This is a genomic window from Halomonas sp. EF61 (assembly GCF_040147045.1).
GTDB lineage: Bacteria > Pseudomonadota > Gammaproteobacteria > Pseudomonadales > Halomonadaceae > Halomonas > Halomonas litopenaei.
The window spans coordinates 690,978-746,562 of record NZ_JAMSHM010000001.1; the positions used below are offsets into that span (position 1 = coordinate 690,978).

The window sequence follows — 55,585 nt, forward strand, 5'->3', positions numbered from 1 at the left end:
CGCCATCATCCAGGCAGTAACCGAGGGTCGGCTTGCTGTGATTGAGCGGCACCGGGGTCACCGTCAGCCCGTCGAAGTCCAGCGACTTGAACGGCTTGAGCCCCGGCTGGAAGTCGAGGATGCCGCTGTTGCGATAGAGATCGGCGCAGCCGTTGGGATCCTTGGGGCCGTAGACCGGGATCGACGTGCCGGTCCCCCAGCGCAGGTGAAACAGCCCCTGCACGTGGTCGGCGTGATAGTGGGTGACGAAGAAGGCGGCGGGACGCTCCAGCTCGCAGCTATGGGCCAGGTCCATGCGCCCGGCGTCGAGCAGGTAGCGCCGGCCGTCCACGCTCAGCTCGGCGCAGCAGGGGCCACGCTGATGGCTGGTGAACACCCTGGCCCGAGTGCAGGCGCGGCAGTCGCAGCCGAAGCGAGGCACCTGGGCGCTGTCTCCGGTGCCGTTGAAGCGAAACTCCATGGAAGTCTCCGAGCTGAAGCAAGGGGCACAAGCCGCTTGCGCTGATGAGGTGGTACGCACTGCCGCTGTAGTCGGCGATCGACACAAGGCCGGCGCCGACAGGCTCGACGCCGGCTCCGTCAGTGGCGGGAGGCGATGATCGCCTCCAGCGCCCGGACGCTCTCGTCCAGGCTGCCACCGTTGTCGACGCGATCCAGCGCCGGATGGCAGCGCTCGAGTTCGGCCTCCACCTCGGCGTGGCGCGCAAGGCGCGCCTCGATCTGATCGTCGCTCTCGCGCCCGCGCCTGGCGAGCCGCTCACGCAGCACCTCGGGCGGGGCGGTCACCACCACCGGCGTGAGGCGCTCGCCGAAGCGCGCACGGGCGGCCGCCAGCTCGCGACGACTGCCGTTGAGCAGCACCGTGGCCCCCGCCGTGAGCCAGGCCTCCACCTCGATGCCGACGCCGTAGTGAAGCCCGTGGGCGACCCAGTGAAGGCAGAACAGGCCGCGTGCCCGCCGGGCCTCGAACTCGGCCGGCGACAGCGCCACCGAGTCCTCGCCGACGCCGCTTGGCCGGGTGATGTAGCGGTGCGCCACCAGCAGGTCCGGGCGCCGCTTTCGCACGGCGTCGAGCAGGCTGTCCTTGCCCACGCCGCTGGCGCCGATCAGGTAGACCAGCATCAGTGCACCTGCCTGCCCGCGCACCACACGCGCTGGACCAGCGGATGGCCATCGACCTCGCGCACCCGCACCAGATCGGCGCGCAGTCCCTGAGCGATGCGTCCGCGATCATCAAGGCCCACGGCCTCGGCCGGCCTACGCGAGGCCGTGGCCACCGCGCGGGGCAGGTCGTAGCCGTCCTCCATGGCGGCGATACGGAAGACCGCATCGAGCAGCGCCGCTGGATAGTAGTCGGAGGACAGGATGTCGAGCACGCCCAGGCGCACCAGCTCGGCCGCGGCGATATTGCCGGAGTGGGAGCCGCCGCGGACCACGTTGGGGGCGCCCATCATCACCGCCATGCCGTGACGATGGGAGGCCTCGGCGGCCTCCCGGGTGGTGGGGAACTCCGCTACCCGGGTGCCGTACTCGAGGCTTTCCGCCACATGGGCGACGGTGGCGTCGTCATGGCTGGCCAGGGCCAGGCCGCGCTCGCTGCACAGCTCGGCGATGGCGCGACGGTGGGCGCTGGAATAGGCGGCGCTGTTGGCCAGCTGCTTCTCGATAAAGGCCTCGAGGCTGGCATCGTCCAGGCCGTACTTGCCCTGGTAGTAGACCCGGTAGGCGTCAAGGCTGGCGAACTGGCGCTGGCCCGGCGAGTGATCCATCAGCGACACCAGCCCCAGCAGCGGCGAGTCCATGAAGCTCTTGAAACGCGCCAGAGTATCCGGGTGGCACACCTCGCAGCGCAGGTGCAGACGGTGGTCGACCCGGGCCATGCCGTTGTCGTTGATCGCAGCCAGGGACGAGACCATCTCGTCGAGGGCCCCGTGGCGCATGCTCTGCTCGTCGACGTCACCGATCGACACCGCGTCGAACACCGTGGTGATGCCGCTGGCGGCCATCTGGGCGTCGTGGGCCAGCGCCGCCTGGCGGCCCGGCCAGGACACCTTGGGCCTTGGCTGGAAGTACTTTTCCATATTGTCGGTGTGCAGCTCGATCATGCCGGGCATCAGGATATCGCCCTGGCAGTCGATCACCCCCGGCAGCGACACCGGGCCGCGTTCCAGCGCCTTGATCTCGCCGTCCTTGATCACCAGGCTGCCGTGCACCACCTCGTCGTCGAGCACCAGCCTGGCGTTGGTCAGAATCTGATCCTGGTTCATGAAAGGGACTCCCCGGAGTCGGTCTGACGGAATGAGGTCTGGTCGGAAGCGGTGCGGTCAGCGTCGGTGCCACCAAGCAGCATATGCCCTTCCAGCTCCAGCAGGCGATCGGCGACCCGCTCGCGCACCTCCTCGTCGTGGAAGATGCCGAGCATGGCGGTGCCACGGGCCTTGGCCTCCTCGATCAACTGCACCACCACCTCGCGGTTGGCGGCGTCCAGCGACGCCGTGGGCTCGTCGAGCAGCAACAGCGGGTGCTCGGCGATAAAGCCACGGGCGATATTGACCCGCTGCTGCTCACCGCCGGAGAAGGTGCCCGGCGCCAGCTCCCACAGTCGCTCGGGCAGGTTGAGCCGCGCCAGCAGGGCCTCGGCACGGGCGCGGGCCTCGGACACGTCGCAGCCCCGGGCCAGCAGCGGCTCCATCACCACCTCCCGGGCCGAGACCCGGGGCACCACCCGCAGAAACTGGCTGACGTAGCCGATCACGTCGCGCCGCAGCAGGTGCCAGGCGTGGGCCGGCAGCGCCGACAGCTCGAGTTCGCCATCCTCGAAGTGCAGCGTCAGCTGCCCGCCGCTGACCCGGTAGTTGCCGTTGACCATCTTCAACAGGGTGCTCTTGCCGATGCCGCTGCGCCCGGCCAGCACCAGGCACTCGCCCGGCGACAGGGACAGATCGAGACCGCGCATCACCGGCAGCGCCTGGCCGCCCTGGGCGTGCAGCACGAAGGTCTTGTCGAGCCGCCGGGCGGTAAGAAAGGGGGACGTCATCTTGGACTCCTGAGCAAGCGAATTCATGGCGTCAGCACCGAGGACACCAACAGCTGGGTGTAGGGATGCTGCGGATCATCGAGGATCTGATCGGTCAGCCCGGCCTCCACCACCCTGCCCCGGCGCATCACCATCAGGCGGTGGGCCAGCAGCCTGGCCACTGCCAGGTCGTGGGTGACCAGGATCACCGACAGGCCGAGCTCCCGGGTCAGGGTGCGCAGCATGTCCAGAAGCCGCGCCTGGACCGAGACGTCGAGGCCGCCGGTGGGCTCGTCCATGAACACCAGCCTGGGCTGGGTCACCAGGGTGCGGGCGATCTGCAGGCGCTGCTGCATGCCACCGGAAAAGGTCTGGGGGGCGTCGTCGATGCGCGCCGGGTCGAGCTCGACCCGGCCCATCCAGTCCTGGCCGGCGGCGCGCAGTTCGCCATAGTGACGCTGGCCCAGCGCCATCAGCCGCTCGCCGACGTTGGCCCCGGCGGAAACGCCCAGGCGCAGGCCATCCCGGGGGTTCTGGTGGACCAGGCCCCACTCCATGCGCAGCAGGGCGCGGCGGCGTGCCTCGCTGATGGCGTAGAGGTCGAGCGTTTCGTCCTTGCCGGGGCTGCCGCCGACCGAGCCGGCCTCCCCGGCGTGATAGACCACCTGACCGCGATCCGGCGCCTCGAGCCCGGAGAGCACCCGCAACAGGGTCGACTTGCCCGAGCCGGACTCGCCGACGATGCCCAGCACCTCGCCCTGGTGCAGGGTGAAGTCGATCTCCTCGCAGCCCTTGCCGGGGCCGTACAGGCGCTGGATGGCGCGGGCCTCGAGCAGGGCGGGACGTTCAAGCTGTGGGCGCTTCATGCCTTCTCCTCGCTGCGGGAGTTGCAGTAGTCGGTATCCGAGCACACGAACATGCGTGCGCCCTGATCATCGATGATGACCTCGTCCAGGTAGCTGTCGGTGGCCCCGCAGATGGCGCAGGGCTCGTCCCAGGCCTGGATCTCGAAGGGGTGGTCCTCGAAGTCGAGGCTCTCCACCCGGGTATGTGGCGGAATCGCGTAGAGGCGCTTCTCGCGGCCGGCGCCGAACAGCATCAGCGCCTCGCTCATGTGCAGCTTGGGGTTGTCGAACTTGGGAATCGGCGAGGGGTCCATCACGTAGCGCCCGTCGACCTTCACCGGGTAGGCGTAGGTGGTGGCGATATGGCCGTGGCGGGCGATGTCCTCGTAGAGCTTGACGTGCATCACCCCGTACTCCTCAAGCGCGTGCATGACCCGGGTCTCCTCCTCGCTGGGCTCGATAAAGCGCAGCGGCTCGGGGATCGGCACCTGGAAGATCAGGATCTGGTCGGCGCGCAGGGTCTTCTCGGGAATCCGGTGACGGGTCTGGATCACGCTGGCCTCTGCCGTGGCGGTGGTGGTCTCGACCCCGGCGACGCGCTCGAAGAAGGCGCGGATGCTGACCGCGTTGGTGGTGTCGTCGGCGCCCTGGTCGATCACCTTGAGGGTGTCGTCGGCGCCCAGCACGCTGGCGGTCAGCTGCATGCCCCCGGTGCCCCAGCCGTAGGGCATCGGCATCTCGCGCCCGCCGAAGGGCACCTGGTAGCCGGGGATCGCCACCGCCTTGAGCAGGGCGCGACGGATCATGCGCTTGGTCTGCTCGTCCAGGTAGGCGAAGTTGTAGCCGCTGTCGATGGCGGTGTTCATCGGACGTTCTCCTGGACGTTCTTGGCCTGGGCCTTTTCGGGATCGGCCTTGTCGCCATCGCCTGGTGCAGGACGTGCGCTGGCGGCTTGGGTGTCGGACACGGCCTCGGCCGTGGCGGCGGTACGCTCGGCGTGCTCACGACGCAGGCGGCGAATCAGCTCAAGCTCCGACTGGAAGTCGACGTAGTGCGGCAGCTTCAGGTGCGAGACAAAGCCCGAGGCCTCGACGCTGTCGGCGTGGGCCAGCACGAACTCGGCCTGCTGGGCCGGGCTCTGGATCGGCTCGCCAAGCTCCTCGGCGCGCAGGGCGCGGTCGACCAGCGCCATGGCCATGGTCTTGCGCTCGTTGCGGCCGAAGGCCAGGCCGTAGCCACGGGTGAACTGGGGGGCGGTGTCACCGCTGCCGGCGAACTGGTTGATCATCTGGCACTCGCTCATGGCGATCTCGCCGACGCACACCGGCCCATCGAAGCCCTCGACCTCGATCTCGACCTCCACCGCCCCCTGGCGAATCTCGCCGGCGAAGGGGTGGTTGCGCCCGTAGCCCCGCTGGGTCGAATAGCCCAGCGCCAGCAGGTAGCCCTCGTCGCCACGCGCCAGCATCTGCAGCCGGGTGGCGCGATCCACCGGAAAGTCGGGGGGATCGCGGGTGATGTCGTAGGGCTCGCTGCCGTCGTCCTCTTCCCGCTCGATCAGGCCTTCATGGTTGAGACAGTCGAGTATCTGGGGGCAGGCCTCGAGACCTTCCTCGGCCCCCTGCGGCCCCGGTGTAGCGTCCTCGGTCTCCACGCCGGCCAGCAGCATGAAGTCGAGCAGCCGGTGGGTGTAGTCGTAGGTCGGGCCCAGCACCTGGCCGCCGGGCACGTCCTTGAAGGTGGCGCTGATGCGACGCTCGATGCGCATCGCGCCGGTATCCACCGGCAGGGTCTCGGCCAGCCTCGGCAAGGTGGTGCGATAGGCGCGCAGCAGAAACACCGCCTCGACGGTGTCGCCGCTGGCCTGCTTGAGCGCCAGGGCGGCGAGCTCGGGATCGTACAGCGAGGCCTCGGCCATCACCCGGTCCACCGCCAGCCCCAGCTGCTGCTGGACCTGGGACACCTCGAGTTCGCGCTGGTCGCGCGCTCCACGACGACGATCGGCCATCCAGCGATGGGCGTTGGCGATGGCCTTCTCGCCTCCTTTCACGGCGACATACATCAGGCGGTCTCCTCTTGATGTTCGGCGTCATCGGTGGCGGCCAATCCAGGTCCGGCCAGGCGGGTGCTGCGGGCGATAGCAGTGAGTCGCATCCCGCTGCTGATAAAGGCGTCCAGTCCCCGGGGGAAGTGGGCACGATTGGCGGCGAGCACACGCATCAACGGCAGCGCGCGCTCGGCGTTACCCAGCGCAAGGCCGCGCTGACCGGGTACCCCGGGACCGGATAACCACCAGTCCTCGCCCTGGGCAAGCGCCTCGACCATCACGATCAGGGTGGTGCTGCGATCGGGCCAGGCGTCCGAGCCCAGCGCGAAGCCGTCTTCGCGGGACAGGGTGTCAGGGGTCACCAGGGCGAAGTCGGCCTGGGCCGGGTCGTCGGTCAGTCGCGCCCCGGTGTGGAAGGCCAGGGCGGCGGCGAGGTTGGCGCCAGCCAGCCCCTGGTCCACCCACACCCGGGTATCGAGGTCGCACAGCGCCAGCAGCGCGCCCCAGGCGGCGGGCGAGATCGCCGCGCCGGTCGGCAGCTCCGGCAAGACAAGCTCGGTCAGGGTGCCGGGCTCGGACATGGCGCCGAGCAGCTGACGAAACAGCCGCTGGCTGTCGTGAACGGGATCGGCGAGTCCCGGCCAGTCGTGGGGCCGGACGGCCTCGGAGGTCTGCTGGGTCATGTTCATTCGCCCCTTACCATGGTGAAGAAGTCGACGCGGGTGGCGGCGGCGGTCTGCGAGGCCTGGTTGCGCTGCTCATCGAGTGCCTGCTCGAGCGGTGCCATCAGTTCGCTGTCGATACGCCTGGCCCAGTGGTCGTGGTGGGCACAGGCGTCGACCAGGGCGATCAACTCGGCGTGGGCCTTGTCGCGACCACGCACCCAGCCATGGCCAAGGGTGCCGTCATCGAGGGCGACGCTTGCCCGGGTCAGGGTCATCTCGCCCAGGTTGAAGGCCGATCCACTGCCGCCCATGCGGCCACGGACCATCGCCATGCCGGTCTCGGGGCCACGCACGCAGCGGTGGCTCGCCTGGATGCCCAGGGACTGCCAGCCTTGCGCAAGACGGTCGAAAGGAGTCAACGCGAGCAGGCGATGACGTTGCGTCGGGGTCATGGTCGGGGTCATGAGAAGCCCTCGTCGTCGTGGGACTGCGGACGCTCGTCCGCGGGAAAGTCGAAGTGATAGGCCAGCCGATCGGCCCGTGCCCGACTGACGGAGATCTCCACCAGTCGACCATCGGCGTCGACGTTGTCACTGGTCAGCACCACCAGCGGCGCCAGGCGGGCGCACTGCAGCATGCGGCTGTCGTCGGCGTCGGCCTGGACCGCTTCCAGGCGCACCCGGGAGCGCCTCAGTCGCAGCCCGTAGTGCTGGTCCAGCAGCGCCCGGGTCGAACCACCGCGATAGCGATCTAGCCAGCCCGGCACCCGTTCGGGGTCGAACCAGTGGCGCAGCCGCAACAGCGGGGCCCGGTCGACGTGGCGCATGGTGTCGACACACAGAAGGCTCTCGCCCGGCCCACGCGCAAAGCGCTGGGCGATGGCCTCCGGCGGTACCGCCAGGCCCTGGGTCAGGCAGCAGGTCTCGGTGGCCAGGCCCAGTTCCGCCAGGTTGTGGGTGACCTTGCTGGCGGCGTTGACCGCATAGTCCAGGCGGCGGTCCACCACCTGGGTGCCACGGCCCTGGTGACGGGTCACCATGCCGGCGGCCACCAGTTCGTCCAGCGCCCGGCGTACGGTGTGGCGGTTGACACCGAAACGTCTGGACAGCGCCGCTTCGCTGGGCAGCAGCTCGCCGGGTGAGTACTGCGCCCGGACTTCGCGCGAGAGGACATCGGCCAACTGGCGATAGCGCGGCGGGCTGCCTGCCTCGGTCACTTGTCTAGACATCTTCGCTCCAAAAAAAGAAGGTATCGGGTGGTGGCCGAAGCCACCGGCAGACCAGCCGTCCCTGGCCTGCTGTGTCAGGTCTGCTGTCTCGGCTCTGCTGTGTCAGCCTAGATGAAGCGCTTGCGTACGAACTGCGAGGCCATGTCCAGCGCCGTCACGGCGATGATGATCACGAGCATGATGGTGGCCGTCTCGGCGTACTGGAATCCGCGCATGGTCTCCCACAACGCCACCCCGATACCGCCGCCACCGACCATGCCGAGCACCGTGGCCGAGCGGATATTGGACTCGAAGCGATACAGGCTCACCGAGATCCACAGCGGCAGCACCTGGGGAATCAGACCGAACACGATCTCCTCGATGCGCCCTGCTCCGGTGACCCGAATGCCTTCCATGGGCCCGGCCTCGGCGGCTTCCACCGCTTCGGAAAACAGCTTGGCCAGCACCCCGGTGGTGTGGATGAACAGCGCCAGGGTCCCGGCGAAGGGTCCAAGCCCCACCGCCACCACGAACAGCATGGCGAACACCAGCTCGTTGATGGCGCGGGTGGCGTCCATCAGTCGGCGCACCGGCTGGTAGACCCACCAGGGCACCAGATTCTCGGAACACAGAAGGCTCGCCGGAATGGCGACCAGGATGGCCAGCAGGGTGCCCCAGATGGCGATCTGGATGGTCACCAGCATCTGCTCGATGTAGTGGCCGAGGTTGCCGAAGGCCGGGGGAAAGAAGTCGCCGGCCAGGGTCGCCATATTGTCGGCGTTGGTCACCAGCAGGCTCGGGCGCATCTCGACGCCCTGCCAGGACCAGGCCAGCACCGCCAGGCCGACGCCCCACAGCGCCAGGGTGGTCCAGCTACGCTTGGGCGGCAGGCTGATGCCGGAAAGTTGTGTCTGGGTGGTCATGCGTTTTCCTGGGGAACTTGAGAAAGCGGTGACAGCGTGAGCGGTCCAGGCCGCGCCGGGCCTTCGTCCCGGCGCGGCCTAGCGTCACATCAGCCGGCGTTGGCGGCAGCGTCCTCGGGCATCGCCTCGGCGGCCTGCACTTCCTTCATGCGCGCGTCGAGATCGTCGAGCTGGCTGTCGATCTCGGCCAGTCGGGCCTCGCGATCGCCTTCACTCAGGCTTTCGTCCTTGGCCACCTCGGAGCGCTCCTTGAACAGCGCCAGCTGACGGATCGGCAACAGCTGGTCGTTGTCGGAGGCATCGAAGCCAGACCACTGCAGCGGCTCGAGAATCTGCTGCTCTTCGGCGTCATCGCCGTAGTTCAGGAAGAACTCACGCAGCTTTTCCTTGGTGGCGTCGTCTAGGTCGCCGCGCCACACCAGCGGGTCGGACGGGATCAGCGGCGACTTCCAGATCACCCGCAGCTGCTCGGCCTTGTCCGGCGCGGTCACTTCCAGACGCTCCATGCCTTCGGTATTGAAGGTGGCCACGTCGACCTGCTGATTGGCCACCGCCAGGGCGTTGGTCTCGTGGCTGGAGTTCAGGGTGCGCTTGAAGGCTGACGAGGCGTCGACACCGTTCTTGGCGAAGACGTAGTAGCCCGGCACCAGATAGCCGGAGGTGGAGTTGGGATCGCCGTTGCCGAACACCAGCTCGGAGGCGTTGGCCAGGACGTCATCGACGCTTTCGATGTCGCTGTCCTTGTGGGTGATCATCAGACTCCAGTAGCCCGGGGCTCCGTTGGCCGCCACGGTCTGGGCGAAGATCTCGCCGTCGGCACGATCGACGGCTTCCATGGCCGACTTGTTGCCGTACCAGGCCAGGTCGATCTGATCAAAGCGCATGGCCTGGATCACCGCGGCGTAGTCGGTGGCGAAGAAGGGCTCGACCTCCATGCCGATCTGCTCGGACATATCGGCCAGGAACGGGTCCCACAGCGGCGCCAGATTCTGGCTGGCCTCGGTGGAGATGATGCCGAACTTGAGGGTCTCGGTCTCGGCGGCGGCCAGCTGGGCACTGGCGGCAAGGCCAATACCGGCGATCAGCGGCAGCGACAGGCGACGAAAGGATGCGAGAGACATGGGATTCTCCTGAAGGTTATCGGTCGTTGTGGGAACAGGTGTCGCAGGATGTGGTGGCTCAGCTATGGACGACCTGCGCCGACACAGCCGTCTGGGCCTGGGTGTAGCTCGGCTCACGCAGCGGTGACGGCAGGTCGGGTTGACTGCCGGCACGCAGCTCGTCGAGGCCGGCGTTCTCGTACAGGGTCTTGAGGCGTGCGTCGGTCAGCTCGGAGGTCTTGCCGTCGAAGTACAGGCGCCCATCCTTGAGCGCGATGGCCCGGTGGCAGTAGCGCCGGGCGATATCGACCTGATGCAGGGTGATGACCACGGTGCGGCCATCCTCGGCGTGAATCCGCTCGAGGATCTCCATCACCTCCCGGGCGCTGCGCGGGTCCAGCGAGGCGATGGGCTCGTCGGCGAGGATGACGTCGGCGTCCTGCATCAGCACCCGGGCGATGGCCACCCGCTGCTGCTGACCGCCGGAAAGGGTGTTGGCACGCTGGTAGGCCATGCCCTCGAGGCCGACCCGGGCCAGGCACTGAAGGGCCCGTTGGCGTTCCTCGTCGCTGAAGCGACCGAGCAGCGCCCGCGCCCGCGGCATGCGCCCGAGCTGGCCGATCAGCACATTGGTCAGCACGCTGAGGCGATTGACCAGGTTGAACTGCTGAAAGATGTAGCCGACCCGGCAGCGCTGGCCACGGCTGGCCCGGCGAAGGCGACCGCTGGCCTGGATCTCGCGCCCCAGCAGGCTGACTCGGCCACCGCGATCACGGTTGCAGCAGGTCAGTCCGACCAGATGACGCATCAGGGTGGACTTGCCGGAGCCGGACGGGCCGATCAGCGCAACGATCTCCCCCGGGGTGATCTCGAAACTGACATCCTCGAGCACTCGGCTATGGCCGAAGTTCTTGTTGAGTCGCTCGACGATGATGGTGGGAATGGACATGACGCCTCTCCTCTAGGAATGGCGCCAGTCTGGACATCAAAGATGAAGGCCAGTTGTCTAGACAATGTCATTGAGATGACAAATTTCCCTGCACACGGAGCAAGCGCACCGGCATTACCTCGCCAGAGGTATAAAAAACAAGGAGTTGGGGGCGACTGTCATGCGGCGGTCACGTCATTGCCGCCGATTTGTCATACTCAGGCAGGGCGACCTATGGACGAAGACGTCGTCCACTTGGATGAAAAGGAAGATAGGCAAGACGCCCTGGAAAGGGCTGCAAGGAGGCACCTGCAAGCGGCCAATCGCCACGCCCATAGCGCCAGGCGATAAAGGCCATAAACAGGCTTGAAGGGAAAACCAGCGGCTTCGGCGCCAGACTGAATCCGACACATGATCCCACGGAGGCATGTCATGCAGCATCTCAGTCTGGAGCCAGGCGCCCTGGAGGTCAGCGACCTGGCGGGAATGCGTCAGTTCTTCGAGACGACACTGGGCCTTCGGGTGCTGGTCGCCAGCGACACTGGGGTGACCCTTGAATTGGGGGGCGGCGAGAACACCCAGGTGCTGATGTTGCTGGCGAGCCACACCCCGACGCCGCCGAGGACACTGAATCTCGAGGTCGACGCCGCCAGCTTTCCTGCGCTGCGTCGACGCCTGGAAGACTGCGGACACGAGTGCGGCTTTGTACAGAGCTGGGAGGGAGACAACAGCACCTCGCGTCAGTGCGCCTTTCGGGTGGTGCTGTGCCGGATGCCGGAGGGGCACTGGCTGAGGCTTACCGCCATCGATCCGGCCCGCTGCGCCTCATCGACCCGAGAGGTCCGGGCCTGACGCTGTTGGTCAATCGCGCCCCTCGCCTTCTCCTGCTTCTTCGTCGCCCTCGTCTTCTGACAAAAGCCGCTGGCGCCGTTCGTCACGGAACTTCTGCAGGCGGTTGTTGCGGTAACGACGGACTGATAGAGAGTGCTGACTACCAGCGTCAGTCTCGTCCCTCGTCACCCTCGTCATCGCCCTCATCATCACCCAACAGCCGCTGGCGCCGATCGTCACGGAACTTCTGCAGGCGGTTGTTGCGGTAACGACGGGCTATCGCTACTACCAACGCCACCACCAGCATCAGCCCCAGGGTGAGCCCCTGCCACGGGCGCGGGTGCTCCAGGGTGGTGCCGAGCACAAAGATCATCACGAAGCCGAGGGCCTGGCTGCCGATGGCCAGGGCGCGCAAGGGGTCGAAGGTCTTGGGTGGTGACATCACAGATCCTGATCAGAGAGATGGCTCGAAAACCGATGGCCCGGCAGGCGGCTCGGGATGACAGCGCGCATCGGGCGCAGTAGCCTTGCCGGATCGAGCCCACCAAGTGTACCTGCTCGCCTGCGCATTTTCGTGCTTTCGCGTTTCCCCAATGGAGTTCGCCCCATCCATGGATGCCATCGCCATCGGACCGGTGCTAGTGAGCCTGCCGCGTCTCTACGCCCTCGTCGTCACCCTGTTGCTGCTGGCCGCCAGCGCCTTCCTGCTGGGCCTGCCCCGCCGCCGCCACGGTCGCTGGTTCAACGGCCTGATGCTGGCCTGGCTGGTCGGCGCTCGGCTCGGGCACGTGCTGCCGCACTGGGCCGCCTATCAGGACAAATGGCTGGATATCATCAAGCTGTGGCTGCCCGGCTACAGCGGGGTCTGGGGGCTGGTCGCCGCCGCCCTGTGGACCCTGTGGTCACTGCGTGATCGCCTTGGCGCCCTGCTCGGTGCCCTGGGTCTGACGCTGGTCGCCTCGCTTGCCTGGCTGGCGCTGGTCAGCTGGGCGCCGCTGTCGGCAAGTCCGGCGCCGCAACGCGTGCCAGAGCTGACCCTGGAAGACGTCGATGGCGCCCCCATCGAACTGGCCTCGCTGGCAGGCGGCCCCACCGGCAAGCCGCTGATCATCAATCTATGGGCCACCTGGTGCCCGCCTTGCCGGCGCGAGATGCCGTTGCTGGCCGACATCGACCAACGCGACGACGTCACCGTGGTCGTGGCCAATCAGGGCGAGCCGCTGGTTCAGGTCGCGCGCTACCTGGACGAGGCCGGCCTGGACTTTCGCTACCCCCTGCTCGACCCGCGCCAGCAACTGCTGGCCGCGAGTCAATCTCCCGGGCTACCCACAACACTGCTGTTCGACGCCGAAGGGAAGCTGCTCGAGCGCCATGTGGGGGAGCTGACCCTGCCTCTGCTGGACGACTGGCTGGCGCGCTGAAACTTTGCCAACCTGAGCACATACTGCAGGTGAACCGCACCCGCAGTCTCAGGGCCGAGGGGGACACCCCGCCTCGGCCCGCCCAACCTGTCTTTTCCTGCACTGACGTAGCCTGAATCCGCCACCTCACGGCCAAGCTCATCGCTGGCCCGGGCACGGCGGCAAGCGCGGGGGCGTTTCGGGAACGCCTCGATGCGAAGGTTTCAGCCGCCATGCGACATCTGATCACGGGCATGACGATGGCGCTTAAGCCAGACTGAAGATTGCTGTAAGATACCGCGCCCTGTCGGCGGCGGGCCTGGCCCGCGACCACGAACCGTAACGACGCATCTCCCGAGGCATCATGAGCGACTTCTCTCCCGGCCAGCGCTGGATCAGCGACGGCGAGGCCGAACTCGGCCTGGGCACTATCCTGAACTGCGACGCGCGCAGCGTCACCGTGCTCTTCGGCGCCAGCCAGGAAACCCGCACCTACAGTACCCGTCTTGCCCCGTTGACCCGAGTCGCCTTCGGCAGTGGTGATCGCATCCAGTCCGCCGAGGGCTGGCAGATGACGGTGGACGACACCAAGGAAATCGATGGCCTGATCGTCTATATCGGCGAAGACGACAAGGGCGAGCTGTGCGAATTGCCGGAGGCCCGGCTGGCCGACAGCATGCAGTTCGACCAGGCCCGAGATCGTCTGCTGACCGGCCAGGTCGATCGCAACGACTGGTTCGACCTGCGCTTTCGCACCCTGCATCACTACCATCGCATCGAGCAGAACCCGGCGCTGGGTCTGGCCGGCCCACGCATCGATCTGATCCCCCATCAGCTGTACATCGCCGACGAGGTCTCCTCGCGTCAGGCGCCTCGCGTGCTGCTGGCCGATGAAGTCGGCCTCGGCAAGACCATCGAAGCCGGACTGATCCTGCATCGCCTGCTGCTGACCGGGCGGGTCGAGCGCGCGCTGATCCTGGTGCCGGCGAGCCTGACCCACCAGTGGCTGGTGGAATTGCTGCGACGCTTCTCGCTGTCGGTGACCCTGCTCGACGAACAGCAGAGCCAGGCCCACGGTGACACCAATCCCTTCGAGGCCGGCCAGCTGGTGCTGGCAAGCCAGGACTGGCTGTTCGCCAACACCCACCGCCAGCAGCAGGCCGAAGCCTGCGAGTGGGACCTGCTGATCGTCGACGAGGCCCACCACCTGGAGTGGAGCGAGGACGAGGTCGGCCCCGGTTACGCCTGCGTCGAGCGCCTGTCCGGCGCCACCGAGGGCGTGCTGCTGCTGACCGCGACGCCGGAACAGATGGGGCTGGCCAGCCACTTTGCCAGGCTGCGCCTGCTCGATCGCGATCGCTACTCGGACCTGGAGGCCTTCCGCGCCGAAGAGCAGGGCTATGTGGCGGTGGCCGAGGCCATCGACGCCCTGGGCGATGTCGACGGGCCGCTGGATGCCGGCGCCCGGGACACCATCGGCGCGGTCGCCGACGACGGCGACAGCCAGGCGCTGCTGGCGACCCTGTCCAACCCCGAATGCAGCCTGGAACAGCGCCAGCAGGCCAGCGCCCAGCTGCGAGACCAGCTGCTCGACCGCCACGGCACCGGCCGGGTGATGTTCCGCAACAGCCGTCGCCACGTCGGCGGCTTCCCTGAACGTCGCCTGCACGTCGACAAGCTGGAGCTGCCGTCGTCCTATCGCCGAGTGCTGCGTCGCCTGGCGCGGGACGAGGACTACCTCGACGAGCTGCTGATCGAGACCGGCCTCGACCACCCCGAGGTGATGGTCTATCTGGACGGCATGTACAGCGCCCTGACCGAGGATCCGCTCAACGCCGAACCCTGGTGGCAGTTCGACCCCCGGGTGACCTGGCTGCTCGAACGGCTGACCGAGATGGGCGACGACAAGGTCCTGGTGATCGCCCACGACCGCGAGACCGCCCAGGGGCTGTCCGACGGCCTGCGCGTGCTCGGCGGGGTACAGGCGCCGGTGTTCCACGAGGACCTGTCGCTGGTCGAGCGCGACCGTGCCGCCGCCGCCTTCGCCGATGACGAGGACGGCTGCCAGGTGCTGGTGTGTTCCGAGATCGGCTCCGAAGGCCGCAACTTCCAGTTCTGTCGTCATCTGGTGATGTTCGACCTGCCGCTCCACCCGGACCAGCTCGAGCAGCGCATCGGCCGTCTCGATCGCATCGGCCAGCGCCACGCCATCGAGATCCATGTGCCGGTGTTCGAAGGCAGCCCCGGCGAGAAACTGCTGCGCTGGTATCAGGAGGGGATGGACGCCTTCAGTGCGCCGCACGGTATCGGCAATGACCTGTTCGACGCCTTCGGCGACGACCTGGCCGAGAGCCTGCTCGACGACGAGGCCCTGGAAGAAGTCATCGGCGAGACCCGCGCGCTGTTCGACGCCAAGCTGGCGGAACGCGACGCCGGTCGCAATCGCCTGCTGGAGCTCAACGCCTGCCGTCCCGAGCGGGTCGAGTCGGTCAAGCAGGGGATCGTCGAACTCGACGAGGACCGCGCCCTGCCACGCTACCTCGACCAGGCGCTGGACATCTTCGGCGTCGACAGTCGCGAACTTGGCAACGACCTGACCCTGCTGTCACCGGGCTCGCACATGCTCGACGGCCTGCCAGGGCTGGTGAAGGGTGAGGAAGGCTTCACCGTGACCACCTCGCGCTCCCGCGCGCTGGCCCGGGACGACGTCCAGCGGCTGTCCTGGGAACACCCGTTGCTGCGCGAGATGATGGGCCGCATCCTCGACGGCAACATGGGCAACACCGCCCTTGCCCTGCTCAAGCATCCGGCGATCCCTGCCGGCCGGCTGATGGCGGAGCTGGTGTTCCGCACCCATTGTCCGGCACCGAAGCGCCTGCACCTCAATCGCTTCCTGCCGCCCACCGCGGTGCGGGTGCTGCTCGACGAGTCCGGCGCCAACCTCACCGACAAGGTGTCTTTCACCGGTCTGTCGAAGAACCTCAAGAAGGTCAAGAAGGCGGTGGCGCGGGACCTGATCAAGAGTCGTCACGACCAGCTGCGCGACCTGCTCGACAGCGCCGAGGCCGAGGCCCTGCGTGAGCTGCCGACGATTGTCGAGGCCGCCCAGGTGCGCATGCGCCAGACGCTGGACAACGAGCTGACCCGACTCGAGGCCCTGGCACAGCGCAACCCGTCGGTACGCGAGGACGAGATCACCGCCCTGCGCGACGAGCGCCAGGCGCTGGACCAGGCCATCGAAGGCACCCGCCTGCGCCTGGACGCCGTTCGCGTGATCGTGACCATCGACGACGACAGCCGCTAAGGGCGGCCCCGCGCTGCGACCGACAGCGCGGGGCTCCTGCTGTTTGCGAGATGTATCCGGTGCAAGGCCTTGGCGTGAGGTGAGTCGCCTGGGGTATCGACCGGCAGTAGCGAGCGCCGGTGTCGAACAGCGGAACTCGCGCCGTCTTAAAGAATGTCGTCCAGCGCCTTGTCCAGGGTCGGGTAGCGAAAGCTGAAGCCCTCCTCCTCGAAGCGCTGCGGCACCATGCGCGCGCCGGTCAGCAGCAACCGCGACATCTCGCCGAAGGCGGTCTCCAGCACCATCGCCGGCACCGGAAAGGGCGTCGGGCGCTTCAGGTGACGCCCGATCGCTTCGGTGAACTCGCGGTTGGTGACGGGCTCCGGGGCACTGCCGTTGAAGGGCCCGCTCAGGTGCTCCTTCTCGATCAACCACAGGATCATTTCCACCAGATCCTCGCGATGGATCCAGGGCATATACTGATCGCCCTTGCCGAGCCGCCCCCCCAGCCCCAGCTTGAACGGTGGCAGCAGCTTCTTGAGCATGCCGCCGCCTTCATCCAGCACCAGGCCGGTGCGCAGGATCGCCAGGCGCACGCCGAAGTCCTTCACTCCAGCGGCGGCCTGTTCCCAGCGCTTGCACAGGCGGTGGGCAAATTCATCATGGGGCGCTGTCTGCTCGGTTACCGGCGGCGCATCCTCGCCCCCGCCCTGATCGCCGTAGAAGCCCATGGCCGAACCACTGACCAGCACCCTGGGGGCCTTGGCGGTCTGCGACAGCTGTTCGCACAGCATCACCAGTTCCCTGGTGGCGTTGATGCGCGAATCGATAAGTCTTTCCTTCTGGGTGTCACTCCAGCGCTTGTCGGCGATGGGCTCGCCTGCCAGGTTGACCAGCACCCCGGGCGGCGCGTCGACGAAGTCCAGCGCGCTGACCCGTACATCCGCCCCCTCGGGCAGCACCTTCGCCGCCTGCGCCGGTGAGCGGGAGACCACCTGTACGCGGTGACCGGCGTCCACCAGGCGTCGACACAGACGCTGGCCCACAAAGCCACTGCCACCGGTGATCAGTACTCGCATAGCTTGTCCTCTCGCAATACACAACGATCCCTGGCCCCGACCACATACCGTCGACCCTCTCTGACGGCAGCGACCACCGCAACGTGCGACCAGCCTGATTTCAGCCTAGTCGGTTGTGCGCTGGCCGGTCTACGGCTTGTCTGAAAAGTGCCTGCGCTCGGTAATACGGCGTTAAAAATCGGATCAAAATGCTCATTTACACCCCGTAAACTGCGCTTTCTCACCGATTTTTGCCTTGTCTAACCTTCGCTCGTCGACTTTTCGGACAGAGCCTAGGACTTCATTTGACTCAAGTTGTACATCACTTATACGCTACATCCAAGATATTGACACCACAGGCTCGAGGAGGGCTTCCGTCGATGCTGCAGGTCGCCATCATTGGAGCGGGGTTCAGCGGCCTGGCTTGCGCCGGCCAGCTCCGCCGACACGGTCACCGTGCGGTGCTGTTCGACAAGGGCCGAGGACCCGGTGGGCGCGCCAGTTCTCGCCGAGAGGGAGACGAATCCCTCGACCTGGGTGCTCAATACTTCAGCGTGCGTGACGCTGCCTTCGCCGCCGAGGTCGACCGCTGGGAAGCCGCAGGGGTGGCCACGCCCTGGCCGCCCTCCAGCTATCGGGTCGACGCCTCGGGCGCCTGGCATGAGGAAGGCGACGATCAACATCGTTACTGCGGTACTCCGCGCATGAGCGCCATCACCCGCCACCTGGCCGCCCCCCATGAGCTGTTTGCGGCGACTCGCGTCACCCGCTTGACCGATCGCCTGGACGGCTGGTGGCTAGAGGACCCGCAGGGCGACAGCTACGGCCCCTTCGACCGGGTGGTGGTGACCGCGCCGGCGGCCCAGGCCGAACCCCTGCTGCGCCCCCACGACGAGGCGCTGGCGAAGGCCTGTCGTGAGATCCGCATGCTGCCCTGCTGGAGTGCCTGGGTGCGCTTCGACACAGCGCTGACGCTCGAGGGCATCGACGCCGACTGGCCAGTGGTACGCTTTGACCAGGGGCCGCTGCACCTGGCGGTTCGCCAGAATCGCAAGCCCGGACGCGAGCACCAGAGCGAGACGCTTTTGCTGCTGGCCCGGGACGAGTGGAGTCAGTGCCATCTAGAGGACGATGCCGAGGACGTGGCCAGCAGGCTGACGGCAGCCCTGCAGAAGGCCCTCGCAACCAGGTTGCCGACAGGTTCCTCTCTGCCCCAGATCACGGCCAGCGGTGCCCATCGCTGGCGCTACGCCACCGCGGACCTTACGCTGGCGGCGCCCGATCACCGTCTCGGCGAGGATGGCCTGGCACTGGCCGGTGACGGTCTGCGCGGCGGACGTATCGAGGATGCCTGGCTGTCGGGCGTGCACGTCGCCGAGGCCCTGCATCGTACTGCCACCGACGCCTGAAGCGGGCGCCAGTCGCAGGCTTACCCATTTTCAGGTCATCAGGAAACCGAACATGTCATACGCACTGGTACTACTCGCACACGGCTCCAGCGATCCCAACTGGCGGGCGCCCTTCGAGCACTTCCGCGACGCCCTGGCGCCACGCCTTGGCACGCCGATCCGGCTGTCCTACATGGAGCTGTGCGAGCCATCTCTGGAGTCCACCGTGGCCGAACTGAGCGCAGCCGGCGTTACCCGCATCGAGGTGCTGCCGCTGTTCTTCGCCGCCGGTCGTCATCTGCGCAAGGATGTGCCTGCCCAGATCGACACCCTGCGCAGCGAACACCCGGGGCTCGAACTGACGCTGCTGGCGCCGGTAGGAGAACACCCCGTGTTCGTCGAGGCGCTGGCAAGCGCAGTGGCCGACCAGGTCGGCGAGACGCTGTCACCGGCCCCCTGATCAGCCCCCTAGGGCTTGTCTGAAAAGTGCCTACGCTCGGTAATACGGCGTTAAAAATCGGATCAACATGCTCATTTACACCCCGTAAACTGCGCTGTCTCACCGATTTTTGCCTTGTCTAACCTTCGCTCGCCGACTTTTCGGACTAAGCCTAGACGTTCAATCAGCGTGAGCGAAAAGCGGTAAAACTGTTGTACACTTTGTAGCGTCTGTACAGCTACGGAAACGTCGAGTCACCTACGCCATCGACAACTTCCAGGGACAGGGCGCAGCTTGCGCCTTCACAATCGCACCAGGACACGCATCGAGGCCCTCATGAGTCATACGGCGCCCCCCACCGAATCTCCTCTCTACCCCATCCGCGAAGTGTCGCGGCTCACCGGGGTCAATTCGGTGACCCTGCGTGCCTGGGAGAGGCGTTACGGACTGATCGAGCCGCGCCGCACGCCCAAGGGGCATCGCCTCTACGCTCGGGAAGATATCGAGCGGGTCGAACGTATTCTGCAATGGCTCAACCGCGGTGTCCCGGTCAGTCAGGTCAAGGATCTGTTGACCCAGCCCGAGCCCGCCGAGACGGCACCGCCCGCCGCCGGCGACTGGACCTCGCAGCGCCGCCAGATGCTGGGCGCGGTGGATGCCCTCGACATGGATCATCTGGACGGCCTGTACCAGCAGTCCCTGGCCCTCTACCCGGTCGGCACCTGCATCAGTGAGCTGTGGCAGCCGGTGGTCCAAGAGCTCGAGGAGCGCTGGGAAGGGCAGCTTGGCGCGGCCTTGCAGCGACGCAGTCTGGAGAGCTTCCTGCGCACGCGCATCGGTATTCGCCTGTTTCACGCCAATCGCACCGCCCGTGGTTCCACCCTGCTGCTGGACACCCTGCCGGACGATGACGGTTCGCTGTGGACCCTGATGCTGGCGCTCGCCGCCAGTGAACGCGGCTACCGCATCGCCCTGATGGATGCGCCGCTGCCGTTCACCGATCTGCCGCTGGCGCTGGAGCGCCTGCGCCCCGGTGCGGTGGTGCTGTGCAGCGGCAAGGCCGAACGCTCCGACGTGGTCCGTCGACTGCTGCCTCGCCTGGCCGAACAGCTCGACACTCCGCTGGCGCTGTGCGGCCCGGTGGCACGCATCCGCGCCGCCGAACTGGCCGACAGCCAGATCGAGGTGCTCGGTGACGACATCCCCATGGCGCTGGACCGGCTGAGGCCGCTGATTCGCCAGCACTGAGCCACGACAAGACAGCCTGATCATCCCCGTCGCGGCGCGATGCCCACTCTAACCACGACACGATTCGCGGGAGCTCCCCATGCCTGTCACTCTGGTCTGGTTTCGCAGCGATCTGCGTATTCACGACAATACTGCGCTTTACCACGCCGCCCGGCGCGGCCCGGTTATCGGGGTCTTTCTGCACGCCGAACAGCAGTGGCGCGAACATGGCCACGGCGACAACAAGCTCGACTTTCTGTGTCGTGGCGTGGAGGCCCTGGGCGAAGCCCTGGCCGAGCGCAATATTCCGTTGATCCAGCGTCAGGTGCCACGCTTCGATGACGCCCCCCAGGCACTGATGGCGCTGGCCGAGGAACTCGGCGCCGACGCCCTCTATTTCAATCGCGAGTACCCCCTCGATGAGGTCAGGCGCGACCAGGCGGTGCTGGCGCAGGCCGAGCACAACGGCCTCGAGGCGCGTGCCCTGCGCGACGCCGTGGCCTTCAGTCCCGGCGAGCTGCTCACCGGCAAGGGCGACTACTATGGCGTCTTCACCCCCTTCGCCAAGGCCTGGCACAAAGCCATCAGCGCCGAGCGACTCGAGGTGCTGGACCCACCGGAGCGCCAGGCGCCGCTGGAGCTGTCCTCCAGCGCCAGCCAGCGCCCCGACTATCCGAACAAGAGCGTGGATGGTCGCCACTGGCCGGCCGGCGAGGAGGCCGCCAGTGACCGTCTGTCGCGCTTTCTGCGAGGTTTCCCTGACAGCCCGGCGAAGCGCTACAGGGAGCAGCGGGACTTCCCGGCCAGACGCGGCACCAGCGAGCTATCGCCCTATCTGGCGCTGGGCATGATCTCCTGGCGTCAGTGCATGCAGGCGGTGATGGCGATCAACGACGGTAGCTTGAGCGACGGCGACGCCGGCCTGACCGCCTGGGTCAGCGAACTGGTGTGGCGAGAGTTCTACCAGCACGTGGCCACAGGCTTCCCCAGGGTGTGCCGCTATCGGGCCTTTCAACGCCACACCGAGGCCCTGGACTGGCGCGATGCCCCCGAGGATCTTGCCGCCTGGTGCGAAGGACGCACCGGCTATCCGCTGGTCGACGCCGCCATGCGCCAGCTGGTCGCCACCGGCTGGATGCACAATCGCCTGCGCATGGTGACCGCCATGTTCCTGTCCAAGCATCTGTTGATCGACTGGCGACGTGGAGAGCGATTCTTCCTCGAGCACCTGGTCGACGGTGAATTCGCCGCCAACAACGGCGGCTGGCAGTGGGCGGCGTCCACCGGTACCGACGCCGCGCCCTACTTCCGCATCTTCAACCCCACCACCCAATCCGAACGCTTCGATCCCGAAGGCGAGTTCATCGCGCGCTGGGTGCCGGAGCTTGCGTCACTGGCGCCGAAGAAGCGACATGCCCCGACCCGGGATCTGCTCACCGACCTCGACTACCCCGCCCCCATCGTCGACCACCGCGCCGCCCGCGAGCGCGCACTCGACGCCTTCAAGAGCCTGTCGAAGGACGCGGGATAAGGACACGGGATAAGGACTCGGCATACTACTGTCTGGCTTGGGCTTTAGTGAGATAGCTCAGCCCAGGTCAGATTTACTGACACCCCCTTGCTGATCCGCACCAGCCCGAACCCTCTAAACCCTGACCACCTAAGCCCGAACCACCTAAGCCCTGACCACCTCAGACCGATCCACCTAAGCCCGATCCACCTCAGTCCGATCTGCCGACGACAACAACACCGACAAGGAGCCCCCATGATCCAGGACCCTGTGCTGGCGACCTTCTGCGACACCTTCAATAAACTAGACAATACCTGTACAGAAAAGCTATACAGTATATATTCTAGTGACATCGTCTTTATCGACCCATTGCATCGGGTGGAAGGCATTGAGGCACTGAAGCGCGACTTCGACGCCCTGTACGCCAACGTGATCGACTGCCGCTTCCGCTTTCACCATGGCCTGCGGGACGCCGACCGGGGCTTCGTGTGCTGGACCATGGCGCTGCGCCACAGGCGCCTTTGCAAAGGCCGCCAGATCGACGTGGAAGGCTGCTCGGTATTGCGCTTCGCCTCACCGGACGGCGGCAAGGTGGTCCACCACCAGGACCACTTCGACGCCGGTGCGCTGCTCTACGAGCGCCTGCCGTTGCTCGGCGCGGTGATACGCAGCATCAAGCGACACGCCGCCGGTTGAGGCTGACAGCGCCGGTCGATGCCCGCGCCTTCGGTAAATATACGCACCGTCGGCTGAAACCATGGACGGCGCCGATACGTAGCTGACAGCAGGCCCAGAATTCTGATCCGACCTTGTACAACAAGAGTGAGTCTCGACAAGCGTGAATCGCAGCGAGCTTGAATCGAGCCCACAGCAAGCTCAGACAGCAAGGCCGCACCGCAAAAGGAGCGACAGTAGATGGCACGCGACCCCAACCCTCAGCGCATCTGGCTGACCGGCGCCACCTCCGGCATCGGCGAGGCACTGGCACGACGCCTGCTCGACGATGGCCATCGCGTCGCCCTGACCTCGCGCGGCAAGGCTGGCCTGGAACGACTGGCCAAGGATCACGAGAATGCCATGCCGGTCCCCGCCGACATCACCGACCGCGCGTCGATGCAGGAGGCCGCCGCACGCATCGACGAGGCCTTCGACGGCCTCGACATGGTGATCTTCAACGCCGGGACCTGCGTCTACCTCGACGGCGGCCGCGTCGACACCACTCTGGTTCGCGACAACTTCGAACCCAACTTCTTCGGCACCATCCATGGCATCGAGGTGGCTCTGCCGCTGTTGCACAAGGCCCGACGCCAGGGTGCCCGCCCGCAGATCGTGGCGACGTCCAGTGCCTCGGCCTATCTGGCGCTTCCGCGTGCCGAAGCCTACGGCGCGTCCAAGGCGGCACTGAGCTACTTTCTCGAGTCGCTGCGACTCGACCTGGCCCATCAAGGCATCGACGTCAGCGTCATCCACCCCGGCTTCGTCAAGACGCCGTTGACCGAACGCAACGACTTCCCCATGCCCATGGCGGTCACGCCGGAACAGGCGGCCAAGGCGATCTTCGAAGGACTGTCGGCACGCCGACGGGACATCCACTTCCCGCGGCGCTTCACCTACCTGCTCAAGCTCATGGGCATCCTGCCCCTGCGGCTGAGGATCGCCCTGGGCAAGCGCCTGGTCAGGCGCGAAGACGATGACGATTCCACCCCCCACAAGGAACGCAACCAATGACTCGCCTTCAACCGCCGCTCGAGGCCCAGCGCATCGCGGTGATCGGTGGGGGTATCAGCGGCCTGGCCGCCGCCCGCTACTTGAGCGCGCGTCACCAGGTGACGCTGTTCGAGGCCGCCGACCGGCTGGGGGGACACACCGCTACCGTGGATGTCAGCCTGGACGGACGGGACTACGCCATCGACACCGGCTTCATCGTCTTCAACGACCGCACCTATCCGCACTTCCAGCGCCTGCTGGCACACCTCGGGGTGAACGCTCAGGCCACCGAGATGAGCTTCTCGGTGCATCGCACCGACCGCGACTTCGAGTACAACGGCCACACCCTGACCTCGCTGTTTGCCCAGCGTCGCAACCTGCTGCGCCCTGCGTTCTACCGCCTGCTGGGCGAGATCCTGCGCTTCAACCGACTGGCCATCGCCGATCTGGCGCGACCGGGCCAGGATACGTCCAGCGATGCCCTGCTGATGCCCCTTGGCGACTATCTCGATGGCCATGGCTTCAGCGACGACTTTCAGCGCCACTACCTGCTGCCCATGGGGGGCGCCATCTGGTCGGCCAGCCTGGCCGATATCCGCGCCTTTCCCACACGTTTTTTCCTGCGCTTCTTCCACCACCATGGGCTGCTGTCGGTCAACGACAGGCCCCAGTGGTACACCGTGGAAGGGGGATCGCGCGGCTATATCGATGCCATGGTGGCGCCCTACGCCGACGCCATCCGCCTGGCGACGCCGGTGCGCGGTATTCGTCGGGAACACGACGGCGTGGTGCTGCGCACCGATGCCGGCGAGGAACGCTTCGACCAACTGGTGCTGGCCTGCCACGCCGATCAGGCGCTCGGGCTGCTCGACGACCCCAGCCACGCCGAACGCGAGGTGCTGTCGGCGTTGCCCTACGCCGACAACGAGGTGGTACTGCATACCGATACCCGCCTGCTGCCGCGCCGTCGGCGCGCCTGGGCCAGCTGGAACTATCGCCTCGACGGCCGCGGCGACGCTGACCGGGTCTCGGTCACCTACGACATGAATATCCTCCAGCGCCTGAGCGCACCGCACACCTTCTGCGTGACCCTGAACGACGCCGACAGCATCGACCCGGCCAAGGTGCTCGGGCGCTTTCGCTACGCCCATCCCCAGTTCACGGCCCAGGGTAGCCTGGCCCAGGCGCGTCATGCCGAGATCTCCTCTGCGGCGCTGCGTACTCACTTCTGTGGCGCCTACTGGCGCAACGGCTTTCACGAGGATGGCGTATGGAGCGCGCTGCGGGTGGCAAAGGCGCTGGGCTGCGAGGAAAGCGACCATGAGCGGCTGGAGGCGGTGGCACCATGATCGCCAAGCCGCGTTCGCGGATCTACCGCGGCACCCTGCGCCATCGGCGCTTTCTGCCGCGACCCCACGAGTTTGCCTATCGCGTATGGATGGCCTGGCTCGACCTGGAGGAGCTGCCCGAACTGTTCGACCGGGTGCCCGGCTTCAGTGCCCGCAGGCCGGCGCTGGCCCGCTTCAGGCGCGAGGATTACCTGCCGGCACGGGGCAGCGAGATAGCCCTGGCCGACGCCGCCCGGGCCGAGGTCCGCGAGCGCCTGGGCCAGGCGCCCCAGGGCCGCGTCTGCCTGCTGACCCAGCTTGGCTCTCCCTGGGTGTCGTTCAATCCCATCTCGCTCTACTACCTCTACCACGAACCCGACGCCGAGGGACGCGAGCGTCTGGGCGCGATACTCGGTGAAGTCACCAATACCCCCTGGCGCGAGCGCACCCGTTACGCTGCCGCGGTAGACCCCGAGCGTCACAGCCACCGCGCTGAGTTCGACAAGGACCTGCACGTATCGCCCTTTCTGCCCATGGGCATGACCTACCACTGGCGCTTCAACAGCCCGGGGCGTGAGCTAGCCATGCACATGGAGACCTGGCGGGATGGCCAGCGCCACTTCGATGCCACCCTGACCCTGGCAGGCCGGCCGGCTACCCGACCGGCGCTGCTCGCCGGCCTTGCGCGGCAACCCTGGATGGCCACCAAGACCCTGGCGGCCATCCACTGGGAGGCAATCAGGCTGTGGCTCAAGGGCGTCCCGCTGCACGATCACCCACCGCCGGCCGAAGGCCTCTCATCCAGATCCGAGGAGACTCCGTCTTGACCACACTCAGGAGCGAACAAGGCGTCACCATCAGCCGACGCGGCGACAGGCTCAGCCACTGGCTCAAGCCTCGGGTGCTGGCGCAATTGGGCCAACTACGCCACGGCAGCATCACCCTTGTCGACGGCCATGAGCGCCATCAGCTTGGGGAACAGGGGGAACTGAGCGTAACCCTGGTGGTACGCCGCAGTCGGGTGTGGAAGCGCATGGCGCTGGGCGGCACCCTGGGGGCGGCAGAAGCCTACATGGACGGTGACTGGGACGTGGACGATCTGGTCGGACTGGTGCGTCTGTTTGCGCGCAACATCGACCGGGTCAATGACGATGTGGAAGGCGGCCTGGCCGGCCTGGGACGCGCCCTGCTGTCCACGCTGCTGCGTCTGCAGCGCAATACCCGCAAGGGCTCCCGGCGCCATATTGCGGCCCACTACGACATCGGCAATGACCTGTTCGCGACCTTTCTGGACCGTGAACACTGGATGTACTCCAGTGCCATCTTCCCCTCCCCGGAGGCTACCCTCGAGCAGGCCTCGACCCACAAGCTCGATGTCATGCTCGACAAGCTGGACGTCAGGCCTCACCACCACCTGCTGGAGATCGGCACCGGCTGGGGCGGACTCGCGATCCATGCCGCCCGTACCCGCGGCTGCAGGGTGACCACCACCACCATCTCCCGCGAGCAATACGAGCATACCGCTCGCCGCCTGGCCGAGGAGGGACTCGAGGACCAGGTCACCCTGCTCAACAAGGACTACCGCGAACTTAGCGGGCGCTATGACCGGCTGATTTCGGTGGAGATGGTGGAGGCGGTCGGCGCCGACTACCTGCCGCGCTACCTCAAGACCCTGGACCAGTTGCTGGCGCCCCAGGGGCTGGCGTTGCTGCAGGCCATCACCGTACGTGACCAGCGCTATGAAGCGGCGCGCAGAGAGATGGACTTCATCAAGCGCTACATCTTTCCCGGTGGTTTTCTGCCATCGCCCACGGTACTGCTGCAGAACCTGACGAAACACACCTCGATGAACCTGGTCGATCTGGATGATATCGGCCCGCACTACGCCCGCACCCTGCGTGAGTGGCGCCAGCGTTTCGAGGCGAGCCTCGATCAGGTCGGCAAGCTGGGCTACGACGAGCGTTTTGTGCGCATGTGGCGCTACTATCTGTGCTACTGCGAGGCGGGTTTCGCGGAGCGCACCATCAGCACCTGCCACCTGTTGCTGGCCAAGCCCGATGCGCGGCCGCGAACTCGGCTCGGCAAGCCGTGATCAGGGGACCGATGCCCCCCCGCTGGCAGGCCTCGCTGCTCAATGTGGCGGGCTTCCAGCTGGGCTGGTTCGGCTGTGTGCTGATGGGCGCCTGGGCCGGCGGAGCCATTGCCCTGGCGGTGATCGTGGCTCACCTGCGCTGGTTGGCCAAGCCCGGAGAATGGCGCTGGTTGCTGGGGTTTCTGCTGGCTGGGGTCGTGATCGATGGCTCGCTGGCGGCGTTGGGCGGCTATCGCTTCGACCCGCAGAGCCCGAGCCTCGGTCCGCTGGCGTTGTGGCTGCTGTGGCTATGGCCGCTGTTCGCCACCCTGATTCATCACTCGCTGGAGTGGCTATGGGCGCGCCCCTGGCTCGCCGCCCTCGGCGGCCTGATCGGCGGCCCCTCGTCCTACCTGGGCGGCGCGGCACTGGCGGGCGTCGAGCTGGCCGACTGGCTGCTGCCGACCCAGGCGCTGATCTGGGCCTCGCTGTGCCTGGTCATCGGCATCGGCCTGCGTCGGCGCTCTGGCTGAACAAGGGCGGAAGACGCCATCAGGCCACCGCCTGACGGGTATTGGCCTCTTGACGGGTAGCGCTTTCCCGCCACAGGGCTTCGAGCTCGTGGGCCGGCATCGGCCGGGCGTAGAAGTACCCCTGCACCTCATCACAACCGGCCTGGCGCAGGTAGTCGCGCTGTTCTGCGGTTTCGACGCCCTCGGCCAGTATCTCCAGTGACAACCCTCGGGCCATCGCCGTGACCGCGTTGACGATGGCAGCATCGGCGCTGTCACCCGGCAGCGCCTTGATGAAGGCACGATCCAGCTTGAGCTTGTCCAGCGGCAACTCCTTGAGATAGCCCAGCGACGAATAGCCGGTACCGAAGTCGTCGAGGGCGATGCGATGGCCCAGGTCACGCAATCGCTCCAGGCGCGGCACGATATCGCCGCCACGATCGTCCAGCAGCACCGACTCGGTCAGCTCGAGCCCCAGCCACTGGGACGCCACGTCATGGCGCGCGCGGCCGGTGGCCAGGGTCTTCTCCAGGTCGCCCTGGAACAGCTGCATCGCCGAGATGTTGATCCACACCGGCAGCGGCGATAGCCCCCGCGAGCGCCAGTGGGCGAGCTGGGTCAAGGCCTGATGAATCACCCAGTCACCCAGCGGCGCCATCAGTCCATGACGCTCCGCCAGGGGGATGAACTCCGCCGGGGAGATCATCCCGTCGCGGGGATGTCGCCAGCGCAGCAAGGCCTCCATGCCGATCATGGCGTCATCGGCGAGGCGATGTTGCGGCTGGTAGTGAAGCTCCAGCTGTCCTCCCTGCGCCAGCGCTTCCCGCAGGTCATTGAGCAGCGTCAGATTGGGACCGTCACCGACGTCCAGGGCAGGCCGAAAGCGCTGGCAGCAATTACCGCCATGGCGGCGGGCGGACGCCAGCGCCGCCTCCATGCGCTGAAACAGCACGCCATCATCGTTGCCGTCTTCCGGGGCACGACAGCTGCCGATGGTAATGCCGAGCCTCAAGGTGCTGCCGTCGATCTCGAACGGCTCCCCCAGATGGCTCCTCAAGCCCTCGACCCAGCGCTCGTGATCGTCGTAGGTAGTGGTACGCAGGACCATGAATTCGTCCCCGCCCAGCCGCCCGACCACACCGCCGGCCACATGCCCGGCCAGGCGCTTGCCGAAACGTGCCAGCAATCGATCACCGGCGCTGACACCGAGGCCGTCGTTGATCTCCTTGAAACCATCGATATCGATCAGCGCCAGATCCAGACACTCACCGGCACGCAGATGACGCAGACGCGAGGCCAGCAATTCATGAAGACGGAAACGGTTGGGAAGCCCGGTCAGCGGGTCTTCCCGACCGATCCGCCTGAGGTCCTGCTCCCGGGCCTTGCGCAGCGAGATATCGGTAAAGGTGGCGATATGGTGCTCGGCGCGGCCATGGGGGTCGGTGATCACCTGGACCTCCAGCCACATGGGGTACTCGCTGCCATCCTTGCGTCGCTGCCACAGCTCGCCTTCCCAGCGACCGGCGCTGATCAGCGCCTGCCAGAAGCGCTCGAAGAAGGCGCTATCATGGCGCGCCGCCGCCAGGTTGCTGGCGCTGAGGCCGGCCACCTCGGACAGCTCGAACCCCGAGAGCTCGGTAAAGGCCGGGTTGACCGCCTGGATACGGTGCTGGTCGTCGGTGATCATCACCGCCTCACCCGACTGTCGCATCACCTGCTCGGTCAACCGCGAGCGACGCTGCTCGAGCTTCACCTGACGCCAGCCGTCCCACATGGCCACCGCCATCAGCAACAGCGCACCGAGCCTGAGCGAGACGCTCGGCAGCCACAGGACGGCTGACATCGCCGAGAGCCCGAGCCAGATCAGCGGGCGATTGAAAGATAACCGAGGCCACATGGTCGAATTGGACTCCCGCGATAGAGAACGCGAAAAAAGTGTGCTGTCGTTATCGGCGCTTTGCCCGGAATCTGTAGTGTCAAAGCAGACTTTCTGTCTACCACGACCATGATCGAAGGCCCACGGGGTGCATTCAGCCCCCACGAACAGTAGACTAGGCAGGCCGCATGGCGGCAGATTGCCGTGCGCGGCGTACATCACTTCGACTCTCGGAACGCTCCAGTGACCAAGCAACACTCTTTTGATCGCGATGAACTGCTGGCTTGCAGCCGCGGTGAGCTGTTCGGCCCGGGCAATGCCCAGCTGCCGGCCCCCAACATGCTGATGCTCGACCGCATCACGCGCATTTACGAAGAGGGTGGCGAGTACGGAAAGGGCGAACTGATCGCCGAGCTCGATATCCGCCCTGACCTGTGGTTCTTCGATTGCCACTTTCCGGGCGACCCCGTCATGCCCGGCTGCCTCGGCCTCGATGCCATGTGGCAGCTGGTGGGCTTCTACCTCGGTTGGCTCGGTCACCCCGGACGCGGCCGGGCGCTGGGCTGCGGCGAGGTCAAGTTCAGCGGGCAGATCATGCCTGACGCCCAGAAGGTCACCTACCGCATCAATATCAAGCGCGTCATCACCCGCCGCCTGATTCTGGGCATGGCGGACGGCACCGTTTCCGTCGATGGCCGCGATATCTATCAGGCCAACGACCTGCGTGTCGGCCTGTTCACCTCCACCGCGAATTTCTGATCAGGAGGCTCCCATGCGACGAGTGGTAGTCACCGGTCTGGGCATCGTGTCGTGCCTGGGCAATGACCGGCAACAGGTACTCGAGGCACTCAAGAACGGCCAGTCCGGCATTCGTTTCAAGGAAGAATACGCCGAGCGTGGCTTCCGCAGCCACGTCGCCGGCGTGGTCGACATCGACCTGGACGAACTGGTGGACCGCAAGCTGCGCCGCTTCATGGGTGACGCTGCGGCCTACGCCTATGTCTCCATGGCCCAGGCCATCGAGGATTCCGGCCTCACGCCCGAGCAGGTGTCCAACGAACGTACCGGCTTGATCGCCGGGTCCGGCGGCGCCTCCAGCGCCAACCAGGTGGAGGCCGCCGACGTGATGCGCGAGAAGGGTCTGCGCCGTGTGGGCCCCTACCGGGTCACCCGCACCATGGGCAGCACCGTCTCGGCCTGTCTGGCGACCCCGTTCAAGATCAAGGGCGTGAACTACTCCATCTCTTCTGCCTGCGCCACCTCTGCCCACTGTATCGGTTCCGCCATGGAACAGATCCAGCTCGGCAAGCAGGACGTGGTATTCGCCGGCGGCGGCGAGGAGGAGCACTGGACGCTGTCGTGCCTGTTCGACGCCATGGGTGCGCTGTCGACCAGCTACAACGACGACCCGCAGACCGCCTCTCGCCCCTATGACAAGAGCCGCGACGGCTTCGTCATCGCCGGCGGCGGCGGCATGCTGGTGCTTGAAGAGCTCGAGCACGCCAAGGCTCGCGGCGCCAAGATCTACGCCGAGGTGGTCGGCTACGGCGCCACCTCCGACGGCAAGGACATGGTCGCACCGTCAGGTGAAGGCGCCATTCGCTGCATGCGCCAGGCCATGGCCAGCGTCGACGGCGACATCGACTACATCAACACCCACGGCACCTCCACGCCGGTGGGCGATGTGGCCGAGCTCAAGGCGGTGCGCGAGGTCTTCGGCGACAGCACCCCGGCGATGAGTTCCACCAAGTCTCTGACCGGGCATTCCCTGGGCGCCACCGGCGTGCAGGAAGCGATCTACTCGCTGTTGATGATGGAGAACGACTTCATCGCCGCCTCGGCCAACGTCAGCGACCTGGACGACGAGGCCCAGGGCTTCGATATCGTCACCAGCCGCCGTGATGGCGTGAAGCTGGATCGCGTACTGTCCAACAGCTTCGGCTTCGGCGGTACCAATGCCTGTCTGGTGCTGCAGCGCTTCAACGACTGATCCAGCCCGGCCAGGTAGTAACACGACGGCGCCCCTCGGGGCGCCGTCGTTGTTTGTGGATTGCGCTATTCCCACTACCAGGGAGAGCAAGACGATATTGCTGACAAAGTGTTGTCTGAAAAACACGAAAAATGGGTAGGTTTGTTGCGCTGCAATAGCGCGTGCTACAACTCCGAACACGGTCAGCTTGCGCTCCAGAAACTCCCGTCGCGATCCTGCGCGCGCAACCGCCGATCAGGACCTTGTCCTGCAGGAACCATCCCGACTCCCTCTTTCATCAAGGATGATGAGCATGAACCTACGCCTTACGCTTTCTGTCGCCGTGCTTGGCTGCACCACCCTGCTGACCGGCTGCGAGAACATGTCCACCGACAGCATGATCAACACCGGGCTCGCCGGCTTCAACGCCGCCACCATCAGCGACGCCGAGGTCAAGGCCATGTCTGACCAGAGCTGCCAGCAGATGGACAGCCAATCCGTCCTGGCGTCGCCCGACTCTGAGTATGCACAGCGCCTGGAACGCATTGCCGACCGCCTGGGCCACCAGATCGAAGGCACCCCGGTCAACTACAAGGTCTACATGACCGACGACATCAACGCCTGGGCCATGGCCAACGGCTGCGTGCGTGTCTACAGCGGGCTGATGGACATGATGAACGACAACGAGATCGAGGGTGTGCTGGGTCATGAACTGGGTCACGTGGCCCAGGGGCATAGCCGCAAGGCCATGCAGACGGCCTACGCCACCTCGATCGCCAGAGACGCCATGGCGGCATCCGGCAACAGCGCGATGGCGACCCTGTCAGACTCTCAACTGGGTGACCTGAGCGAGAAGTTCATCAACGCCCAATTCTCCCAGAGTCAGGAAAGCGACGCCGACAACTTCTCCTTTGATCTACTGACCGAGCGAGACATTCCTCGCGAGGGCCTGATGACCGGCTTCCAGAAGTTCGCCGAGCTCGACGGCGGCGAAAGCAGCCTGATGTCGTCACACCCGGGCTCCAAGGAACGCGCCGACAATATTCGCGAGCGCCTGGCCAACGGCTAGTACTGGCGATAGGTGGCAGCTTCAGCCCTTGCGTGCTCGGAGCTGCCGCACTCGCTTGGCCCGCACCAACGACAAAAGGAGAAGACCATGAGCGACAGCACCTCGAATGAAAGCGTTATCGCAACGCTGAAGCCTTCGATTCTGGCGGGAGTGGGTTCGCTGATAGTTGGATTGTTGCTCGCATCGATTGGAACGTTATTCGCAAAGCAAATCTGGCGATTTTTTTATGAGATATACATCGGCATATACTACGGGGACCCATTGTTTCCTCTGAAAGAATCACATGTTGTTATTGCGCTTTGGGCGATCTGTCTTATTATCCCCATCTGCAAGATCATTGGCTTGGCCAACACCAAGTTTGATATCACACCGCGCCGAGTCTACTACTATCACGGCGTCTTGAATCGCCGCGTGGATCAGTTGGAGATCGCACGCATCCGCGACCTGTCGACATCAGAGCCTTTGCTGCTCAGGCTCTTTGGTTTGGGCAACCTGATACTGCTGACGGCAGACCGGACCCATCCGCAACAACTTATTCCCGGCATCAAGGACGTCCACGGCATGCGAGAGCGTGTACATGACCTGAGCGTTGCCGAAAGACAGCGGACAGGCTATCAGGAGATGGAAAACACCACCGAAGCGACGGCTTGACCGCCTTTTCTTTCGGCGATCGGCGATGATGCCGAGCGCCCCAAGACCGGCCCCAGTGGGGCCGGATCGCGTTCAGCGACTGACACTGCGCGCCAGTTCTTCGGGCGCGGGCCTCGGCACGCTGGAGATCTCTTCCAGGCGCGCCTCGATCCAGGCTTCGGTCTCGACCAGCACCTCTTCAGGGGTGCGTCCTTCGGTGGCGATGGGCTCGCCCACCACCAGCGAGATGCGGCCAGGCCGCTTGATCCAGTCACGCCCCGGCCAGCATTCGCCGGCGTTGTGGGCCACCGGCACCACCGGCACCCCGGCGCGACAGGCGATCACCGCCCCACTCTTGTTGTAGCGGCGACGCTTGCCTGGCTCTACCCGGGTTCCCTCGGGAAAGATCAGCACCGACAACCCCTCCTTGAGCCGCTGGCCTCCCTGGCTCAGTACCTGGCGCATGGCCCGGGCAGGCTTGGAGCGGTCCAGGGCGATGGGGTGCAACAGGCGCAGCCCCCAGCCAAAGATCGGAAAGTTCAACAGTTCCTTCTTGAGCACCGTGCACACCGGAGGCTTGAGCAACTGCAGGTAGACGGTTTCCCACTCGCACTGGTGATTGGACAGGATCACCACCGGCCCATCGGGCAGTTTTTCACGCCCCTTCATCTCGTAGCGCACCCCGCACACCAGGCTGAACCAGGCGATGATGAAGTGGTTGTAGAGGTTGAGCAGCCGATAGCGCGAGCGCAGTGGCAGCAGCGGCGCCGGCGGCAGAAACAGCAAGCCACACACCAGCATCGCGGCAAAATAGCCAATATAGAAGATCACGCTGCGCAGCAGATTCATGCGTCCTTCCCCTGACTCGTCGCCTGGCAGGCCACGTCTTCCCGCGCCCGACACCAAGTGTCGAGCATGCGCCCCACCTCGAGCCGCCAGGGCTTCTGATGTACCCCGAACACTTCCAGCACCCGGCGACAGTTGAGTACCCGGCGCAGCGGCTGATCATGGTGGTGGCTGAGCGCCTTCACCTCGCCCAGCGCGATGTTTTCGCCCTGGCCTTCCAGACGCGTGCCCAACTGGGTGCGCACCATGCACACGAAGGTGTAGGCGCTGACCGGCTCTACCCCGGCCAGGTGGTAGCTGCCCCAGGCATTGGCGCCGCAGGCCTGCTGCTGCAGCATGCCGATCAGCGCCATGGCCACGGCATCAGCGGACGTCGGGCACAGGGTCACGTCGGTCTCGGCGGGCACGGTGCCGCCATCGATCAGGGTATCGAGCAGTTCGCCGAGCCAGGCGTGGCTACCCTCCAGCGCGAACATGGGACCGACCCGCACGATCAGGTGCTCGGGGCACTCGGCACGGATACGGTCGCCCGTCGCCACCAGCCGGCGCAGCCCCTCATCCCGAGGCGCCGGAATCACGTGCTCGTCGATGGGCGAATCGTGGCCATCCTCGTAGAGCTGGTCACAGACGCACCACACCAGCGGTATGCCGACGTCACGGCACGCCTCCATGCAGGCCTCGACCGCCTCGGCGTGTTCGACCACCGCGGCGGGCGGCACGCTGAAGGGGCGCGACAAGGGGGGAATGATCAGCGCGTCCGGCGCCAGCGTACGCAGCGCTTCAGGATCCACGCGGGTCGCGGGATCGATCACCAGCTCGGTATCACCGCGCCGATTGCTTTCCCGCGCCAGGGCCAGGGACAGACAATGCCCGGCGTCCAGAATCAGCAGCTTCACGACGACTCCTCGTCCATGAGAGCGCCGCACGAGACTCGTACGACGCCCTGGCGTTACGGCCGGTGTCCAGACGCTGCGACAAGAATAGCGGCGAGAACCACCGCTCGCACATCACGCCCGAGGACACCAAAGGGCCATATTCTACACCAACTGCTCATCGATCAGCGCCCCTCTTGGAGGTAGCAGACTCTCGCCATCCATCGAGGTGGAAACGTCTGGCTGCCGGTTGGCGCGATCAGCCGACGCTGGTCGCAAGGCCCACCAGGCTGACCGCCACCAGCACCACCCCGAGCACCCGGAAGAACACCTCGGAGCGAGCACCTAGCAGCGCCTGGTGGACCCGCTCACCGAGTACATGGCCCACCATGGCGCAGGGCAACAGCCACAGGTGATGCTCGAGCTGCAGGTCCACTCCGGCGATGATGAAGGACACCATCTTGATCACCACCAGAATGAACCACAGCACAAACAGGGTGTCGCGCAACTGGTGCTTGGCCACGTGGGAGGCGAATACCGCGACGATCAGCGGAGCGCCGATCAGCGATGCCCCGCTGACGTAGCCGCCCAGCGCCAGCAGCACCACGTCCACCGTCTTGCTGCGGCTACGAAAGGGGCGATTGAGGGCGTAGCTAGCGCCGTAGACGATCACGATCACGAAGATCACCGCCGTCATCAGCTCAGCCGGCAGGGTCAAGAGGCCAACCACGCCGATCAGCTTGGGCACGATCATGATCGCCAGCGCGCGCTTCAAGTAGCGCCAGTCGATATTGCTGTCGCCGCTGTTGCCGGCCTGCTGGATCTGACGATGGCCACGCCAGGCGATCCAGCTCGAGAAAATCAGCAGATGCACCGCCACCAGCGGCAGGAACACCAGTGGCTCATCGAGCACCAGCAGCAGGAAGGGCAGCGCCAGCACCGCCCCACCGAACCCCAGACTGGAGCGCACGAAACCGCTCCAGCAGAAGATCAGCCCGATCAACGCGTACTGGTACCACAACAGATCCTGCATCCGCCGCTCCCTCTGGATCACCACTAAAATTATTTGTCTGCTTATCACTTTAGCCTGTCTGGCTGCACGGCAACATAAGACATCAGTGGAGATAGAGAGGCATCCGTCTCGCAAGGAGTGGGTTGGAAGACCCGGCCTTCAGCCCCTATGCTGAATTTGCCAAAACGAGCATTTCCCACTCTCATCCTCGCAGGAGAGCACGCCATGGAATGGCTGGAAGATCTTGTCGACTACCTGACCGAGCACGACATCAAGCTGGCCACCGCGGAGTCCTGCACCGCCGGTCTGATCGCCTCGGAACTGGCCCGCGTACCTGGCAGCGGCCAGGTCATCGACAGCGGACTGGCCGTCTACTCGCCCGAGGCCAAGAACCGCTACCTCGGGATCCCCTTCGAGACCATCTCGCGCTACGGCCTGACCGGCGAGGAGATCACCCGGGAGATGGTGCTGGGCACCCTGAACAACTCCAACGCCAAGCTGGCGATCGCCAACACCGGCATCGCCGGCCCAGGCGAACCCGAGGATGGACCGCCCAAGGGCACGGTGTGCCTGGGCTGGGGCTTTCGCTACGAGGACAAGATCTACGTGATCACCACCACCGAGCATTTCGACGGGGATCGCAACGAGGTCCGCCTGGCGGCGGCCCATCATGCCCTCAAACGGGTGTGTGACTGGCACCGCGACATTCGCGACGGCAAGCTCGCGCCCTACTGGCGTGAGCACGACTGACACCCCAATCCCGCAAGGAGGCACGGATGACCCACGACGATATCGACCAGTTGCAGCGCATCATCGCGCGTGAACTCGAAGTCCAGCCCGGGGCGGACATCAGGGATGAAATTCAGCGGCGCCAGGCGTTTCTGATCGACCAGCTTCACACCACCGGCCAGCACTGCCTGGTGCTCGGCATCAGTGGCGGCGTGGACTCGACCAGCGCCGGCCTGCTGGCCCAGCGGGCGGTCGAGGCGGCGCGGGAGCGACTGCCCGAAGCACGCTTCATCGCCATGCGCCTGCCCTATGGCGAGCAGCAGGATGATGACGACGCCAGGCAGGCGCTGGACGCGATCCAGCCGGACGAGTGCCTGACGGTCAATATCAAGCCGGCCAGCGACGCCATGCTGGAAGCGCTGGAGCAGGCAGGCCTTGAGTTTCGCGACCAGGCCCATCGCGACTTCGTGATGGGCAATATCAAGGCGCGCCAGCGGATGATCGCCCAGTACGCCGTGGCCGGCGCTCAAGGTGGCCTGGTCATCGGCACCGACCAGGCCGCCGAGGCAGTGATGGGCTTCTACACCAAGCACGGTGACGGCGCCTGCGACCTGGTGCCCCTGGCCGGCCTGACCAAGGGCCAGGTCCGCGACATAGCTGCACAACTGGGCGCCCCGGATACCCTGGTCAACAAGGTACCAACGGCGGACCTGGAGTCACTGCGCCCGCAGTTGAGTGACGAGGAAGCCCTCGGCGTCAGCTACGCCGCCATCGACCGCTTCCTCACCGGCGAGAGCGTCGCCCCCGAGGACGCCGAGCGCATCATCGCCACCTGGCGACGCACCGCCCACAAGCGTGCCATGCCCAGGACGCCCTGATACCCCGGGCACCTGAGGCGAAGCGCCTTGGCCGAAGAGAGACGCTGCAAGAGAAAGAGGCACTGGGCGAGAAGAGGCACTGCACTGATAAGGCGCTGACCAAAAAAGAAGACCCGGAACGCAAGAAGGCCCTGCCGATGCAGGGCCTCCTTGGTTTGCTAATGACGCCATTTGATGGCATCCACAACGGGACTTAGAACGGGATCTCGTCGTCGAAGTCGTCGAAGTTGCCCGGGTCCGGTGCGCCGAAGCCGCCCTTCTGACCACCGCCCTGGTTGGGCGCCTGCTGGGGCGGACGGTTCTGCTGAGCGCCACCCTGCTGGCCGCCACCGAAGTTGCCGCCCTGCTGGGGCTGGCCGCCACCGAAGTTGCCACCCTGCTGGGGCTGGCCACCACCGAAGTTGCCACCCTGCTGGGGCTGACCACCACCGAAGTTGCTACCGCCCTGCTGGGGCTGACCACCGCCGAAGTTGCCGCCGCCCTGAGGGCCGCCGCCGAAGCCGCCACCCTGGCCGCCTTCACCGCGACCATCGAGCATCTGCATGTCGTTGGCGACGATCTCGGTGGAGTAGCGATCCTGGCCGTTCTGGTCCTGCCACTTGCGGGTCTGCAGGCGGCCTTCGATGTACAGCTTCGAGCCCTTCTTGAGGTACTGCTGGGAAATCTCGGCCAGCTTGTTGAACATCACCACCCGGTGCCATTCGGTGCGTTCCTGGCGCTGGCCGCTCTGGCGGTCCATCCAGGTATCGGTGGTCGCGAGGTTCAGGTTGGCCACGGCGGTGCCGGACGGTGTAAAGCGTACCTCCGGATCCTGGCCGAGGTTGCCGATGAGGATGACCTTGTTGACGCCACGGGCCATGGTTGACTCCTTGATGCAGACAATGGGTGCCGGGCCGGCGGGCAGGATAGCTGCCACGCCCCCGGTGACAATCGGTCGGCGTCGATCGGTCGACGCCACAAAAGCGGATGTCGCTACTATACGCGAGATCGAGACGATTCGCCGCCGTGAAGAACGCCTCGGCACTCGAGCGCAGACAGTGTGCGGCGACGTGATGTCGCGACAAGGTGCCGACACTATCTACCGCGACTATCTACCGCGGCTATCTACCGCAACTATCTACCGCTACTAGGAGCGCTGGGTCGAAGAACGGGTCAGCCGCGCCAGCGCCTCGGTGTCCAGGGTGGCGCGATCCACCTTCAAGTAAGCCAGCCGCTCCTCCGGCACCACCAGTACGTCCTCGACCCCGGCGACGGCGGCAAAGCGCGCCATCAGGTTGTCCAGGGTGTCGCTCTCGTGCTCGTCGGCCAGGGCCACCACCTCGCTGGACAGGTGGCGCGGCGCGCGCATGCCGAGCATCAGCACGAACCAGCCAAGCCCCAGCAGCGCTGCTCCCAGGAACACCGCCGACAGCCCGAACTGCTGGGCCAGGAAGCCGCCCATCACGCCACCGAGGAAGGCCCCCAGGAACTGGCTGGTGGAATAGACCCCCATGGCCGTACCCTTGGCCCCGGCCGGCGCCAGCTTGCTGATCATCGACGGCAGGGTGGCCTCGAGCAGGTTGAAGGCGGTAAAGAAGGCCAGCAGCCAGGCGCCCAGGGCTACCAGGCCCGAACCGGCGAGGCCCAGCCCGACCAGACTCAGGGTGATGGTAGCGATGGCACCCAGGCACATCAGCTTCATCTTGCGCTTCTTCTCGGCCACGATCACCAGCGGCACCATGGCGACGAAGGACAGTCCCATCACCACCAGGTAGACCAGGCCATGGCGGGCTTCGACGACGCCGGCATCGACCAGCTTGAACGGCACGGCGGTGAAGATCGCCATCAGGATCAGGTGCAGGCTGAAGATGGAGGCGTCCATGCGCCACAGGTCCATGCGCCCTAGGATACTGGCGAGCTGCCCGCGGTCGAGGCCGACGTCACGATGGCCGCGCCGGCGCGGCGCCGGCGGCACCAGCTTCCACAGCACCAGCATCCCCAGCGCCGCCAGCAGGGCGGTGAAGTAGAACACGCCGGCCAGGCCAAAGTGGCTGGCCACCAGCGGGCCGAGCACCATGGCGACGCCAAAGGCCACGCCGATCGACAGACCGATGGTCGCCATGGCGGCGGTGCGCACCTGCTCGCGGGTCTGGTCGGCCAGAAGCGCCATGATGGCGGCGGCCACCGCACCGCTGCCCTGCAGACTGCGACCGACAATCATCATGGCGATGGAGTCCGCCTGAGCGGCGACCACGCTGCCGATCAGAAACAATCCCAGGCCAGCAGCAATCACCGGCTTGCGCCCGATGCGATCCGACAGCAGACCGAAGGGAATCTGCAGTACCGCCTGGGTCAGGCCATAGACGCCGAGCGCCAGCCCCACCAGCAGAGGGGTGGCCCCGACCAGGTGGTCGGCGTTGAGGGCGAGTACGGGCAACACCATGAACAGCCCGAGCATGCGTGTGGCGTAGAGCCCCGCCAGACCGACGATGGCGCGCCGCTCGGAGGCTAACAAGAGTCTGGCCTTGGACATGAACGAATTCCGGCTTGAGAGCGGGGAGAGAGCCCCGAAGGTGGACCGCATATTCTAGCGCCTGGGGGCGATCCAGAAAATGCCGACACTCGAGTCATTTCACAAGCGTCTTTTCACCGGTGGCTTTGCCGGCCGGGCGACCGGCCACGTATAATCGACCTTTTGCCGCGTCTTCGAGGTGGGAATGGACAAGATTCTGGTCAGGGGTGCCCGCACCCACAACCTCAAGCAGATCGACGTCGAACTACCCCGTGACAAGCTGATCGTGGTCACCGGGCTGTCTGGCTCCGGCAAGTCGTCGCTGGCCTTCGATACCCTCTACGCCGAGGGGCAGCGCCGCTACGTGGAGTCGCTGTCCACCTATGCGCGCCAGTTCCTGTCGATGATGGAAAAGCCCGACGTGGACCATATCGAGGGGCTGTCGCCGGCGATCTCCATCGAGCAGAAGTCCACCTCCCACAACCCGCGCTCCACCGTCGGCACCATCACCGAGATCTACGATTACCTGCGCCTGCTGTTCGCCCGTGCCGGCACCCCGCGCTGCCCGGAACACGGCGAGGACCTCGAGGCCCAGACCATCTCGCAGATGGTCGACCAGGTGATGGCGCTGCCGGAAGGCAGCAAGCTGATGCTGCTGGCCCCGGTGGTCAGCGGTCGCAAGGGCGAGCACCTGCAGCTGCTGGCAGAGCTGCGCTCCCAGGGCTTTGTACGCGCCATGGTCGACGGCCAGGTGCTGGAACTCGACGACGTGCGCCCGCTGGACAAGAACCGCAAGCACGACATCAGCGTGGTGGTGGACCGCATCAAGGTACGCGAAGGCCTCGAGCAGCGCCTGGCGGAATCCTTCGAGACCGCCCTGGGTCTGGCCGACGGTACCGCCATGGTCCACTTCATGGACGGCGAACAGGACGACATGGCGTTCTCGGCGCGCTTCGCCTGTCCGGTCTGCGGCTACTCCATCGCCGAACTCGAACCGCGGATGTTCTCGTTCAACAACCCGGCCGGCGCCTGCCCCACCTGCGACGGCCTGGGGGTGCAGCAGTTCTTCGACCCGGAAAAACTGATCAGCCACCCGGAGCTGTCCCTGGCGGAAGGCGTGATCAAGGGCTGGGACCGGCGCAGCGTCTACTACTTCAACCAGCTGAAGTCGGTGGCCGAGCACTACCGCTTCACCCTCGAGACCCCGTGGCAGGATCTGGCCCGTCACGAGCGCGAGGTAATCCTCAACGGCAGCGGCAAGGACGACATCGCCTTCAGCTACGTCAATGATCGTGGCAAGAAGGTCACCCGCGAGCACCCCTTCGAGGGCGTGCTGCCGAACATGCAGCGCCGCTACCGCGAGACCGAGTCGAGCATGGTCCGCGAGGAACTCGCCCGCTATATCGCGGTGCAGCCCTGCCGCACCTGCGAGGGCTCGCGCCTGCGCAAGGAAGCCCGCCACGTGTTCGTCGACGACACCACCCTGCCCGAGGTGGTGCGCCTGCCGATCGGCGACGCCCAGCGCTACTTCAGCGAACTCAGCCTGCCTGGCCGGCGCGGCGAGATCGCCGAGAAGATCCTCAACGAGATCTCGGCGCGGCTCGAGTTCCTAGTCAACGTCGGCCTCGACTACCTCAACCTGGAGCGCAGCGCCGAGACCCTGTCCGGTGGCGAGGCCCAGCGCATCCGCCTGGCCAGCCAGATCGGTGCCGGCCTGGTGGGCGTGATGTACATCCTCGACGAGCCCTCCATCGGCCTGCACCAGCGCGACAACGACCGCCTGCTGCAGACCCTGGAACGCCTGCGTGACCTGGGTAACACGGTGATCGTGGTCGAACACGACGAGGACGCGATCCGTGCCGCCGACCACGTGCTCGACATCGGCCCCGGCGCCGGCGTCCATGGCGGCGAGATCGTCGCCGAGGGCACCCCGGAGGAGGTCATGGCCAACCCGGCCTCGCTGACCGGTCAGTACCTGTCCGGTACCCGCGCCATCGAGGTACCGCCCTGGCGCATCCCCGGCAACCCGGAAAAGATGCTCAAGCTCACCGGCGCCTCGGGCAACAACCTCCAGGACGTCACCCTGGAGCTGCCGCTGGGGCTGTTCGTGTGCGTCACCGGGGTGTCCGGCTCGGGCAAGTCGACCTTGATCAACTCGACCCTGATGCCGATCGCCGCGCGCGAGCTGAACAAGGCCACTACCCTGACGCCGTCGCCCTACACCGGCATCGAGGGGCTCGATCAGCTCGACAAGATCATCGACATCGACCAGAGCCCGATCGGCCGCACGCCGCGCTCCAACCCGGCGACCTACACCGGCATCTTCACCCCCATTCGTGAACTGTTCGCCGGCACCCAGGAGGCGCGCTCACGCGGCTACAAGCCCGGCCGCTTCTCGTTCAACGTCAAGGGCGGGCGCTGCGAGGCGTGTCAGGGCGAGGGCATGATCAAGGTCGAGATGCACTTCCTGCCGGATATCTATGTGCCCTGCGACGTGTGCAAGGGCAAGCGCTACAACCGCGAGACCCTGGATATCCACTACAAGGGCAAGACCATCGATGAGGTGCTGGAGATGACCGTGGAGGAGGCGCTGGAGTTCTTCAGCCCGGTGCCCGCCATCGCCCGTCGTCTGCAAACCCTGGTCGACGTGGGCCTGACCTACATCCGCCTGGGCCAGAGCGCCACCACCCTGTCCGGCGGCGAGGCCCAGCGGGTCAAGCTGGCCCGGGAGCTGGCCAAGCGCGATACCGGCAAGACCCTGTACATCCTCGACGAGCCCACCACCGGCCTGCACTTCGAGGACATCCGCCAGCTGCTGACGGTCCTGCACCGGCTGCGCGACCACGGCAACACCGTGGTGGTCATCGAGCACAACCTTGACGTGATCAAGACCGCCGACTGGCTGATCGATCTGGGCCCGGAGGGCGGCTCCGGCGGTGGACGCATCATCGCCGAAGGCACCCCGGAACAGCTCGCCGAGATGGAGGTCTCCCACACCGGGCGCTTCCTCAAGCCGCTGCTCAAACGCGCCGCCCCCACCTCGCGCAAGGGCGACAAGGAAACCGCGACCGCCTGAGGCCCGCGGGTGGAACGCGTGTAGCCGCAGACAAGGCGACAATCGAAAACACCGATGACAGAAGCCGCGAAAGGGGAAGGCCAAGGCCTTCCCCTTTTCTGTTCCTGATGGTTCGCGCTGTATTTCACACAGAAGCGCGAGGACACAGCAGCGTCAGCCACACCCTACCTAAAGACTGCTCTCGTGCAGGATGCCCTTCAAGGTAAGCGCCCGCTGGGCGGTCTGTTCAAGCTGACAGGCGGCGGCGACGACGCTGCGAATGGTGCCATCCTGATAGCGGGCATAGGCGTAGCCGCACTCGGCGTCGCGAAAGGTGATCCAGGCGCGCTGCACGTCTCTTAGCGCGTCCACCCGGGAGATACCCACGTCAGGATTCCCCTCGTCCTGCTCGCGCATCAGCGCGCGCAGCTCCTGGTACTGGGCGTTGAGCAGTTCATCCCAGACCCGGGTCTCCTGGGCCAGACAATCGACGATGCCCAGGGTCGTGGGCCCGCCCGGGCTCTGCTGGCAGGCGTCGGCGGCGAGTCCGATGCAGTCACCCACCGCCCCCTGGCCCATCTGTACAAAGCAGTCGCGCACCTCGGCGGCGTCGACCGTGGGCGCCGCACTGCCCCCCACCTCGGCCAATGATGACGCCTGGGCAGCCTCCTTGCCCGCTTCTTCTGGATCGCCCGGCGTCTGCGCCACGGCGATGACTGGCGATAGCACCAGCATCGACAACAGTCTCTGCCACGTCCTTTGCATGCCTTTCCCCGTTATCTGGTCCTTGACTGACAGCATAGGGGAGGCGCCAGCGACCGGACACGAGAAACCGGCGCTGCGATACGGGATCGAAGCGCCGATCGATGCTACGCGCGATAGTGCACGTGTGATCGCGGGTAAATATGCCTAGCCGCCGGTGAGGAACAGCGAGATGCCCGGCAGGTAGGTGATGGCCAGAAGCAGCGCGATCATCGCCACGAAGTAGGGAATGATCGCCGCCGACACCTCCATGATCTTCACCCCGGCCACCGACGAGGCAACGAACAGGTTGACGCCCAAGGGCGGAGTACAGAAACCGATGGCCAGGTTGACGGTCATGATCACCCCGAAGTGGATCGGATCGACCCCGGCGGCGGCGGCCACCGGCAGCAGCAGCGGTGTCAAAATGATGATCGCCGCAATGGTCTCCATGAACATGCCGACAATCAGCAACAGCAGGTTGACCATCAGCAGCAGCACCAGCGGATTGGTGGAGAAGTCGGTGATGGCGGCGGCCAGGTCATTGGGCACCTGGGCAATGGTCAAAAGCTGGCCGAAGCCACCGGCCACCACCACCAGGATCAGGATCTGACCGCTGGTCGAGGCACTGCGCGCAAACACCTTGGGCAGCTCCGACAGCCGGATATCGCCGTAGACGAAGACCCCGACGATGATCGAGTAGATCACCGCCACACCGCCGGCCTCGGTGGGCGTAAATATCCCCCCGTAGATGCCTCCCAGGATGATGACAGGCACCAGCAGCGCCCAGATCGACTCACGCAGTGAGGTGGCCACCGCCTTGCCGGAGAAGCGGGTACGGTCTTCCAGCAGCTTGCGGTTGTGCCTGAGCATCAGGCGCGCCGTCAGCATGTAGGCGAGGCCGAACATGACGCCGGGTACGATCCCCGCCATGAACAGCTTGCCGATCGAGACCTCGGCCGAGACGCCATAGATGATGAAGGGGATCGACGGCGGAATCATCACCCCCACCATGCCGCCGGCGGCGGTCAGCGCAGACGAGAAGCGACGTGGATAGCCGACCTTTTCCATCTCCGGCACCATGTTCGAACCGATCGCCGCCACGGTGGCCGGAGACGAGCCGGAAATCGCCGCAAAGAAGCAGCAAGCCAGCACATTGACGTAGGCCAGACCACCCTTGACGTGCCCCACCAGCGAGTGGGCGAAACCGACGATTCGCCGCGACATGCCGCCCATCTGCATCAGGTCGCCGGCCAGCACGAACAGCGGCACCGCGATCAGCGGAAAGGAGTCGGCGGCGGTCACCAGCGAACGCGCCAGCAGCACCACCGGCGGCGCGCCGTCGACCAGCAGCATCACCAGCAGGGTGGCGAGCCCCATGGCCATGGCCACCGGCATGCTGATGGCGATAAAGGCGAACAGCATGCCGATCAGGGAAACGGCGATCATAGGGCACCTCCTTCAACGCTGGTGCGAGGCGACTGCCACGACGACCAGCAGTGTTGCAGGATGCGAAACGCCGACAGCAGGGCACCGGCCGGGGCCGAGGCGTAGTAAAGCGGCACCGGCATCTGCAGCACCACCGACACCTGGCTTCGCACCATGGGGTTGAGCATCAGTTCGATGCAGTGGATGCTGATGGTGACCAGAAACGCCACCACGGTCAGCCGGACCACCAGGGTCAGGCGGCGCTGGGCCGCCTCGGGCAAGCGCTCCTTCAGGAAGGCGATCTCGATGTGCTTGTCCTGGCGAAAGACGTAGCTCACTGCGATCCAGATAAACCAGATAAATAGCCAGCCCACCAGTTCCTCGCCCCAGGACAGGGACGCGTTCAGCACATAGCGCGCCAGCACATTGGCACACACCAGAGCAACGATCAGCGCCAGCAGCACCACTGACAGACACTCTTCCAGTCTTTCATTCAGCCAACGAATCATCGGCGTGTCCTCGGCTAGCCGGCTTCGGGCGCCAGCCGGGAGACAGCCGCCATGGCGGCGTCCCCGGCGCGGTCAGCGTGCCGGTCTTGTGCTTGATCACTGGGCGGCGGCGCTGTCGATGGCGGCCATCCAGCCATCGAAGACATCCGCGCCGATACGCTCGCGATACTGGGCGTTGACGTCTTCGGCGATGGCGGCGAAGGCCTGGTACTGCTCATCGGACAGTTCGGATACCTCGACACCCTGCTCCTGGATACGCGCCAGGTGGTCGGCATCTTCCGCAGCGACCAGCTCACGATCGTAGGCGATGGCCTGGTCCATCGACTGCTGGATCAGCTGCTGCTGGTCTTCGGGCAGGGACTCGAAGAAGGCCTTGGAGATGACCGGCGTGTAGACGGTGAAGATGTGTCCCGACAGGGTCAGGTACTTCTGCACCTCGTGGAAGCGCTGGGTGTCGATCAGCGAAAGCGGGTTTTCCTGGCCGTCGATGACCCCCTGCTGCAGGGCGGAATAGACCTCACCAAAGTTCATCGGCGTCGGGTTGGCCCCCAGCGCCTTGAAGGTGTCGACGTGGGCCGGCACCTTCATGGTGCGCAGCTTGATCCCGTCGAGGTCCTCCGGTGAGCCGATCGGGCGCACATTGTTGGTCAGATGGCGCATGCCGCTCTCGACCCAGCCAAGCCCCTTCAGGCCAAGCCGATCGAGCCGTTCCAGCAGAGCATCGCCCTCGGGGCCATCGAGCACGTCCAGGGCGGTGTCCTTGTCCGGGTAGATGTAGGCCAGCTCGACCACGCCGAAGGCGGGATCCCAGTTGTTGAAGAACGACGACGGCGACACCGCCATTTCCAGGATACCGGTCTGCACTCCTTCGATCATGGCCCGGTCGGGGCCCATCTGGGACGACGGAAAGATCTGCACGTCGATCTCGCCATCGGAACCTTCTTCCACCAGACGCTCGAACTCCACCATCGCCCGCGACATGTGGAAGTTTTCGTTGGCGCCGTGTCCCAGCTTGATGACGGTGGCGGCCTGAGCCGGCGCGGCGGCGACCAGCATGCCGAGAAGTAGCCATTTCTTGGTCATGTCAAATTCTCGCTGTTGTTGTTGAAGACAGTGTTGATGGAGGAGAGCCCCATCAACTGGTATTCCAGATTTCGACTTGAAGATTGATTGATGCCAAAAGGATCTGTCAAGAAAGCGCCAAGGCTCTCTCGCACTCGGCCACGCCCACCCTTGCTTTCCGCCATCATTCCCTGCCGCCGAAGCGATCCCGACTCCGCCACTATCTTCTAGACTTATATGTCTGTTTTTAAATGCTTATAAGAAACTCAGAAAGAAACAAACAGGGTTCGACACAAGGCCGTTCGGTGGCTGATTCGGCGCAATAGTTACGACACCAAGCAAGACCAATGTCTAATAACGGTGGCGATCAATCATCTTTGACAGCGTGACGTCAGCTTGTATATTTCAACCTATCTGGTGCCTGGTACACCAGTTGAACAAAAACACGACAATGAATCACCACGAGGAAGTGCCATGTCCACCAGACCGAAGGTGATCATCACCGATCACGACTTCGCCGATGTCGAGCTTGAGCGAGACATTCTCGAGCAGGCAGGAGCGGAGGTGGTGGCGCTGCAGGCCAAGTCGGAGCAGGACCTGCTGGACCACGCATCTGACTGCGCCGCCATGATCAACCAGTACGCCTACATCGGCGCCACCACCATCGCTGCCATGCAACGTTGCCAGGTTATTGCCCGCTACGGCGTCGGCACCGACATCGTCGACGTCGCGGCGGCCACCGCCAAGGGCATTCAGGTCACCAACGTGCGCAATTACTGCACCGAAGAGGTCGCCGATCACGCCATCAGCCTGTGGCTGGCCCTGGCCCGCGGTCTGTTCCCCTACGACCGGGCCACCCATCGAGGCGAATGGCGCTGGCAGAGTGCTGCCCCCCTGCATCGCCTGCGTGGCCAGACCGTCGGCATCGTCTCCTTTGGTGCCATCGGCCAGGCCATTGCCCAACGCGCCAAGGCCTTCGGCGCCCAGGTGATCATCCACGACCCCTACGTCGACGATGCCACCATCGCCGCCCATCAGGTGGCGGCGTTGGACAAGGACACCCTGGTCGCCGAATCCGACGTGGTCATGATGCAGGTGCCGATGACGGCGCAGACCCGTCACTTCCTGGGCGAAAAGGAGTTTCGCTCGATGAAGCCCAACGCCCTGGTGGTGTGTACCGGTCGCGGCCCCACCATCGACAACCGCGCGCTCTACCAGGCGTTGTCGCAAGGCTGGATCGCCGGCGCGGGCCTCGATGACCCCGAGGAGGAGCCGGCCAAGCGCAAGCACTGGTCTCCCGACGACAACCCGCTGTTCTCGCTGCCCAACGTCATCGTGACGCCCCACGCCGCCTACTACTCGGAGGAATCCCTGCGCGCGGCCCGCACCATCGCCGCCCAGGAAGTTGCCCGGGTGCTGTCCGGCCAGGCGCCCCTCAATCCCGTCAACACGCCGTCTCACTGAACCACGCCACCACACCGACCAGAGGAACCTATCCATGCTCAAGCAATTCAACGACTTCAAGCGCGACGCGGCACTGCTCGAGAAATTCGACAAGGTGCTGTCCTACTACTCCGCCACGGCGGTCTTCGCCGATTCCCAATACCGCACCGGGGTGATGGACAGCGGCATCAAGCCGGCCTTCCGCGCCAAGGTCTGTGGCCAGGCAATTACCGTGCAGCTGTCCAAGGGCGACCTGGTCGACCCGCTCAAGGCGCTGGAGATGGGCCAACCCGGCGACATCATCGTGGTCGACGCTGGCGGTGACCCCAATACCTCGGTGTGTGGCGGCCTGATGGGAGCGCTGGCCAAGAATCGTGGCATTCGCGCCATGGTGGTGGATGGCGCCGGCCGCGATACCGATGAACTGGAAGACATACATTGGCCGATCTGGACCCGCGCCATTACTCCGCGCGGTACCCACACCATGTTCTCCGAACGCAAGGAAGAGCTGTCGATCAACGTGCCCATCGCCTGCGGCGGGGTGCCGGTCAATCCCGGTGACTTTATCGTCGCCGACGTGATGGGCGTGACCGTCATTCCGCTGGCCAGGGCCGCCGAGGTGGTCGAGCTGGCACTGGAGCAGGCCGAGCGCGAGGAAGCCACCCGCGCATGGGTTCAGCAGGGCAAGACCGTCGAGGACCTGCTGGCCGAGTTCGGGAGGATCTAGGATGCCGTCTCCCCTGATGATCAGCATCGACTGGGGGACCTCATCGTTTCGTGCAAGCCTCGTCGATCGCCACGGCGAGGCCATCGAAAGCCGCGAGAGCCCCCACGGGATTCTTGCGGTTCCCGACAGGGACTTTGCCGGTTTTCTCCGCCATACCATCCATGACTGGCTGGACGCCCATCCTGGCCTGCCAATTCTGGCCTCGGGCATGATCACCAGTCGCAATGGCTGGGTCGAGACCCCTTACCAGCCGCTTCCCCTGGGGATCGAGGAACTGGCCGGCGCGCTGGTCAGCGAAGATGTCCCAGACCTCGGCCAGGTACACTTTGTCACCGGCGCGGTGCAGTCGCCCGAGGGCGAGCGCCCTGACGTGATTCGCGGCGAGGAAACCGAGATCTTCGGCTATCTGGCCACCCAGGGGGTCAGCGATGGCACCTTCCTGTTGCCCGGCACCCACAACAAGTGGCTGACGGTCGAGCAGGGCAGGATCACCCGGTTTGTCACCTGCATGACCGGCGAGCTCTACGCGCTGCTGCGTGAGCACTCGCTGCTCGGTCGCACCATGCGCCAGGGCGAGCTCTCCCCCGAGGCCTTTGTACGCGGAGTAGAGACCGCCCGCCGCCATCCAGGAGAGCTGCTGGCGACCCTGTTCACCACACGCTCTCTCCACCTGTTCGATCAGCTGTCCCCGGAGCAGAGCGCCGACTACCTCTCGGGCCTGCTGATCGGCGAGGAATGCCTCGGTCAGTTGCGCCAGGGGCCGACGCCGGAGCAGGTCACCATCATCGGTCGCCCTGATCTGGCCGAACGTTATCGCATTGCCACCGACCTTCTGTCGCTACCCTCCACCCTGGCCACGCCCGGCCTGTCACGCCACGGGCAGCTGGCCATCGCACGCGCTGCGGAGCTGATCCCATGCTGAACTGGCAACAGGCCTTCGGTGCCTGCCCCTTTGTCGCCATCCTGCGCGGCATTACGCCCGATGAGGTGGTGCCAATGGCCGATGCGCTGCTTGAGGCAGGCTTCCGGCTGATCGAAGTACCACTCAACTCTCCCGATCCGCTGACGAGCCTTCAGCGTCTGGCGGGCCATGTGGGCGAGGATGCCCTGGTGGGGGCGGGCACCGTCACCACGCCCGAACGCGTGGCCGAGGTCGAACAGGTCGGTGGTCGCCTGATCATCGCTCCCAACATGGATACCCGGATCGCCCGGGAAGCCTCGGCGCGGAGCTTGGTCTACGGCCCCGGCGTGGGCACCGTCAGTGAAGCCTTCGCGGCCATCGAGGCCGGCGCCGCCTTTCTCAAGTTGTTCCCTGCCGAGGCGATCTCACCCGCGGCGGTAAAGGCCATGCGCGCCGTTCTGCCCGAGACGACGCCTCTATTGCCGGTGGGTGGCATCACACCGGCCAGCATGGCGGGCTACCTTGATGCAGGAGCGCGTGGATTCGGCCTCGGTGGCGCGCTCTATCAACCGGGTTTCGGTCCTGCCGAAGTCGCCAGACGAGCCCGGGCATTTATCGAGGCTCACGCCGACTGGGCGGCGACCGCCACCCCATAGGCGGCACGACGCTCAGCCCCCAATACCTTCTGCCCCACTGGAGCCCATCGATGATCATCGAGCGCATCAATGTCTACACCATGGCGTCCGAGCTGCCCCGCCCCTTCGCCTTCTCCCAGCAATGGGTCACCCGGCGCTCCGCGACGCTGGTCGAGGTGGTAACTCAGGATGGCCAGAGTGGCTGGGGCGAGGCGCTTTGCGCTGGGCTGCTGGAACCCGAGCTGGCCGCTGCGGTCCTCAAGCACGTGATCACGCCGTTGGTCGTCGGCCGCTCGGTGTTCGATAGCGAGGTCATCTGGCACGAGCTCTACAACCACACCCGAGATTACGGGCGCAAGGGGGTAGTGATCGCAGCCATCAGCGCCCTCGATATCGCGCTCTGGGATCTCAAGGGCAAGGCCACCCAGCGCCCGGTTTTTGAGCTGCTTGGCGGCGGTTTTCGAGAGCGCCTCCCCGCCTACGCCACCGGCTTCTTTCGCACTGAGCTTGGCGCCGATACCGACGGCCTGGTCGAGGAAGCTTGCCGCCACCGTGACGCGGGCTTTGCCAGCATGAAGATCAAGCTGGGCTTCGGTGTGGCCAACGACATCAAGGTCATGACCGATATACGCGACGCCCTGGGCGATGACATCGAACTGATGATCGACGCCAACCACGCCTACACCACCAGCGAGGCGGCGCTGCTGGCAGAAGGTCTCAAGGACTTCGGCCTACGCTGGTTCGAGGAGCCGGTCAATCCAGATGACAAGGAAGGCTACCGCCTGTTGAAACAGAAGACACTGATTCCTCTTGCCGGTGGTGAGGCGGAATTCACCCTCTACGGTTTCCGTGACCTGCTGGCCGGGCGCTGCATCGATATTGCGCAGCCCGATGTGGCCATGGCCGGCGGTCTGACCGCCATGGCGCATATCACCACCCTGGCGCTCGCCAACGGCGTCCAGGTGAATCCGCATGTGTGGGGGACTGCCATCGGCCAGTACGCCTCACTGCATGCCATCGCGGCGACGCCACTGGTCAATCCCACTCTATCGGCCAGCGGCCCGATCTTTGAGTACGACACCTCGAGCCATCCCTTCCGCTCCGACCTGGTCACCACACCGGTCACTCAGAGCGATGGCTGGGTACGCGTCCCCACAGGCGAGGGTCTCGGCTTTACCATCGACAGGGACTTCCTTCACGAACACGCGCGGCCCTACTGATACGGCCCTACTGACACAGGGCATGCACATCGGACTCATACGCACTGCCAGGAACTGCCGCTCGGGGTGAAGGACCGGTCCTGGCTTCGGGCCAGGTTTCCCTTATGCTGCGGGCATCTGGTATTCCAGTCGACTGTGCTACCCTGTGGCAAGTTCCCATGGCCCGCCTCAGGCCTCACACCGCCAGTCCAAAGGATCGAGATGCAGGACTTTGAACGCCCCCCTTCCCTCGGCGCCCTGGTCACCGATCACGTGCGCAACATGATCATACGGGGCGAGTTGGCCCTGGGCGAAGCCATCTCCGAACGCGGCATATCGGCGCTGTTGAACGTCTCCAAGACCCCGGTCCGCGAAGCCTTGACCCGACTCAAGCACGAGGGCCTGGTGATCATCAAGCCGCAGTCGGGCGCCCAGGTCTTCACCCTCAGCGCTCGCGAGGTCGGCAACATCTGTACCTTCCGCCGCACCCTGGAGCCGGCCGCGCTTGAGCTGGCGATCGAGTTCGACCAGCCAGGGCTCTACCAGGAACTTCGGCAGGTCGAAAGCCAGATGCAGGTAGCCCACGGCTCCGGGCGCATCACCGACTACCTGGACCTGGATTCGGTTTTCCACATGGCCTTCTTCAACCATTGTGGCAACGCCTACCTGAAGAGCTCCTACGAACAGTACGCCGGCAAGATCGCCGCACTGCGCACCCACCTGGCCACCCGCCCGGACCATACCCGGCTATCGCTCAAGGAGCACACCGAGATCGTCGACGCCGTCCAGGTCAGCGATACCGCAGCCCTGCGCTCGCTGCTGGACGCCCATATCGGCCGCACCCAGCAGACCTACGAAATCGGTGTGGAAGATATCTCCAAGCAGTAGTATCCGCGCCCATCTCCACCCGCCTCCATGCCAACGGTGCCGACACACTTGAAGGCGTAGACACACCGCCCCCTTGGCAGTCACTGTTCAGGATGAAGAGTGGAGGCCCCGCAGACAAAACGCAGACACAAAAAAACCGACACCCGGAGGTGTCGGTTTCGCGTCGTGTCGAAGCGCTGTCGAAAGGATTACTCCTCGCCGACGGCCTCTTCTTCAACGACGGGGCGATCGACCAGCTCGACGTAGGCCATGGGGGCGTTATCGCCGGTGCGGAAACCGCACTTGAGAATACGGACGTAACCGCCCGGACGCTCGACGTAACGCGGACCCAGCTCATTGAAGAGCTTGCCGACCGCTTCCTTCGAGCGGGTACGGCTGAAGGCCAGACGCCGGTTGGCGACGCTGTCTTCCTTGGCCAGGGTGATGAGCGGCTCGATATGACGACGCAGCTCCTTGGCCTTGGGAAGGGTTGTCTTGATCACTTCGTGCTCGACCAGCGACACGCTCATGTTGCGAAACATGGCCTGGCGGTGCGAGCTGGTACGATTGAGGTGACGACCACTCTTACGATGACGCATGGTTGTGATTCCTTACCAAACTGGGACTCGAGCCGACGCTTAGGCGGTGGCCTTGTCGTCCTTCAGGCTAGCCGGCGGCCAATTTTCAAGCCGCATGCCAAGGGACAGACCACGAGCAGCCAACACGTCCTTGATCTCGTTCAAGGACTTCTTGCCGAGGTTCGGGGTCTTCAACAGCTCCACCTCGGTGCGCTGAATCAGATCGCCGATGTAGTAGATATTCTCGGCTTTCAGGCAGTTGGCGCTACGAACGGTCAACTCGAGATCGTCTACGGGGCGCAGCAGGATGGGATCGATATGATCCTCTTCCTCGACCACTTCCTGTTCCTTGTCGGCTTCCAGGTCGACGAACGCTGCCAGCTGCTCTTGCAGGATGGTCGCGCTGCGACGGATCGCCTCTTCCGGATCCAGGGTGCCGTCGGTTTCCAGGTTGATGATCAGCTTGTCGAGGTCGGTGCGCTGTTCGACGCGGGCGGCTTCGACGCTGTAGGAAACGCGGCGCACGGGGCTGAAGGTCGCATCCAGCTGCAGACGGCCGATGGCGCGTGTCTCGTCGTCGGCTTCGCTGCGGACATCCGCAGGCTCATAGCCGCGACCACGGGCCACCTTCAGCTGCATCTTGAGCTCGGCGCCTTCATTGACGTGGGCGATGACGTGCTCGGGGTTGACCACTTCGACGTCGTGATCGACGGCGATGTCACCAGCGGTGACGACGGCCGGGCCCTGCTTGTTCAGCGAGAGCATCGCCTCGTCGCGGCTGTGCATCTTGATCGCCACGTCCTTGAGGTTCAGGAGGATTTCGATGACATCTTCCTGGACACCCTCGATCGCGCTGTACTCATGGTCGACACCAGCGATCTCGGTCTCCACCACGGCGCAGCCGGGCATGGACGAGAGCAGGATACGACGCAGAGCATTGCCCAACGTGTGGCCGAAGCCACGCTCGAACGGCTCGAGCACGATCTTTGCGTGGTGTGCGCTGATCTCTTCGACCTTGATGTCGCGAGGACGGAGAAACTCTGTCACTGAACGCTGCATATGAACACCTTTCAGGCTGCCAAACGAATACTCGGTAATAACCGCCGCCCTCCCGGAGGAGGGCGGCGCGGACGGACCGCTTACTTCGAGTACAGCTCGACGATCAGTTGCTCGTTGATGTCGGCAGTCAGGTCACCGCGCTCAGGCAGGGCCTTGAAGGTGCCTTCCATCTTCTTGGCGTCGAGTTCGATCCAGGCCACGTCGCCACGGTTGGCGGCGATGCTCAGGGCGTTCTGGATACGCGCCTGTTGCTTGGCCTTTTCACGAACGGATACCACGTCGCCGGGCTTGACCTGGTAGGAGGCCACGTTGACGGTCTTGCCGTTGACGGCAATCGCCTTATGGCTTACCAGCTGACGAGCCTCGGAGCGAGTGGCGCCAAAGCCCATGCGGTAGACGACGTTGTCCAGTCGGGACTCAAGCAGCTGCAGCAACAACTCACCGGTCGCACCCTTCAGGCGGGCGGCTTCCTTGTAGTAGTTGCGGAACTGCTTTTCGAGTACGCCGTACATGCGACGTACTTTCTGCTTCTCGCGAAGCTGCAAGCCGTAGTCGGAAAGACGCTGACGGCGCTGGCCGTGCACACCCGGAATCTGTTCGGATTTGCACTTTTTCTCGAAGGGAGTGACACCGCTCTTGAGGAAGAGGTCGGTACCTTCCCGGCGAGACAGTTTGCACTTCGGTCCAATGTAACGAGCCATGAATCTGTCTCCTTAAACGCGGCGTTTCTTCGGCGGACGGCAGCCATTGTGGGGAATGGGCGTCGCGTCGGTGATGCTTTGCACGCGGAAGCCGGCGGCGTTGAGTGCACGCACGGCGGATTCACGGCCAGGACCGGGGCCCTTGACCAGCACGTCGACGTTTTTCACACCATACTCGGCTGCAGCAGTTGCTGCACGCTCGCTTGCCACTTGAGCAGCGAACGGGGTGCTCTTGCGAGAACCACGAAAACCCGAACCACCGGCTGTCGCCCAGGAAAGAGCGTTGCCCTGGCGGTCTGTGATCGTAATGATCGTGTTGTTAAAAGAGGCATGGATATGCGCAACGGCATCCACTACCTGCTTTTTAACCTTTTTACGGTTGCTACGCGGGTTAGCCATGTTGATGTCAATTCCTGTCTTTACGCCAGAACGTGCGTGTTATTTGCGGATCGGCTTACGCGGTCCCTTACGGGTACGCGCGTTGGTCTTGGTGCGCTGACCGCGCATCGGAAGACCACGACGATGACGCAGACCACGGTAGCAACCCAAGTCCATGAGACGCTTGATGTTCAGCGTCACATCACGACGAAGGTCGCCTTCAACGGTATACTTGCCGACTTCACTACGCAGGCTGTCGATCTCTTCAGATGACAGATCCTGGATCTTGGTGGTCGGCGCGATGCCGGTCGCTTCACAGATTTCCTGTGCGCGAGTACGGCCAATCCCGAAGATGTAGGTCAGCGAGATCGCCGCATGCTTGTTGTCCGGGATATTGACGCCTGCAATACGGGCCATCAGCTTACTCCGAAGTTTGAGCGGCTTG

Annotated in this window: 56 protein-coding genes (1 of these 56 running past the window's edge); 26 read left to right on the forward strand and 30 right to left on the reverse strand. The window is 65.3% G+C overall.

All coding sequences use genetic code 11. From position 1 onward, the window contains the following. The 13 genes from phnP to phnC form a co-directional block, all read right to left on the reverse strand. Positions 1–460: the 5' portion of a phosphonate metabolism protein PhnP gene (phnP, locus tag NFI08_RS02930; RefSeq protein WP_349587095.1), read on the reverse strand. The gene continues 320 nt to the left of window position 1, outside the view; 460 of the gene's 780 nt are visible here — the first part of the coding sequence; its start codon is at positions 458–460; its stop codon lies beyond the left edge, outside the window. Between the two features lie 119 nt (positions 461–579). Then, a complete protein-coding gene (phnN, locus tag NFI08_RS02935) occupies positions 580–1,122 on the reverse strand; it encodes a phosphonate metabolism protein/1,5-bisphosphokinase (PRPP-forming) PhnN (protein ID WP_349587098.1) in 543 nt (180 codons plus the stop codon). Beyond that, positions 1,122–2,267 carry an alpha-D-ribose 1-methylphosphonate 5-triphosphate diphosphatase gene (locus NFI08_RS02940; RefSeq protein ID WP_349587101.1) on the reverse strand — a complete coding sequence of 382 codons (1,146 nt, stop codon included), beginning with the start codon at positions 2,265–2,267 and terminating at the stop codon, positions 1,122–1,124. The genes phnN and NFI08_RS02940 overlap by 1 nt, the downstream gene beginning before the upstream one ends. Continuing rightward, entirely contained in the window at positions 2,264–3,037 is a 774-nt protein-coding gene (gene phnL, locus NFI08_RS02945; RefSeq protein WP_349587104.1) for a phosphonate C-P lyase system protein PhnL, read from the reverse strand. Before phnL ends, NFI08_RS02940 begins: the two co-directional genes overlap by 4 nt. 23 nt (positions 3,038–3,060) lie before the next feature. Next, the gene (gene phnK, locus NFI08_RS02950; RefSeq protein ID WP_349587107.1) at positions 3,061–3,882 is read right to left on the reverse strand and encodes a phosphonate C-P lyase system protein PhnK; all 822 of its coding nucleotides are present in this window, start codon (positions 3,880–3,882) and stop codon (positions 3,061–3,063) included. Further along, positions 3,879–4,727 (reverse strand): alpha-D-ribose 1-methylphosphonate 5-phosphate C-P-lyase PhnJ, encoded by an 849-nt coding sequence (locus NFI08_RS02955; RefSeq protein WP_349587110.1) that lies wholly within the window; start codon positions 4,725–4,727, stop codon positions 3,879–3,881. Before NFI08_RS02955 ends, phnK begins: the two co-directional genes overlap by 4 nt. Continuing rightward, entirely contained in the window at positions 4,724–5,923 is a 1,200-nt protein-coding gene (locus NFI08_RS02960; RefSeq protein WP_349587113.1) for a carbon-phosphorus lyase complex subunit, read from the reverse strand. Before NFI08_RS02960 ends, NFI08_RS02955 begins: the two co-directional genes overlap by 4 nt. Further along, positions 5,923–6,591 carry a phosphonate C-P lyase system protein PhnH gene (phnH, locus tag NFI08_RS02965; RefSeq protein WP_349587116.1) on the reverse strand — a complete coding sequence of 223 codons (669 nt, stop codon included), beginning with the start codon at positions 6,589–6,591 and terminating at the stop codon, positions 5,923–5,925. The genes NFI08_RS02960 and phnH overlap by 1 nt, the downstream gene beginning before the upstream one ends. A 2-nt stretch (positions 6,592–6,593) precedes the next feature. Further along, complete coding sequence (gene phnG, locus NFI08_RS02970; RefSeq protein WP_239452594.1) at positions 6,594–7,037, reverse strand: phosphonate C-P lyase system protein PhnG; 444 nt, start codon at positions 7,035–7,037, stop codon at positions 6,594–6,596. Next, complete coding sequence (gene phnF / locus NFI08_RS02975; RefSeq protein WP_349587120.1) at positions 7,034–7,801, reverse strand: phosphonate metabolism transcriptional regulator PhnF; 768 nt, start codon at positions 7,799–7,801, stop codon at positions 7,034–7,036. Before phnF ends, phnG begins: the two co-directional genes overlap by 4 nt. A gap of 107 nt (positions 7,802–7,908) precedes the next feature. Next, positions 7,909–8,703, reverse strand: coding sequence for a phosphonate ABC transporter, permease protein PhnE (phnE, locus tag NFI08_RS02980; RefSeq protein ID WP_045994226.1), 795 nt, complete (start codon positions 8,701–8,703; stop codon positions 7,909–7,911). A gap of 89 nt (positions 8,704–8,792) precedes the next feature. Continuing rightward, entirely contained in the window at positions 8,793–9,824 is a 1,032-nt protein-coding gene (phnD, locus tag NFI08_RS02985; RefSeq protein WP_349587124.1) for a phosphonate ABC transporter substrate-binding protein, read from the reverse strand. 58 nt (positions 9,825–9,882) lie between these two features. Further along, entirely contained in the window at positions 9,883–10,752 is an 870-nt protein-coding gene (gene phnC / locus NFI08_RS02990; protein WP_108133444.1) for a phosphonate ABC transporter ATP-binding protein, read from the reverse strand. Positions 10,753–11,163: 411 nt separating this feature from the next. Between phnC and NFI08_RS02995 the strand changes: the two genes are divergently transcribed. After that, positions 11,164–11,583, forward strand: coding sequence for a VOC family protein (locus tag NFI08_RS02995; RefSeq protein ID WP_349587127.1), 420 nt, complete (start codon positions 11,164–11,166; stop codon positions 11,581–11,583). A 148-nt stretch (positions 11,584–11,731) separates the two neighbouring features. Here NFI08_RS02995 and NFI08_RS03000 read toward each other — a convergent pair whose 3' ends face one another. Next, positions 11,732–12,004 carry a hypothetical protein gene (locus NFI08_RS03000; RefSeq protein WP_349587129.1) on the reverse strand — a complete coding sequence of 91 codons (273 nt, stop codon included), beginning with the start codon at positions 12,002–12,004 and terminating at the stop codon, positions 11,732–11,734. A gap of 169 nt (positions 12,005–12,173) precedes the next feature. Between NFI08_RS03000 and NFI08_RS03005 the strand changes: the two genes are divergently transcribed. Next, the gene (locus NFI08_RS03005) at positions 12,174–12,983 is read left to right on the forward strand and encodes a TlpA family protein disulfide reductase (protein WP_213230133.1); all 810 of its coding nucleotides are present in this window, start codon (positions 12,174–12,176) and stop codon (positions 12,981–12,983) included. A 343-nt stretch (positions 12,984–13,326) separates the two neighbouring features. Beyond that, positions 13,327–16,266 carry an RNA polymerase-associated protein RapA gene (gene rapA / locus NFI08_RS03010; RefSeq protein ID WP_349587131.1) on the forward strand — a complete coding sequence of 980 codons (2,940 nt, stop codon included), beginning with the start codon at positions 13,327–13,329 and terminating at the stop codon, positions 16,264–16,266. Between the two features lie 146 nt (positions 16,267–16,412). Here the strand turns inward: rapA and NFI08_RS03015 are convergent, their stop codons facing one another. Next, positions 16,413–17,324, reverse strand: a complete 912-nt coding sequence (locus NFI08_RS03015) for a TIGR01777 family oxidoreductase (RefSeq protein ID WP_124805177.1) — start codon at positions 17,322–17,324, stop codon at positions 16,413–16,415. A 359-nt stretch (positions 17,325–17,683) separates the two neighbouring features. Between NFI08_RS03015 and NFI08_RS03020 the strand changes: the two genes are divergently transcribed. The 10 genes from NFI08_RS03020 (at position 17,684) to NFI08_RS03065 (ending at position 27,506) form a co-directional block, all read left to right on the forward strand. Continuing rightward, positions 17,684–18,712: an NAD(P)/FAD-dependent oxidoreductase gene (locus NFI08_RS03020; RefSeq protein ID WP_349587133.1), complete on the forward strand. Its 1,029-nt coding sequence runs from the start codon at positions 17,684–17,686 to the stop codon at positions 18,710–18,712. A gap of 52 nt (positions 18,713–18,764) precedes the next feature. Next, positions 18,765–19,151 carry a sirohydrochlorin chelatase gene (locus tag NFI08_RS03025; RefSeq protein ID WP_349587135.1) on the forward strand — a complete coding sequence of 129 codons (387 nt, stop codon included), beginning with the start codon at positions 18,765–18,767 and terminating at the stop codon, positions 19,149–19,151. A 315-nt stretch (positions 19,152–19,466) separates the two neighbouring features. After that, positions 19,467–20,378: a MerR family transcriptional regulator gene (locus NFI08_RS03030; protein ID WP_045990818.1), complete on the forward strand. Its 912-nt coding sequence runs from the start codon at positions 19,467–19,469 to the stop codon at positions 20,376–20,378. Between the two features lie 79 nt (positions 20,379–20,457). Then, positions 20,458–21,888: a deoxyribodipyrimidine photo-lyase gene (gene phrB / locus NFI08_RS03035; RefSeq protein WP_349587137.1), complete on the forward strand. Its 1,431-nt coding sequence runs from the start codon at positions 20,458–20,460 to the stop codon at positions 21,886–21,888. Between the two features lie 234 nt (positions 21,889–22,122). After that, a complete protein-coding gene (locus tag NFI08_RS03040) occupies positions 22,123–22,563 on the forward strand; it encodes a nuclear transport factor 2 family protein (RefSeq protein WP_349587139.1) in 441 nt (146 codons plus the stop codon). A gap of 219 nt (positions 22,564–22,782) precedes the next feature. After that, complete coding sequence (locus tag NFI08_RS03045; protein ID WP_253554192.1) at positions 22,783–23,595, forward strand: SDR family NAD(P)-dependent oxidoreductase; 813 nt, start codon at positions 22,783–22,785, stop codon at positions 23,593–23,595. After that, positions 23,592–24,923 (forward strand): NAD(P)/FAD-dependent oxidoreductase, encoded by a 1,332-nt coding sequence (locus NFI08_RS03050; protein WP_349587143.1) that lies wholly within the window; start codon positions 23,592–23,594, stop codon positions 24,921–24,923. Before NFI08_RS03045 ends, NFI08_RS03050 begins: the two co-directional genes overlap by 4 nt. Next, entirely contained in the window at positions 24,920–25,729 is an 810-nt protein-coding gene (locus NFI08_RS03055) for a DUF1365 domain-containing protein (protein ID WP_349587146.1), read from the forward strand. The genes NFI08_RS03050 and NFI08_RS03055 overlap by 4 nt, the downstream gene beginning before the upstream one ends. Further along, complete coding sequence (locus NFI08_RS03060) at positions 25,726–26,994, forward strand: SAM-dependent methyltransferase (protein ID WP_045990824.1); 1,269 nt, start codon at positions 25,726–25,728, stop codon at positions 26,992–26,994. The genes NFI08_RS03055 and NFI08_RS03060 overlap by 4 nt, the downstream gene beginning before the upstream one ends. Before the next feature lie 11 nt (positions 26,995–27,005). Beyond that, positions 27,006–27,506 (forward strand): DUF2878 family protein, encoded by a 501-nt coding sequence (locus tag NFI08_RS03065; protein WP_222569678.1) that lies wholly within the window; start codon positions 27,006–27,008, stop codon positions 27,504–27,506. Between the two features lie 19 nt (positions 27,507–27,525). Here NFI08_RS03065 and NFI08_RS03070 read toward each other — a convergent pair whose 3' ends face one another. After that, positions 27,526–29,382, reverse strand: coding sequence for a putative bifunctional diguanylate cyclase/phosphodiesterase (locus NFI08_RS03070; protein WP_045990826.1), 1,857 nt, complete (start codon positions 29,380–29,382; stop codon positions 27,526–27,528). A gap of 222 nt (positions 29,383–29,604) precedes the next feature. On the opposite strand from NFI08_RS03070, the gene fabA reads away from it, so the two are divergent. The 4 genes from fabA to NFI08_RS03090 all read left to right on the forward strand — a co-directional run bounded on the left by fabA (position 29,605) and on the right by NFI08_RS03090 (position 33,050). After that, positions 29,605–30,120, forward strand: coding sequence for a 3-hydroxyacyl-[acyl-carrier-protein] dehydratase FabA (gene fabA, locus NFI08_RS03075; protein ID WP_045990827.1), 516 nt, complete (start codon positions 29,605–29,607; stop codon positions 30,118–30,120). 13 nt (positions 30,121–30,133) lie between these two features. Next, the gene (gene fabB / locus NFI08_RS03080) at positions 30,134–31,351 is read left to right on the forward strand and encodes a beta-ketoacyl-ACP synthase I (RefSeq protein ID WP_045990828.1); all 1,218 of its coding nucleotides are present in this window, start codon (positions 30,134–30,136) and stop codon (positions 31,349–31,351) included. A gap of 292 nt (positions 31,352–31,643) precedes the next feature. After that, positions 31,644–32,399: a metalloprotease LoiP gene (gene loiP / locus NFI08_RS03085; RefSeq protein WP_349587153.1), complete on the forward strand. Its 756-nt coding sequence runs from the start codon at positions 31,644–31,646 to the stop codon at positions 32,397–32,399. An 87-nt stretch (positions 32,400–32,486) separates the two neighbouring features. Next, on the forward strand, positions 32,487–33,050 hold the full coding sequence (locus tag NFI08_RS03090; RefSeq protein ID WP_108133428.1) for a PH domain-containing protein: 564 nt from the start codon (positions 32,487–32,489) through the stop codon (positions 33,048–33,050). Positions 33,051–33,122: 72 nt separating this feature from the next. Here the strand turns inward: NFI08_RS03090 and NFI08_RS03095 are convergent, their stop codons facing one another. From NFI08_RS03095 to NFI08_RS03105, 3 genes are all read right to left on the reverse strand, one after another. After that, positions 33,123–33,878: a lysophospholipid acyltransferase family protein gene (locus NFI08_RS03095; RefSeq protein ID WP_045990830.1), complete on the reverse strand. Its 756-nt coding sequence runs from the start codon at positions 33,876–33,878 to the stop codon at positions 33,123–33,125. Beyond that, on the reverse strand, positions 33,875–34,771 hold the full coding sequence (locus NFI08_RS03100) for a sugar nucleotide-binding protein (protein ID WP_108133427.1): 897 nt from the start codon (positions 34,769–34,771) through the stop codon (positions 33,875–33,877). The genes NFI08_RS03095 and NFI08_RS03100 overlap by 4 nt, the downstream gene beginning before the upstream one ends. Positions 34,772–35,006: 235 nt before the next feature. After that, entirely contained in the window at positions 35,007–35,780 is a 774-nt protein-coding gene (locus tag NFI08_RS03105) for a TSUP family transporter (protein ID WP_349587158.1), read from the reverse strand. Between the two features lie 204 nt (positions 35,781–35,984). Here NFI08_RS03105 and NFI08_RS03110 point away from each other — a divergent pair, with 204 nt between their 5' ends. Both NFI08_RS03110 and nadE read left to right on the forward strand, forming a co-directional pair. Beyond that, positions 35,985–36,509 carry a CinA family protein gene (locus NFI08_RS03110; RefSeq protein ID WP_045990833.1) on the forward strand — a complete coding sequence of 175 codons (525 nt, stop codon included), beginning with the start codon at positions 35,985–35,987 and terminating at the stop codon, positions 36,507–36,509. Between the two features lie 26 nt (positions 36,510–36,535). Then, complete coding sequence (nadE, locus tag NFI08_RS03115; RefSeq protein WP_349587163.1) at positions 36,536–37,366, forward strand: NAD(+) synthase; 831 nt, start codon at positions 36,536–36,538, stop codon at positions 37,364–37,366. 193 nt (positions 37,367–37,559) lie between these two features. On the opposite strand, the gene ssb is transcribed toward nadE, so the two are convergent. Both ssb and NFI08_RS03125 read right to left on the reverse strand, forming a co-directional pair. Then, a complete protein-coding gene (gene ssb / locus NFI08_RS03120; RefSeq protein ID WP_349587166.1) occupies positions 37,560–38,225 on the reverse strand; it encodes a single-stranded DNA-binding protein in 666 nt (221 codons plus the stop codon). A 267-nt stretch (positions 38,226–38,492) separates the two neighbouring features. Further along, positions 38,493–39,878 (reverse strand): MFS transporter, encoded by a 1,386-nt coding sequence (locus tag NFI08_RS03125; RefSeq protein ID WP_108133424.1) that lies wholly within the window; start codon positions 39,876–39,878, stop codon positions 38,493–38,495. Positions 39,879–40,062: 184 nt separating this feature from the next. On the opposite strand from NFI08_RS03125, the gene uvrA reads away from it, so the two are divergent. Further along, complete coding sequence (gene uvrA / locus NFI08_RS03130) at positions 40,063–42,933, forward strand: excinuclease ABC subunit UvrA (RefSeq protein ID WP_045990837.1); 2,871 nt, start codon at positions 40,063–40,065, stop codon at positions 42,931–42,933. Between the two features lie 168 nt (positions 42,934–43,101). Here uvrA and NFI08_RS03135 read toward each other — a convergent pair whose 3' ends face one another. The 4 genes from NFI08_RS03135 to NFI08_RS03150 all read right to left on the reverse strand — a co-directional run bounded on the left by NFI08_RS03135 (position 43,102) and on the right by NFI08_RS03150 (position 46,673). Continuing rightward, on the reverse strand, positions 43,102–43,677 hold the full coding sequence (locus NFI08_RS03135) for a lysozyme inhibitor LprI family protein (RefSeq protein WP_349587170.1): 576 nt from the start codon (positions 43,675–43,677) through the stop codon (positions 43,102–43,104). 144 nt (positions 43,678–43,821) lie between these two features. Continuing rightward, positions 43,822–45,102, reverse strand: coding sequence for a TRAP transporter large permease (locus NFI08_RS03140; RefSeq protein WP_108449180.1), 1,281 nt, complete (start codon positions 45,100–45,102; stop codon positions 43,822–43,824). Next, positions 45,099–45,590: a TRAP transporter small permease gene (locus tag NFI08_RS03145; RefSeq protein WP_108449179.1), complete on the reverse strand. Its 492-nt coding sequence runs from the start codon at positions 45,588–45,590 to the stop codon at positions 45,099–45,101. The genes NFI08_RS03140 and NFI08_RS03145 overlap by 4 nt, the downstream gene beginning before the upstream one ends. A 96-nt stretch (positions 45,591–45,686) precedes the next feature. Then, positions 45,687–46,673 carry a TRAP transporter substrate-binding protein gene (locus NFI08_RS03150; RefSeq protein WP_108449178.1) on the reverse strand — a complete coding sequence of 329 codons (987 nt, stop codon included), beginning with the start codon at positions 46,671–46,673 and terminating at the stop codon, positions 45,687–45,689. Between the two features lie 453 nt (positions 46,674–47,126). Between NFI08_RS03150 and NFI08_RS03155 the strand changes: the two genes are divergently transcribed. The 6 genes from NFI08_RS03155 to NFI08_RS03180 all read left to right on the forward strand — a co-directional run bounded on the left by NFI08_RS03155 (position 47,127) and on the right by NFI08_RS03180 (position 52,445). Continuing rightward, positions 47,127–48,116, forward strand: coding sequence for a C-terminal binding protein (locus NFI08_RS03155; protein ID WP_349587175.1), 990 nt, complete (start codon positions 47,127–47,129; stop codon positions 48,114–48,116). A gap of 34 nt (positions 48,117–48,150) precedes the next feature. Further along, positions 48,151–48,822 (forward strand): RraA family protein, encoded by a 672-nt coding sequence (locus NFI08_RS03160; protein ID WP_108449176.1) that lies wholly within the window; start codon positions 48,151–48,153, stop codon positions 48,820–48,822. 1 nt (position 48,823) lies between these two features. Continuing rightward, on the forward strand, positions 48,824–49,744 hold the full coding sequence (locus tag NFI08_RS03165; protein WP_349587179.1) for a 2-dehydro-3-deoxygalactonokinase: 921 nt from the start codon (positions 48,824–48,826) through the stop codon (positions 49,742–49,744). After that, positions 49,738–50,379: a 2-dehydro-3-deoxy-6-phosphogalactonate aldolase gene (locus NFI08_RS03170; RefSeq protein ID WP_349587182.1), complete on the forward strand. Its 642-nt coding sequence runs from the start codon at positions 49,738–49,740 to the stop codon at positions 50,377–50,379. Before NFI08_RS03165 ends, NFI08_RS03170 begins: the two co-directional genes overlap by 7 nt. A 50-nt stretch (positions 50,380–50,429) precedes the next feature. Continuing rightward, positions 50,430–51,578, forward strand: a complete 1,149-nt coding sequence (locus NFI08_RS03175) for a mandelate racemase/muconate lactonizing enzyme family protein (protein ID WP_349587185.1) — start codon at positions 50,430–50,432, stop codon at positions 51,576–51,578. Positions 51,579–51,779: 201 nt separating this feature from the next. Next, positions 51,780–52,445, forward strand: coding sequence for a GntR family transcriptional regulator (locus NFI08_RS03180; protein WP_108449172.1), 666 nt, complete (start codon positions 51,780–51,782; stop codon positions 52,443–52,445). Positions 52,446–52,633: 188 nt separating this feature from the next. On the opposite strand, the gene rplQ is transcribed toward NFI08_RS03180, so the two are convergent. The 5 genes from rplQ to rpsM form a co-directional block, all read right to left on the reverse strand. Beyond that, a complete protein-coding gene (gene rplQ, locus NFI08_RS03185) occupies positions 52,634–53,023 on the reverse strand; it encodes a 50S ribosomal protein L17 (protein WP_045990838.1) in 390 nt (129 codons plus the stop codon). 39 nt (positions 53,024–53,062) lie between these two features. Then, complete coding sequence (locus NFI08_RS03190; RefSeq protein WP_108133880.1) at positions 53,063–54,061, reverse strand: DNA-directed RNA polymerase subunit alpha; 999 nt, start codon at positions 54,059–54,061, stop codon at positions 53,063–53,065. Between the two features lie 80 nt (positions 54,062–54,141). After that, on the reverse strand, positions 54,142–54,762 hold the full coding sequence (gene rpsD, locus NFI08_RS03195; protein WP_045990840.1) for a 30S ribosomal protein S4: 621 nt from the start codon (positions 54,760–54,762) through the stop codon (positions 54,142–54,144). 12 nt (positions 54,763–54,774) lie between these two features. Next, on the reverse strand, positions 54,775–55,161 hold the full coding sequence (rpsK, locus tag NFI08_RS03200; RefSeq protein ID WP_013331014.1) for a 30S ribosomal protein S11: 387 nt from the start codon (positions 55,159–55,161) through the stop codon (positions 54,775–54,777). Between the two features lie 39 nt (positions 55,162–55,200). After that, a complete protein-coding gene (gene rpsM / locus NFI08_RS03205) occupies positions 55,201–55,557 on the reverse strand; it encodes a 30S ribosomal protein S13 (protein ID WP_045990841.1) in 357 nt (118 codons plus the stop codon). Positions 55,558–55,585 lie beyond the last annotated feature (28 nt).

Excerpts from the sequence above, each read along its gene's own strand:
- ssb (WP_349587166.1), bottom strand. The coding sequence starts at position 38,225 with ATGGCCCGTGGCGTCAACAAGGTCATCCTCATCGGCAACCTCGGCCAG.
- NFI08_RS02960 (WP_349587113.1), bottom strand. The coding sequence starts at position 5,923 with ATGTATGTCGCCGTGAAAGGAGGCGAGAAGGCCATCGCCAACGCCCAT.
- NFI08_RS03170 (WP_349587182.1), top strand. The coding sequence starts at position 49,738 with ATGCTGAACTGGCAACAGGCCTTCGGTGCCTGCCCCTTTGTCGCCATC.
- NFI08_RS03110 (WP_045990833.1), top strand. The coding sequence starts at position 35,985 with ATGGAATGGCTGGAAGATCTTGTCGACTACCTGACCGAGCACGACATC.
- phnN (WP_349587098.1), bottom strand. The coding sequence starts at position 1,122 with ATGCTGGTCTACCTGATCGGCGCCAGCGGCGTGGGCAAGGACAGCCTG.
- NFI08_RS03125 (WP_108133424.1), bottom strand. The coding sequence starts at position 39,878 with ATGTCCAAGGCCAGACTCTTGTTAGCCTCCGAGCGGCGCGCCATCGTC.
- NFI08_RS03105 (WP_349587158.1), bottom strand. The coding sequence starts at position 35,780 with ATGCAGGATCTGTTGTGGTACCAGTACGCGTTGATCGGGCTGATCTTC.
- rapA (WP_349587131.1), top strand. The coding sequence starts at position 13,327 with ATGAGCGACTTCTCTCCCGGCCAGCGCTGGATCAGCGACGGCGAGGCC.
- NFI08_RS03000 (WP_349587129.1), bottom strand. The coding sequence starts at position 12,004 with ATGTCACCACCCAAGACCTTCGACCCCTTGCGCGCCCTGGCCATCGGC.
- phnK (WP_349587107.1), bottom strand. The coding sequence starts at position 3,882 with ATGAAGCGCCCACAGCTTGAACGTCCCGCCCTGCTCGAGGCCCGCGCC.
- NFI08_RS02995 (WP_349587127.1), top strand. The coding sequence starts at position 11,164 with ATGCAGCATCTCAGTCTGGAGCCAGGCGCCCTGGAGGTCAGCGACCTG.
- NFI08_RS03020 (WP_349587133.1), top strand. The coding sequence starts at position 17,684 with ATGCTGCAGGTCGCCATCATTGGAGCGGGGTTCAGCGGCCTGGCTTGC.
- NFI08_RS02955 (WP_349587110.1), bottom strand. The coding sequence starts at position 4,727 with ATGAACACCGCCATCGACAGCGGCTACAACTTCGCCTACCTGGACGAG.
- NFI08_RS03055 (WP_349587146.1), top strand. The coding sequence starts at position 24,920 with ATGATCGCCAAGCCGCGTTCGCGGATCTACCGCGGCACCCTGCGCCAT.
- fabB (WP_045990828.1), top strand. The coding sequence starts at position 30,134 with ATGCGACGAGTGGTAGTCACCGGTCTGGGCATCGTGTCGTGCCTGGGC.
- NFI08_RS03145 (WP_108449179.1), bottom strand. The coding sequence starts at position 45,590 with ATGATTCGTTGGCTGAATGAAAGACTGGAAGAGTGTCTGTCAGTGGTG.
- NFI08_RS03180 (WP_108449172.1), top strand. The coding sequence starts at position 51,780 with ATGCAGGACTTTGAACGCCCCCCTTCCCTCGGCGCCCTGGTCACCGAT.
- NFI08_RS02940 (WP_349587101.1), bottom strand. The coding sequence starts at position 2,267 with ATGAACCAGGATCAGATTCTGACCAACGCCAGGCTGGTGCTCGACGAC.
- NFI08_RS03160 (WP_108449176.1), top strand. The coding sequence starts at position 48,151 with ATGCTCAAGCAATTCAACGACTTCAAGCGCGACGCGGCACTGCTCGAG.
- phnC (WP_108133444.1), bottom strand. The coding sequence starts at position 10,752 with ATGTCCATTCCCACCATCATCGTCGAGCGACTCAACAAGAACTTCGGC.
- NFI08_RS03045 (WP_253554192.1), top strand. The coding sequence starts at position 22,783 with ATGGCACGCGACCCCAACCCTCAGCGCATCTGGCTGACCGGCGCCACC.
- rpsD (WP_045990840.1), bottom strand. The coding sequence starts at position 54,762 with ATGGCTCGTTACATTGGACCGAAGTGCAAACTGTCTCGCCGGGAAGGT.
- NFI08_RS03175 (WP_349587185.1), top strand. The coding sequence starts at position 50,430 with ATGATCATCGAGCGCATCAATGTCTACACCATGGCGTCCGAGCTGCCC.
- phnF (WP_349587120.1), bottom strand. The coding sequence starts at position 7,801 with ATGTCTAGACAAGTGACCGAGGCAGGCAGCCCGCCGCGCTATCGCCAG.
- phrB (WP_349587137.1), top strand. The coding sequence starts at position 20,458 with ATGCCTGTCACTCTGGTCTGGTTTCGCAGCGATCTGCGTATTCACGAC.
- NFI08_RS03090 (WP_108133428.1), top strand. The coding sequence starts at position 32,487 with ATGAGCGACAGCACCTCGAATGAAAGCGTTATCGCAACGCTGAAGCCT.
- NFI08_RS03135 (WP_349587170.1), bottom strand. The coding sequence starts at position 43,677 with ATGCAAAGGACGTGGCAGAGACTGTTGTCGATGCTGGTGCTATCGCCA.
- NFI08_RS03165 (WP_349587179.1), top strand. The coding sequence starts at position 48,824 with ATGCCGTCTCCCCTGATGATCAGCATCGACTGGGGGACCTCATCGTTT.
- phnE (WP_045994226.1), bottom strand. The coding sequence starts at position 8,703 with ATGACCACCCAGACACAACTTTCCGGCATCAGCCTGCCGCCCAAGCGT.
- NFI08_RS03030 (WP_045990818.1), top strand. The coding sequence starts at position 19,467 with ATGAGTCATACGGCGCCCCCCACCGAATCTCCTCTCTACCCCATCCGC.
- rplQ (WP_045990838.1), bottom strand. The coding sequence starts at position 53,023 with ATGCGTCATCGTAAGAGTGGTCGTCACCTCAATCGTACCAGCTCGCAC.
- phnG (WP_239452594.1), bottom strand. The coding sequence starts at position 7,037 with ATGACCCCGACCATGACCCCGACGCAACGTCATCGCCTGCTCGCGTTG.
- phnL (WP_349587104.1), bottom strand. The coding sequence starts at position 3,037 with ATGACGTCCCCCTTTCTTACCGCCCGGCGGCTCGACAAGACCTTCGTG.
- NFI08_RS03015 (WP_124805177.1), bottom strand. The coding sequence starts at position 17,324 with ATGCGAGTACTGATCACCGGTGGCAGTGGCTTTGTGGGCCAGCGTCTG.
- NFI08_RS03095 (WP_045990830.1), bottom strand. The coding sequence starts at position 33,878 with ATGAATCTGCTGCGCAGCGTGATCTTCTATATTGGCTATTTTGCCGCG.
- NFI08_RS03190 (WP_108133880.1), bottom strand. The coding sequence starts at position 54,061 with ATGCAGCGTTCAGTGACAGAGTTTCTCCGTCCTCGCGACATCAAGGTC.
- NFI08_RS03040 (WP_349587139.1), top strand. The coding sequence starts at position 22,123 with ATGATCCAGGACCCTGTGCTGGCGACCTTCTGCGACACCTTCAATAAA.
- NFI08_RS03065 (WP_222569678.1), top strand. The coding sequence starts at position 27,006 with ATGCCCCCCCGCTGGCAGGCCTCGCTGCTCAATGTGGCGGGCTTCCAG.
- loiP (WP_349587153.1), top strand. The coding sequence starts at position 31,644 with ATGAACCTACGCCTTACGCTTTCTGTCGCCGTGCTTGGCTGCACCACC.
- NFI08_RS03150 (WP_108449178.1), bottom strand. The coding sequence starts at position 46,673 with ATGACCAAGAAATGGCTACTTCTCGGCATGCTGGTCGCCGCCGCGCCG.
- NFI08_RS03140 (WP_108449180.1), bottom strand. The coding sequence starts at position 45,102 with ATGATCGCCGTTTCCCTGATCGGCATGCTGTTCGCCTTTATCGCCATC.
- rpsM (WP_045990841.1), bottom strand. The coding sequence starts at position 55,557 with ATGGCCCGTATTGCAGGCGTCAATATCCCGGACAACAAGCATGCGGCG.
- NFI08_RS03050 (WP_349587143.1), top strand. The coding sequence starts at position 23,592 with ATGACTCGCCTTCAACCGCCGCTCGAGGCCCAGCGCATCGCGGTGATC.
- phnH (WP_349587116.1), bottom strand. The coding sequence starts at position 6,591 with ATGACCCAGCAGACCTCCGAGGCCGTCCGGCCCCACGACTGGCCGGGA.
- phnD (WP_349587124.1), bottom strand. The coding sequence starts at position 9,824 with ATGTCTCTCGCATCCTTTCGTCGCCTGTCGCTGCCGCTGATCGCCGGT.
- NFI08_RS03155 (WP_349587175.1), top strand. The coding sequence starts at position 47,127 with ATGTCCACCAGACCGAAGGTGATCATCACCGATCACGACTTCGCCGAT.
- uvrA (WP_045990837.1), top strand. The coding sequence starts at position 40,063 with ATGGACAAGATTCTGGTCAGGGGTGCCCGCACCCACAACCTCAAGCAG.
- rpsK (WP_013331014.1), bottom strand. The coding sequence starts at position 55,161 with ATGGCTAACCCGCGTAGCAACCGTAAAAAGGTTAAAAAGCAGGTAGTG.
- nadE (WP_349587163.1), top strand. The coding sequence starts at position 36,536 with ATGACCCACGACGATATCGACCAGTTGCAGCGCATCATCGCGCGTGAA.
- NFI08_RS03005 (WP_213230133.1), top strand. The coding sequence starts at position 12,174 with ATGGATGCCATCGCCATCGGACCGGTGCTAGTGAGCCTGCCGCGTCTC.
- NFI08_RS03070 (WP_045990826.1), bottom strand. The coding sequence starts at position 29,382 with ATGTGGCCTCGGTTATCTTTCAATCGCCCGCTGATCTGGCTCGGGCTC.
- NFI08_RS03025 (WP_349587135.1), top strand. The coding sequence starts at position 18,765 with ATGTCATACGCACTGGTACTACTCGCACACGGCTCCAGCGATCCCAAC.